At 36.2% G+C, this 57671-nt stretch carries 52 protein-coding genes, 1 tRNA gene and 3 pseudogenes (1 of these 56 only partly in view); 27 read left to right on the top strand and 29 right to left on the bottom strand.

Going from position 1 to position 57671, the window contains the following annotated elements; all coding sequences use genetic code 11:
* A protein-coding gene (locus tag CA730_RS12860) for an AAA family ATPase (protein WP_096667793.1) crosses the window boundary here: on the top strand, nucleotides 1-417 show its final stretch. Its footprint begins 657 nt before the window's first position; only the last 417 of its 1074 coding nucleotides appear in the window; its start codon lies off the left edge, out of view; its stop codon occupies nucleotides 415-417.
* Nucleotides 417-1058, top strand: coding sequence for a hypothetical protein (locus CA730_RS12855; RefSeq protein WP_096667791.1), 642 nt, complete (start codon nucleotides 417-419; stop codon nucleotides 1056-1058). The genes CA730_RS12860 and CA730_RS12855 overlap by 1 nt, the downstream gene beginning before the upstream one ends.
* Before the next feature lie 204 nt (nucleotides 1059-1262).
* Here CA730_RS12855 and CA730_RS12850 read toward each other — a convergent pair whose 3' ends face one another.
* Complete coding sequence (locus CA730_RS12850) at nucleotides 1263-1907, bottom strand: DUF3386 domain-containing protein (protein ID WP_096667789.1); 645 nt, start codon at nucleotides 1905-1907, stop codon at nucleotides 1263-1265.
* Nucleotides 1908-2010: 103 nt separating this feature from the next.
* Between CA730_RS12850 and CA730_RS12845 the strand changes: the two genes are divergently transcribed.
* The 3 genes from CA730_RS12845 to rlmN all read left to right on the top strand — a co-directional run bounded on the left by CA730_RS12845 (nucleotide 2011) and on the right by rlmN (nucleotide 5124).
* Nucleotides 2011-2679: a helix-turn-helix transcriptional regulator gene (locus CA730_RS12845; protein WP_096671505.1), complete on the top strand. Its 669-nt coding sequence runs from the start codon at nucleotides 2011-2013 to the stop codon at nucleotides 2677-2679.
* 262 nt (nucleotides 2680-2941) lie between these two features.
* Entirely contained in the window at nucleotides 2942-3799 is an 858-nt protein-coding gene (locus tag CA730_RS12840) for a metallophosphoesterase (protein WP_096667787.1), read from the top strand.
* Nucleotides 3800-4053: 254 nt separating this feature from the next.
* Nucleotides 4054-5124 carry a 23S rRNA (adenine(2503)-C(2))-methyltransferase RlmN gene (gene rlmN / locus CA730_RS12835; RefSeq protein ID WP_096667785.1) on the top strand — a complete coding sequence of 357 codons (1071 nt, stop codon included), beginning with the start codon at nucleotides 4054-4056 and terminating at the stop codon, nucleotides 5122-5124.
* Nucleotides 5125-5144: 20 nt separating this feature from the next.
* Here rlmN and CA730_RS12830 read toward each other — a convergent pair whose 3' ends face one another.
* The 6 genes from CA730_RS12830 to CA730_RS12810 all read right to left on the bottom strand — a co-directional run bounded on the left by CA730_RS12830 (nucleotide 5145) and on the right by CA730_RS12810 (nucleotide 10078).
* Nucleotides 5145-5324 (bottom strand): hypothetical protein, encoded by a 180-nt coding sequence (locus CA730_RS12830; protein ID WP_039202135.1) that lies wholly within the window; start codon nucleotides 5322-5324, stop codon nucleotides 5145-5147.
* Between the two features lie 530 nt (nucleotides 5325-5854).
* The gene (locus tag CA730_RS24375; protein WP_199924421.1) at nucleotides 5855-6064 is read right to left on the bottom strand and encodes a hypothetical protein; all 210 of its coding nucleotides are present in this window, start codon (nucleotides 6062-6064) and stop codon (nucleotides 5855-5857) included.
* A 288-nt stretch (nucleotides 6065-6352) separates the two neighbouring features.
* Nucleotides 6353-7129 (bottom strand): sulfite exporter TauE/SafE family protein, encoded by a 777-nt coding sequence (locus CA730_RS12825; protein ID WP_096667783.1) that lies wholly within the window; start codon nucleotides 7127-7129, stop codon nucleotides 6353-6355.
* A gap of 516 nt (nucleotides 7130-7645) precedes the next feature.
* Nucleotides 7646-7921 carry a lipopolysaccharide assembly protein LapA domain-containing protein gene (locus CA730_RS12820; RefSeq protein ID WP_096667781.1) on the bottom strand — a complete coding sequence of 92 codons (276 nt, stop codon included), beginning with the start codon at nucleotides 7919-7921 and terminating at the stop codon, nucleotides 7646-7648.
* A gap of 89 nt (nucleotides 7922-8010) precedes the next feature.
* Nucleotides 8011-9441, bottom strand: a complete 1431-nt coding sequence (locus CA730_RS12815; RefSeq protein WP_096667779.1) for a DUF4335 domain-containing protein — start codon at nucleotides 9439-9441, stop codon at nucleotides 8011-8013.
* 10 nt (nucleotides 9442-9451) lie between these two features.
* The gene (locus CA730_RS12810) at nucleotides 9452-10078 is read right to left on the bottom strand and encodes a DUF3038 domain-containing protein (protein ID WP_096667777.1); all 627 of its coding nucleotides are present in this window, start codon (nucleotides 10076-10078) and stop codon (nucleotides 9452-9454) included.
* A gap of 516 nt (nucleotides 10079-10594) precedes the next feature.
* Between CA730_RS12810 and CA730_RS12805 the strand changes: the two genes are divergently transcribed.
* Together CA730_RS12805 and CA730_RS12800 are read left to right on the top strand one after the other, a co-directional pair.
* Nucleotides 10595-11113 (top strand): adenine phosphoribosyltransferase, encoded by a 519-nt coding sequence (locus CA730_RS12805; RefSeq protein ID WP_096667775.1) that lies wholly within the window; start codon nucleotides 10595-10597, stop codon nucleotides 11111-11113.
* Between the two features lie 103 nt (nucleotides 11114-11216).
* The gene (locus CA730_RS12800; protein ID WP_096671503.1) at nucleotides 11217-12257 is read left to right on the top strand and encodes an ABC transporter permease; all 1041 of its coding nucleotides are present in this window, start codon (nucleotides 11217-11219) and stop codon (nucleotides 12255-12257) included.
* Between the two features lie 97 nt (nucleotides 12258-12354).
* Here the strand turns inward: CA730_RS12800 and CA730_RS12795 are convergent, their stop codons facing one another.
* Entirely contained in the window at nucleotides 12355-12960 is a 606-nt protein-coding gene (locus tag CA730_RS12795; protein WP_096667773.1) for a hypothetical protein, read from the bottom strand.
* A 987-nt stretch (nucleotides 12961-13947) separates the two neighbouring features.
* Here CA730_RS12795 and CA730_RS12790 point away from each other — a divergent pair.
* The 7 genes and pseudogenes from CA730_RS12790 to CA730_RS26450 all read left to right on the top strand — a co-directional run bounded on the left by CA730_RS12790 (nucleotide 13948) and on the right by CA730_RS26450 (nucleotide 21268).
* Nucleotides 13948-14433 carry a hypothetical protein gene (locus CA730_RS12790; RefSeq protein ID WP_096667771.1) on the top strand — a complete coding sequence of 162 codons (486 nt, stop codon included), beginning with the start codon at nucleotides 13948-13950 and terminating at the stop codon, nucleotides 14431-14433.
* A gap of 226 nt (nucleotides 14434-14659) precedes the next feature.
* Nucleotides 14660-15424: a fimbrial biogenesis chaperone gene (locus CA730_RS12785; protein ID WP_096667769.1), complete on the top strand. Its 765-nt coding sequence runs from the start codon at nucleotides 14660-14662 to the stop codon at nucleotides 15422-15424.
* Nucleotides 15425-15644: 220 nt separating this feature from the next.
* On the top strand, nucleotides 15645-18188 hold the full coding sequence (locus CA730_RS12780) for a fimbria/pilus outer membrane usher protein (RefSeq protein ID WP_096667767.1): 2544 nt from the start codon (nucleotides 15645-15647) through the stop codon (nucleotides 18186-18188).
* Between the two features lie 11 nt (nucleotides 18189-18199).
* A pseudogene (locus CA730_RS25170) lies at nucleotides 18200-18382 on the top strand (ABC transporter permease subunit); the annotation flags it as partial.
* A 6-nt stretch (nucleotides 18383-18388) separates the two neighbouring features.
* Nucleotides 18389-18661: a hypothetical protein gene (locus CA730_RS12775; RefSeq protein ID WP_197705538.1), complete on the top strand. Its 273-nt coding sequence runs from the start codon at nucleotides 18389-18391 to the stop codon at nucleotides 18659-18661.
* 193 nt (nucleotides 18662-18854) lie between these two features.
* Complete coding sequence (locus CA730_RS25635) at nucleotides 18855-19130, top strand: hypothetical protein (protein ID WP_231939822.1); 276 nt, start codon at nucleotides 18855-18857, stop codon at nucleotides 19128-19130.
* A gap of 1082 nt (nucleotides 19131-20212) precedes the next feature.
* Entirely contained in the window at nucleotides 20213-21268 is a 1056-nt protein-coding gene (locus CA730_RS26450) for an AIPR family protein (protein WP_371316534.1), read from the top strand.
* Nucleotides 21269-21334: 66 nt separating this feature from the next.
* Here the strand turns inward: CA730_RS26450 and CA730_RS12760 are convergent, their stop codons facing one another.
* Nucleotides 21335-23629 (bottom strand): hypothetical protein, encoded by a 2295-nt coding sequence (locus CA730_RS12760; protein ID WP_407919738.1) that lies wholly within the window; start codon nucleotides 23627-23629, stop codon nucleotides 21335-21337.
* A gap of 465 nt (nucleotides 23630-24094) precedes the next feature.
* Between CA730_RS12760 and CA730_RS12755 the strand changes: the two genes are divergently transcribed.
* From CA730_RS12755 to CA730_RS12740, 4 genes are all read left to right on the top strand, one after another.
* Nucleotides 24095-25264, top strand: a complete 1170-nt coding sequence (locus CA730_RS12755) for a glycosyltransferase family 4 protein (RefSeq protein WP_096667763.1) — start codon at nucleotides 24095-24097, stop codon at nucleotides 25262-25264.
* 18 nt (nucleotides 25265-25282) lie between these two features.
* Entirely contained in the window at nucleotides 25283-26431 is a 1149-nt protein-coding gene (locus tag CA730_RS12750) for a glycosyltransferase (RefSeq protein ID WP_096667761.1), read from the top strand.
* 91 nt (nucleotides 26432-26522) lie between these two features.
* Nucleotides 26523-27797: an ABC transporter ATP-binding protein gene (locus CA730_RS12745; protein ID WP_096667759.1), complete on the top strand. Its 1275-nt coding sequence runs from the start codon at nucleotides 26523-26525 to the stop codon at nucleotides 27795-27797.
* A gap of 635 nt (nucleotides 27798-28432) precedes the next feature.
* Nucleotides 28433-29281 carry an Rpn family recombination-promoting nuclease/putative transposase gene (locus tag CA730_RS12740; protein WP_096667757.1) on the top strand — a complete coding sequence of 283 codons (849 nt, stop codon included), beginning with the start codon at nucleotides 28433-28435 and terminating at the stop codon, nucleotides 29279-29281.
* A 112-nt stretch (nucleotides 29282-29393) separates the two neighbouring features.
* On the opposite strand, the gene CA730_RS12735 is transcribed toward CA730_RS12740, so the two are convergent.
* From CA730_RS12735 to CA730_RS12720, 4 genes are all read right to left on the bottom strand, one after another.
* A complete protein-coding gene (locus tag CA730_RS12735; RefSeq protein WP_096667755.1) occupies nucleotides 29394-31082 on the bottom strand; it encodes an NAD+ synthase in 1689 nt (562 codons plus the stop codon).
* A gap of 135 nt (nucleotides 31083-31217) precedes the next feature.
* The gene (locus tag CA730_RS12730) at nucleotides 31218-31964 is read right to left on the bottom strand and encodes an NUDIX hydrolase (protein ID WP_096667754.1); all 747 of its coding nucleotides are present in this window, start codon (nucleotides 31962-31964) and stop codon (nucleotides 31218-31220) included.
* Nucleotides 31934-32524 (bottom strand): nicotinate-nucleotide adenylyltransferase, encoded by a 591-nt coding sequence (locus CA730_RS12725; RefSeq protein WP_096671497.1) that lies wholly within the window; start codon nucleotides 32522-32524, stop codon nucleotides 31934-31936. The genes CA730_RS12730 and CA730_RS12725 overlap by 31 nt, the downstream gene beginning before the upstream one ends.
* A 129-nt stretch (nucleotides 32525-32653) precedes the next feature.
* Complete coding sequence (locus CA730_RS12720; protein ID WP_096671495.1) at nucleotides 32654-34027, bottom strand: nicotinate phosphoribosyltransferase; 1374 nt, start codon at nucleotides 34025-34027, stop codon at nucleotides 32654-32656.
* Between the two features lie 454 nt (nucleotides 34028-34481).
* Between CA730_RS12720 and CA730_RS12715 the strand changes: the two genes are divergently transcribed.
* Nucleotides 34482-34769 carry a hypothetical protein gene (locus tag CA730_RS12715; protein WP_096667752.1) on the top strand — a complete coding sequence of 96 codons (288 nt, stop codon included), beginning with the start codon at nucleotides 34482-34484 and terminating at the stop codon, nucleotides 34767-34769.
* A 2-nt stretch (nucleotides 34770-34771) separates the two neighbouring features.
* A complete protein-coding gene (locus CA730_RS12710; protein ID WP_096667750.1) occupies nucleotides 34772-35194 on the top strand; it encodes a type II toxin-antitoxin system VapC family toxin in 423 nt (140 codons plus the stop codon).
* A gap of 86 nt (nucleotides 35195-35280) precedes the next feature.
* On the opposite strand, the gene CA730_RS12705 is transcribed toward CA730_RS12710, so the two are convergent.
* Nucleotides 35281-36687 (bottom strand): aspartate ammonia-lyase, encoded by a 1407-nt coding sequence (locus CA730_RS12705; RefSeq protein WP_096667748.1) that lies wholly within the window; start codon nucleotides 36685-36687, stop codon nucleotides 35281-35283.
* A 145-nt stretch (nucleotides 36688-36832) separates the two neighbouring features.
* Nucleotides 36833-36958 (bottom strand): annotated as a pseudogene (locus tag CA730_RS26445) (MFS transporter); the annotation flags it as partial.
* An 830-nt stretch (nucleotides 36959-37788) separates the two neighbouring features.
* Between CA730_RS26445 and CA730_RS12695 the strand changes: the two are divergent.
* Together CA730_RS12695 and CA730_RS12690 are read left to right on the top strand one after the other, a co-directional pair.
* On the top strand, nucleotides 37789-39177 hold the full coding sequence (locus CA730_RS12695) for a GAF domain-containing sensor histidine kinase (RefSeq protein ID WP_096667746.1): 1389 nt from the start codon (nucleotides 37789-37791) through the stop codon (nucleotides 39175-39177).
* Nucleotides 39178-39699: 522 nt separating this feature from the next.
* Nucleotides 39700-39771, top strand: a tRNA-Lys gene (locus CA730_RS12690).
* A gap of 400 nt (nucleotides 39772-40171) precedes the next feature.
* On the opposite strand, the gene CA730_RS12685 is transcribed toward CA730_RS12690, so the two are convergent.
* From CA730_RS12685 to CA730_RS12635, 12 genes and pseudogenes are all read right to left on the bottom strand, one after another.
* A complete protein-coding gene (locus tag CA730_RS12685) occupies nucleotides 40172-40708 on the bottom strand; it encodes a PIN domain-containing protein (protein WP_197705441.1) in 537 nt (178 codons plus the stop codon).
* Complete coding sequence (locus tag CA730_RS12680; protein ID WP_096667742.1) at nucleotides 40701-41048, bottom strand: hypothetical protein; 348 nt, start codon at nucleotides 41046-41048, stop codon at nucleotides 40701-40703. The genes CA730_RS12685 and CA730_RS12680 overlap by 8 nt, the downstream gene beginning before the upstream one ends.
* A 138-nt stretch (nucleotides 41049-41186) precedes the next feature.
* The gene (locus tag CA730_RS26055; RefSeq protein WP_269076466.1) at nucleotides 41187-41318 is read right to left on the bottom strand and encodes a hypothetical protein; all 132 of its coding nucleotides are present in this window, start codon (nucleotides 41316-41318) and stop codon (nucleotides 41187-41189) included.
* A 131-nt stretch (nucleotides 41319-41449) separates the two neighbouring features.
* Nucleotides 41450-42523 (bottom strand): glycosyltransferase family 4 protein, encoded by a 1074-nt coding sequence (locus CA730_RS12675; RefSeq protein ID WP_096667740.1) that lies wholly within the window; start codon nucleotides 42521-42523, stop codon nucleotides 41450-41452.
* A 21-nt stretch (nucleotides 42524-42544) separates the two neighbouring features.
* The gene (locus CA730_RS12670; protein WP_231939821.1) at nucleotides 42545-43774 is read right to left on the bottom strand and encodes a glycosyltransferase family 4 protein; all 1230 of its coding nucleotides are present in this window, start codon (nucleotides 43772-43774) and stop codon (nucleotides 42545-42547) included.
* Between the two features lie 149 nt (nucleotides 43775-43923).
* Entirely contained in the window at nucleotides 43924-46491 is a 2568-nt protein-coding gene (locus tag CA730_RS12665; RefSeq protein WP_096667736.1) for a glycosyltransferase, read from the bottom strand.
* Between the two features lie 31 nt (nucleotides 46492-46522).
* Nucleotides 46523-47641, bottom strand: coding sequence for a class I SAM-dependent methyltransferase (locus CA730_RS12660; protein WP_157749966.1), 1119 nt, complete (start codon nucleotides 47639-47641; stop codon nucleotides 46523-46525).
* Between the two features lie 180 nt (nucleotides 47642-47821).
* Nucleotides 47822-48556 carry an ABC transporter ATP-binding protein gene (locus CA730_RS12655; protein WP_096667732.1) on the bottom strand — a complete coding sequence of 245 codons (735 nt, stop codon included), beginning with the start codon at nucleotides 48554-48556 and terminating at the stop codon, nucleotides 47822-47824.
* A gap of 249 nt (nucleotides 48557-48805) precedes the next feature.
* A complete protein-coding gene (locus tag CA730_RS12650; protein ID WP_096667730.1) occupies nucleotides 48806-49657 on the bottom strand; it encodes a Uma2 family endonuclease in 852 nt (283 codons plus the stop codon).
* Between the two features lie 84 nt (nucleotides 49658-49741).
* On the bottom strand, nucleotides 49742-50548 hold the full coding sequence (locus tag CA730_RS12645; RefSeq protein WP_096667728.1) for an ABC transporter permease: 807 nt from the start codon (nucleotides 50546-50548) through the stop codon (nucleotides 49742-49744).
* Nucleotides 50549-50988: 440 nt separating this feature from the next.
* Nucleotides 50989-51762, bottom strand: a complete 774-nt coding sequence (locus CA730_RS12640) for a Uma2 family endonuclease (RefSeq protein WP_096667726.1) — start codon at nucleotides 51760-51762, stop codon at nucleotides 50989-50991.
* 60 nt (nucleotides 51763-51822) lie between these two features.
* Nucleotides 51823-52521 (bottom strand): annotated as a pseudogene (locus CA730_RS12635) (Uma2 family endonuclease).
* 108 nt (nucleotides 52522-52629) lie between these two features.
* Here CA730_RS12635 and petP point away from each other — a divergent pair.
* The 5 genes from petP to CA730_RS12610 all read left to right on the top strand — a co-directional run bounded on the left by petP (nucleotide 52630) and on the right by CA730_RS12610 (nucleotide 56075).
* Nucleotides 52630-52821, top strand: a complete 192-nt coding sequence (gene petP / locus CA730_RS12630) for a cytochrome b6f subunit PetP (protein WP_096667724.1) — start codon at nucleotides 52630-52632, stop codon at nucleotides 52819-52821.
* Between the two features lie 85 nt (nucleotides 52822-52906).
* Entirely contained in the window at nucleotides 52907-54007 is a 1101-nt protein-coding gene (locus CA730_RS12625) for a Get3/ArsA fold putative tail anchor-mediating ATPase NosAFP (RefSeq protein WP_096667722.1), read from the top strand.
* Between the two features lie 80 nt (nucleotides 54008-54087).
* Nucleotides 54088-55122, top strand: coding sequence for a chlorophyll synthase ChlG (chlG, locus tag CA730_RS12620; protein WP_096667720.1), 1035 nt, complete (start codon nucleotides 54088-54090; stop codon nucleotides 55120-55122).
* Between the two features lie 297 nt (nucleotides 55123-55419).
* The gene (locus CA730_RS12615) at nucleotides 55420-55635 is read left to right on the top strand and encodes a hypothetical protein (RefSeq protein ID WP_096667718.1); all 216 of its coding nucleotides are present in this window, start codon (nucleotides 55420-55422) and stop codon (nucleotides 55633-55635) included.
* Nucleotides 55636-55652: 17 nt separating this feature from the next.
* Nucleotides 55653-56075 (top strand): PIN domain-containing protein, encoded by a 423-nt coding sequence (locus CA730_RS12610; protein WP_096667716.1) that lies wholly within the window; start codon nucleotides 55653-55655, stop codon nucleotides 56073-56075.
* Between the two features lie 231 nt (nucleotides 56076-56306).
* Here CA730_RS12610 and CA730_RS12605 read toward each other — a convergent pair whose 3' ends face one another.
* Together CA730_RS12605 and CA730_RS24370 are read right to left on the bottom strand one after the other, a co-directional pair.
* Nucleotides 56307-56939: a bifunctional 4-hydroxy-2-oxoglutarate aldolase/2-dehydro-3-deoxy-phosphogluconate aldolase gene (locus CA730_RS12605; protein ID WP_096667714.1), complete on the bottom strand. Its 633-nt coding sequence runs from the start codon at nucleotides 56937-56939 to the stop codon at nucleotides 56307-56309.
* 349 nt (nucleotides 56940-57288) lie between these two features.
* Nucleotides 57289-57426, bottom strand: a complete 138-nt coding sequence (locus CA730_RS24370; protein WP_157749965.1) for a hypothetical protein — start codon at nucleotides 57424-57426, stop codon at nucleotides 57289-57291.
* Nucleotides 57427-57671: the final 245 nt, after the last annotated feature.

Here is a 57671-nt window from a genome sequence, read left to right as displayed (position 1 = left end):
AAAGATTTAACATGGAACGAGGAAAAATATGGTGAATCGTATTGGAAAAGAGTTCAAAGATTATTTAATAAAATTTGTTTTCCTTCAGAATTAATAGGTTTAGAGTCAGGTCCCGATTCTGATACTGTGATTCTCAAAAGAAAGAGTGTAGAATATGATTTATTACAAATGAGTTCAGGAGAACATCAAATTTTAAGAATTTTAGTTGGTTTAGCAGCAGATACCGCTAAAAATTCTATTGTTCTTATTGACGAAGTTGAACTACATTTACATCCTGCTTGGCAAAAAAGATTAATTCAAGTTTTACGAAAGGATGAATCAAATAATCAATATATTTTTACAACCCATTCCCCAACTGTAGCAAAAATGTTTTATGACTTTGAAATTATTAATTTGGGTGATTTGGCAGAAAAATAATGGAAATATCTAAAAATATTTTATATATTCTTGTTGAAGGAAAGGAATGGTCATTTATAGAGAGAGCCATTCAAGAGTTGATTTATGCAAATATTCTGCCTCAGATAAACTATGATGTGATTGAGGTTGGTGGTAGCGGAAACTTTAATGCTATTGCCAATTGGCAAAGTTCTATATGTAATGAATTAGTTGAGTGTTTAAGATTTCGCTTTAGACAAAATTACGAGAGATTAAAATTAGACAAACCACAAAATCAGATATTTTCTTTAGAGGAAATTGAGATTTGGTTTAAAGAACAAATACACATTAAGTGTGGAGAATCTCAAACAAAAATTCAAGCTTTAGAAACAATACTCAATAATAAATTACAAGAAATTACGTGGCAATCTTGGTTTCATGACCCTATGGTACTAGATATTAATCAAGCAAAGAGATTGTTTCAGGGTAGACAGGTATTGAAACATTTGTTTGATCAAGCAAAAAAATATCTATCTATACAACATCTTAACTATGATATTTTTATTGAGAAAATGCTTTTACCAGAAATAGAAAAGAATATTAATTCTGCTATTCTTCATGATATAGGTTTAATGTTAAATGTTTATTTTCAACAGGCGGCTAAGTTTACGGAAATAGAATAGAATAAAATAAAATTTAGATATAATAAAGAAGACATATATAGTAGTTTTTATAATCAATTATCACATATTTTACAGTATTTTTCATCCTGGAAATCCTGATTCAGACAAAAAAGTCCCTATCAACTAGAACCCGTGTATGTAATCATTGTGGGTTCATGGAAGATAGAGACTTAAAACTGAGATTGTCAAAGACTATTCAAAAACCTAACCTAACAACTCAATGTTAGAAAAGATGAAATCTTGAATAGAAATACGTTCTGCGATTTCCGTGCGGATTTCTCGACGGTTGAGAATGTAATAATTTCCTACCTTTTCATATTCATCAGTAAAATCGCTTTTACCGCCCTTTTGAGCGCCGGTTTCGGGGTCATGATAAACAGAATTGTATGTGTGAGAAAGATATCCTTCTCCAGTATCGTGACTGCTAAAAGTGTTAATAGTCACAAAAGTACCGTGAATTAAACGGTGAACATGGCAAACTTCATTGTTACGCACTTTGTACTTATCTCCTTCCGACTTTCCACCAACAAAAAGTTCTACTGCACCGTTTGCGTCAGTGCTACCATATCTAAAGGTGTTTGCGCCGTGAGTTTGTTCAAAAGAGCGACGGACACGGTGAACGGCGATTTCCCAAGCTTGTCCGTGAATGGCTTTTTTAGCAGCTTCGTCTTCCACATTCAGAACTTCTGCCTTCATATTGGCATCAATCCGCACTTGACCTTTGATCACTTGGTCATCATACTTATAAGTAATATCTGCGGTATAGCCAGGGAAATTTTCATCCCAAGTATAACGGTTTTGATAGGCAGCCTGAAAAAGTTCTTGGGCTGAGATTTGGGTAACTGTCATCGTGCTTGTCCTCTGGTTACAAGTTAAAATAGCTTTTTATCGTTGCTGGTATTAGCATAGAGGTAATTATCGAGGTTCGCATAGACCCCAAATGGGTACACTTATGGCTAAAACTCTCCACGCCATTTTCCAAGCGATCGCTAATGTCCAAAATGAGCAAGAATTAAAACTAGCTCTGATGGATACCATTGGCGACCATTTTGCAGTACAACATTGGGGTATTGATCTCCTAGATGACCAATTAGATACTCAAATTGAAGTTCCTGAAATTCCCGCTGTCTGCTTAGAAGCTAACCCCATTGGGCGTTATGTTGTCGAACGTCACGCCCCCACCCATGAGCAATTAATTTTGTCCCCAGAAGACTGGAAAAACTATTGCACTCGTCATGAACACGTGATGACTGGTCCCATAGTTTGTAATGGTCAATTAGTAGGGACTTTAAACTTTGCTCGTGACCCCGGAAGTCAGCCTTTTGATAGTAATGATTTAGCTGATTTAAGTGCAGTTTGTTTACATTTGTCGGCGAAAATGGCGACACTTCAAGCACAACCAAAAACCTTTGCATCTGCTGGTAATTGTCCCTTGACAGCGCGGGAATTAGAAATTGCCAAATTAGTAGCCCAAGGTTTAACTAATGGGGAAATTGCCGTTAAATTATGGATTACTCAAAATTCTGTCAAGCAAGCTTTAAAAAGGATGTTCCGTAAATTAGACGTTTCTACTCGTGCGGAAATGGTAGCCAAACTACAAGATAGATTAGTTTCCTCATAGCTATAAAAGAATGATAGATCATAGATCCCTGATTTCTTTAAGAGGTCGGGGATCTGACTATTCAAATATATTACTCTTTGGATACAGTTAATATCAATATCTTTTGTTAACCTTAAAAGAAATCCGATTATATTTTGATAATTGTAGGTTGGGTTAAGCAACAGCGCAACCCAACAAAGGTTATAAAATGTTGGGTTTCCTTGCGTCAACCCAACCTACGGAATTTTGTATTTATTTATCAACATAATTTTATTCATATATTATGCACAAACTATTAACTGGAGCTTTATCCACAGAAAAATTGACAGTAAAAATCCCCAACTTACCTCTATCATTAGCAGGATTAAAGCTGGTACAAATGTCAGATTTTCACTATGATAATGGTCTATTATCAGAAAAAATGTTGACAGAAGCAATTGCTGTTAGTAATGCCGCAAAACCAGATTTAGTTATTTTAACTGGCGACTACGTTAACACAATCGCTAAACCAATTCACCAACTAGCATCACGACTAAAAAACCTAGAAAGTCGCTATGGTGTCTATGCTATCCTTGGTAATCATGATATTTGTTATCCCAGTTCAAAATTAGAAATTACAAATGCTTTAACAAACGTGGGCATTAATGTACTTTGGAATCAAATTGCTTACCCCTTGGGAGAAAAATTACCTTTAGTGGGATTAGCGGATTTTTATTCACGAGAATTTAATCCAGAAGCAATTATGAATCAACTGGATTCGACTACACCTCGGATTGTCTTATCTCATCACCCAGATACAGCCGAAATCCTCAAAAAATGGCGAGTAGATTTACAATTATCTGGTCATAGTCATGGTGGACAAATAGTAATTCCTGGAATGGGACCCGCTATGATTTACTATGCAAAAATAGTTAAAAAAATCCCGAAAAAACTTCTCCGTAAATTACCATTTTTACGGAAAACCCATTCTATATTACGCCACTGGCAATGGTCAGAGGGTTTACATATAGTGGGAAATAATCAATTATATGTAAATCGAGGCTTAGGAACTTATTTCCCCGGACGGTTATTTTGTCCACCAGAGGTTACTATTATTACCTTAGAAATTCCGGTTCTTCCGTACCTGTTATGCCAAATATGAGTTTATTTACCCCATAACCCATATAAATAAAGGGTTTCATTGTTTTTGATGCCAAATTTATATCAAATTCACCGATGAATTAACGTAAAATCCTTACGGTATAAGGATTTTAGGGGTTGACAAAATTATTTAGCATAGTAAGTACCGAAGAACCGAAATTCCTTAATCTATTTCTTCCTTTGCGCCTTTGCCCCTTTGCGCGAAACAAAAACAATATAGTAGAATAGGAAATTAGCATCAACTTGTAATTTCTTATGTCTGCTACGCCGCTTGGATCTCAGCTAGATTCACCTAACTCCACTAAATCTGAACTTCTTCCCCCTCTCCTTGGTGCTTCCGTGACGGAGTTAACTGCTTGGGTACAGCAGCAGGGACAACCGGGTTATCGGGGTAAGCAATTGCATGATTGGATCTATAATAAGGGTGTGCGATCGCTCGCTAATATTTCTGTATTTCCGAAAAATTGGCGTTTGGAAGTTGCAGATATTCCCATAGGTCGTTCTTCTCTACATTACCGCTCTGTTGCCCCCGATGGTACAGTCAAATATCTCCTCAAATTAGCTGACGGGGAAATTGTGGAAACAGTGGGTATTCCCAGCGATAAACGGTTAACAGTCTGCGTTTCTACTCAAGTTGGCTGTCCAATGGCTTGTGATTTTTGTGCAACTGGGAAAGGTGGTTATAAACGTAATCTTACCCGTGCGGAAATCGTTGATCAAGTGTTGACTGTCCAAGAAGATTTTCAAGAACGGGTGAGTAACGTCGTATTCATGGGCATGGGTGAACCATTGTTGAATACGGAAAATGTGATTTTAGCAATTAAATCCATTAATCAAGATATCGGAATTGGTGCGCGATCGCTTACACTATCTACTGTAGGCATCCGCGATCGCATTTTGCAAGTCGCCCAACACCAACTGCAAATTACCCTCGCTGTCAGCCTCCACGCACCCAACCAAGCATTACGGGAACAACTCATTCCCAGCGCTAAACCCTACCCCATAGAAGACTTACTCGCAGAATGTCGAGAATACGTAGAAATAACTGGACGCAGAGTTACCTTTGAATACATACTTCTCGCTGGAGTCAACGACTTACCCGAACACGCCTTAGAACTATCAAAACGTCTGCGAGGATTTCAAAGTCACGTTAACTTAATCCCCTACAATCCCATAGAAGAAGTAGATTACAAAAGACCAACCCGCGACCGAATCGAAGCCTTTGTCAACGTTCTTCAACAACAAAATACCGCCGTCAGTGTCCGTTATTCTCGCGGTTTAGAAGCCGATGCTGCTTGTGGACAATTAAGAACAACAAAAAGGTAATTTGTCAATAAAATTGTCAATTATTTCCTAGCATAAATTCCTGGTGCATAAGCCTCAATCACCTTACCCGTGCGAGTGCAAGTGATCATCAAATAATCGCAAGTAGGACATTGTGTTCTGGTAACTTGACTATCAGCAATATAGTGACGTTCAGCCGCACTACCGCAATTTGGGCAATGAATCTTTTGTGATGCTTGCATTTTAAAACCCCTGAAATTAATAACTTTTGAGAAAAAGCGAAAAAACCTGTTTAATTATTGTGAATGTAAAAAAGTTGATATCTTTGGTCATTATCTTAAACTTGATAGTTTTTATCATCATGCCTCAGATATATAAATTTACTTTAGATCTAACTTTTCTTAGATTAGCCGTGATCCCTATGGTGTAATCCTTGAGACAGTCCTGTTTATTTTTTGGGAAAAAATAGGTTATTTTTCCATTCAAGCGTTACCAGATAGGAAAAACTGTAATCAAAGTCACAAAATCAATAGTTTTATATTTAATTAATATTTGCATAAACAAGACACCCCTCCCACAGTCATACAATTATTGTGAGCTAAGTTTCTAGCCCGTCCATTTAGTATTTATAGTGACATACTAGGAAAATAGGCGTTGCTGAACTCAGGTATGAAATTCCCAAATTAAACCTTTAAAACTCTGAACTTTGCGTCTTTGCGCCTTTGCGTGAGACTAAAATTCATACCCTTAATCAGCAACACCGGAAAATATATTAAGTAGGTGGGCGGAGGAAAATCAAAATATATAAATCGCTCAATTTTCCAGACTTGATATTACTTCTAACTTCTTCTAAATCCTCCTGATAGCGCAGCGTGGCGTTAGCCATACTCCTGAATGGGCGCAGGCCCTGCGCCCCTACCTCCTGATAGCGTTTACGTAGTGTGCCGAAGGCATAGCCGTTAGCCATACTTCTAGCCCTCACAGATAACTTTTATGGCTTACGCTACGCTATCAGCAAACCTTAACGGAACACCAAAAAACAAATTACCCAATTTTGTGGGATGGGCATCCTGCCCGTCCTTGATGATTAGCGGGCAATTCGTCCCGCACCACAAGAAATTTTTGGGTATTTTTTTAATTGGAAGTCCCTTATTGTGTTCACCTACTTAGTCCGTTTCAACGGACTTGAGCTATGAGACAGGGAATTTATTCCCTGGCGGTTGTGGAAGGCAACAGATAAACCGTTTTCAGTATAATTGTATCCACCTGCTTAACCATGAATAAAAAAGTAAGTAGTCATCCCAAAAGCCACCACTATCACAAATTTCCGCACCAAATTAGGTTCTAGTCTGCGGGCAAAATGAGCGCATAAATAACCACCCAAAGAACCACCAACCGCCATTATAATAACTTGATGCCAAGCAATCAAATTAGCGAACATAAAGGGAATAATAGCCACACCATTAATGCAACTACCTAATAAAGTTTTAAAAGCATTAATAGAGTGAATATTTTTAATCCCTAAAAAGGTTAAAGTTGCCAACATTAAAATGCCTACACCCGCACCAAAAAAACCACCATATATAGAGATTGCTAATTGAGAAACTAAAAGAATAAATAAAGGTGGAGGTGTAGAAATATCATTTTTACTCTGAAGTTGCAGCCAGCTTTTTAGAGATTCACTGAATGTAAATATTAATGTTGCTGATAGTAATAAATAGGGCAGCATCTTTTTAAACACATCCGGTGATGTATATAACAAAGCCACCGAACCAATCACACCACCAACTAAACTTGTGCCGGCTAGTAATAATAATTGTCTTTTTTCAATATTCAAATCTTGACGATATGCCCTTGCACTAGCGATCGCTGCTATCCACAAAGCAGTATTATTTGTAGCATTAGCGATAATTGGTGCGACACCCGTAAATATTAGGGTAGGAAATGTAATGAAACTACCACCACCCGCGACAGCATTGAGTCCACCGGCAATAAACGCGGTACCCAAGAGAAGCAAACTATGAATCAAAGTTAAGTCTTGCGGCATTTTTTGTAATTAATAAACTTAGTTATACTGTTATACAGTAAATACTGTAAGTTTATTGAATTATTGTTGATTTAACTAACACTAAATCCAAAGCCGTACAAATATACCAAACAATTTTTCAGAAAAATTATGGAAAAAAAATGAAGAATCTTAATCTTCTGAAGAGAAGATACAACACCACTGATAGTTATAGGAGTATTATTAAAAAGTAGAAAATTACCGTCAGCAGTTTGTGATCTTCCAGTTATTAAACCAGACAAAGTACCAATTGTTGGTTGACCATTTTGGAGAATACCTGCTAAATTACTAACTTCTTTTAATTGTCCAGTCCCTTGAAAATTAGCTATTCTGCCGATGTCAGTTTCTAAGTTAAATGAGTTAATATCTAACCTGGTTAATCTATTGACAATAGGGACTATGGGATTATCATAGTTATAATTCAGATTTCCAGCTAGATTACCATATCATCTGTATTGCCTTCATAAGCTAATCGAGGGACGGGTTTCCCCAGCCCTACTAGAAATCCTCATCATCAACAAAAAACTCTGCATCTTCATCTATTCTAGATTGCGACTCTCCCAAACCCCAGAGAGGCTGCAAAACTGCTGTACCTAACAAACCGACAGCCAGACTAAAAGCTAACATTAACCCAAAGGGAATTTGTATGGATTGAAAGACCAAAAACCGTAAAGATACAGGAGTAGCATTTTGGACAGAAATTAGAGCGATCGCCATTACCCAAACAGCTATAATTACTAATATGAAAAAATTTGCCAAAATTTTGAATATCATAACTTTAAAAATCTTTTCGTGAGAGCTAGGAGTCAGGAGTCAGGAGGAAGAAGAAGTACAACTGACAACTGACAACTGAGAACTGACAATTATTTATATCCCTTCCAAGGGTCGACTTTTAATTCTCCCTTGGGTGTAAATAGTACCTGAAAATGAGCTAGAGGTTGTTTATTATCAGGTGCAGCTACATTTGAGCCATACACTGATTGGAACATCTGAGGTAGAGGAGTTTCCCGGAAATAATCAAAAGCGACTTGATTAAGTGGTTCATAGTCCGCTATTACCCCTTCTTTATTCACTGCTACTCGATATTTTAAATCCTTAGCAAAGGTAGGAGTAACACTCCAATTTTGACGAATTGTACTATACAGCTTTTGATTTAAATCCTTGATTTTATTGATATCAGTAATTTTTTCGCCAGTTACTTCTGGTGTTTTAGCGTATCCTAACCAGGGACTAATTTCTAGAAACCCTTTTTGGGTAAATACGACTTTGAATTGAGCAATAGGTTCATTAGGGACGCGATTAGCAGGATTATAGAGTAGTCTAGGTAGTGGTGTTTTATCGATCGCATCACTAGCTTTCTGATTTACTGCTTTATAACCAACAATACTACCATCGGCGGCCACACCTAAACGATAAACTAAATCCTCTGGTAATTCTGAGCGATTTGTCCAAGCGGGATGAATTTGATTGTAAACTTGGCGATTTAATGCCCGTAATTGAGATGGATCTGTTATTTCTGGAACTGTCTTTAAAAGTGCTTCCAAATCCTTGTTAACAGGGGTTTCTGATGCTGTGGTTGTGGTTGTGGGGGTGGCTGCTACTGTGGGTGTAATGGAGGGTGATACTGACGCTATGGGTGTGGGTGTGGAGGCGCTGGACTGTGTTTCTGGTTTGACTTGAGGTGGACGAATTTGGGGGGCAGGAATTAAACTAAAGGCTAGGGCAGCTACGGCTAGGCTGGATACGCCGACGGTAGCGGGGATTGCTTGTTTAATTAAGGTTTGACTAGAACCACCATAACTGCGATGAACTGGGTATAGTTCTAGGGATAATTCTGGTAAAGTCTGGCTATCAGCAAAAAACTGATCTACGGCTTCAACTAAATCAAATAATTGGACTGTGTTGAGGACGACTTGCAGCGGTTGTCCGGGGTTGTTATTTCCCCCTTGATTGTCTGCTGTGATTTCAGAGTGAACAATTAATTTGTGTCTGTTGCTGTCAATTTTCTGTAATTCAACTAATTCTGAATTTTGATGTTCAAATTTTTTGCCTTGGGGATTGGGTATATTGCTTAAAACTTCTTGAGCGTAAGCACTCACGGCTCTAACTAAGCTTTCAAAAAATTCTCTACCTCCACTTATGGGTTGATCATAATTAGATAAATGGCATTCTGCATTCACTAATATGGATAGTTCGGGACGCATTTCTTGAAAGTTAGCTGTCCGTGTCATGTCACTTAACCCTTCTAGGAGCAGGGTGCAATTAGGTAAACTATATTTACGTTGGATATTCATTTTATTTACTCTACTCCACTTCACCGTCAAAAAGAGAAATCCAGTATCGCTGCATTCCCGCCGTACCTGTGCAGAATAGTAATTTTCCTAATAAGTCTATAGCTAGTTCATCTAATTTTTCATCAGAATTTAATGCTATTACACCAGAACGCCGGGAATTCATCCGACTTTTAAAGTGGGTTCTAAACCTTTCTAGGTAATTAGCTAATCTTAAATTTTGTTCTGGGGGAATCTGTTTTTGGGCTAATTGTTGATATATGGTTAGTAGTTGGCGGATGACGACTGTTAACCGCCGAGCGATGTAACAAGCAATGACTACGAGGGCTTTGGCTTCTAAAATATCTAAGGGACGGCGACTATGCGCTCTCCTCATGGGGTTAGAAGCTCGCATTCGCCATAAGTTTACCCGATTTTTGATGATTCCTTTGAGGTCTAATTCTTCTGCAAAGGATAAAATGGCTTCAGAACCGCCTAGTTCTAAGGCTTCAATGGCTAATAACATTAAATCTATTTGCAATCTAGTTCTGGCTGGACATACTTGGCCGGCGATCGCTGGATCTGGTAAAGTATCCAAAATCATCGGCGTTCCCTGAGCGTTTGGGCTGTTTAAAGATGGGATACTAGCGGAGACATTCATTCTATAAAATACCTTATACGTTTCCAATAAAGTGATTGATATTAACCTCTCATGGCTAATCGCTGGCGCGATATGGCAGTTCAATTATATACATTACGACCTATAAATTTTGATTTTTGACTTTTAATTTTTGACTTTTGACTTGCACTTTGCGGTACTAGTAGTCTGTCAAATAAATTTCGACGGATAAAGAAGAAATGAACCACGAAGGACGCAAAGAGCGCGTTCGCGAAGCGTCCCGTTAGGGATAGGAAGAAGGAAGAGGAAAAATTTATTTACCCGTCAATTAGTTCTTGACAGACTACTAGTACACAAAGGCGTAAATAAACCAACCATGATAAATATCCTGAAAGCCTGTACCCTATTCGGTTTGACTTTTGACTTTTGACTTTTGACTTTTAACGAACGCCACTAGTCTCTAGGTTATGACATTATAGGGTAGGATTTGGCAGGGATCGGGGAAATTTTTGGCCTCTTACCCTTTGTTTCTTGATTGACCAATAACTACTCACAAATATGGATTTAAAATCTCTGATTCGTGATATACCAGACTTTCCTAAGCCGGGAATTTTATTTCGAGATGTCACTACTCTATTAAGCGACCCAGCAGGATTGCGATATACTATTGACCTTTTAGCACAAAAATGTTCAGAAATTGAACTTGAGGTGGATTATATTATCGGTATGGAGTCGCGGGGGTTCATTTTTGGTGCGCCTGTGGCTTATAAATTGGGTGCGGGTTTTATTCCTGTTCGCAAAAAAGGAAAATTACCAGCAGCGGTTCACTCTATTGAATATCAACTAGAATATGGTACGGATACATTAGAAGTACATCAGGATGCTTTGAAACCAGGTTGTAAGATCTTAATTGTGGATGATTTGATTGCTACTGGTGGTACTGCTAGTGCAACAGCAAAGTTGGTACAAAAGATTGACTGTGAACTCATAGGGTTTGGGTTTATCATCGAGCTACGGGATTTGCAAGGACGAAAACATTTACCTGATGTCCCTATTATCTCACTGGTTGAATATTAGTCAGTTCGGAGTTCGGAGTCAGGAGGAAGAAGAAAGAAAGAAAGAAGACGAAAATTATCCAATCACCAATTACCAATCACCAATTACCAATCACCAATTACCAATGACAAAAATTTCCTTGGAGACAAGTCGAGACTGGCTGATGAAGTTAGTTACGAATGAAACTTTTATTTATGTGATGAAACGGCTTTTACAGGCGCTATTGACAATTTTTTTAGCGTCGGCTTTGTCATTTTTTATTATGAAGTTTTCTCCAGGGGATTATGTAGATACCCTGGGACAAAATCCGAAAATTTCCCGAGAACGGATTGAGGAAATTAGACAACAATTTGGTTTAGATAAATCTTGGCCAGAACAGTTTGGATTTTGGTTGCAGCAAATTGTCACTAAAGGTGATTTTGGCACAAGTTTTGTTTATCAACGTTCTGTATCGTCGCTGTTATGGGAACGAGTTCCAGCCACGTTGTTATTAGCGATCGCTTCTTTAATTATTACATGGGCGATCGCAATTCCTTTGGGTATTCTCGCTGCTGTAAAACAAAATCGTAGAACTGACCAGATTTTACAAATAGTCAGTTACGCTGGTCAAGGTATTCCCAGTTTTATCACTGTTTTATTTTTACTATTTTTTGCCCAATTAACTACCCCACTTTTTCCCGTTGGTAATATGACGAGTATTGATCATGCAGAACTAACATGGTTAGGTAAAATTCTTGATATTGCTTGGCATTCAGTTTTACCATTAATTGCTTTGAGTATTACCAGTTTTGCTGGTTTACAACGCATTATGCGGGGTCAATTATTGGATGTTTTGCGCCAAGATTATATTCAAACTGCCCGCGCTAAAGGACTTCCAGAAAACCGCGTTATTTATGTTCATGCTTTGCGAAATGCTATTAACCCATTAATTACTTTATTGGGTTTTGAATTAGCAGGTTTGTTAGGTGGTGCATTTATTACAGAAAATTTCTTCAATTGGCCAGGTTTAGGAAAATTAACCCTACAAGCTGTTTTAGCTAAAGACCAATATTTAGTCATGGCCAGTTTAGTAATGAGTGCAGTATTATTAATTGTTGGTAATTTAATTGCCGACTTAATTTTAAAAGCAGCAGATCCGAGAATTAAGTTAGAAGATTTGAATTAGAACCGGACTTACACAAAATGTCTCTTAAAATCTCTTTCCTGCATAAAACTTAATGTGAGTCCTAACAAATTTATTGGGTAAACTTAGAAAATTTAGTTTATGCCAAAATTCCTACCAAAATTCTCATTAGATCTTCTAAATCATTAGGAATGCGATACAAGGAAATATCCTGAAAAATTTGCTGATTGGTTTTTTCTAATATTCCAAAACGCCAAGCATCACCAATGGTAACACATCCATAAAAAACATCTCCTTCTTCAACTTGAGAAATAGCAATTAATTCTACAGCAAGTTGTGTAAAACCTCGTGTTAAATCATCATTTTTAGCTTCAACTACCAATAAACTAGGATTATGTTTGAGAAAATAATCTAAATTACCCTTTAACCAGTTATTTACAGACAATGGGTATTCAATTCTCACTTGACATTGACAATAGCGAGCAACTTCTAATAATGTTGGTGCTACTAGGGTTTCTCGTCTTGCTGTTTCACTACTTAAACTTACTAAAGGTAAAGATTCTTCAATTCGTTGTTTTAATTCCTCTAGTCTTTGTAAAGGATGATTACTTTTAGGTAAATCAATATATCTTCTTATTAAAGAATAGCCCAATTCTGCTAATATTTCATCAGCTTCATAGGGCATTTCAAAGTAAGATCGAAAAGTGTAGGATTGACTTTCTAATAATATTTTTTTACGAGTCATAAATTTATCTGAATCAGAATTTATAGGATTTAAGATAGAATTTCAGAATTTATAGGATAAGCTGTTGTGCATTTAATTTGTATAATTCTTGCGGGCAAGATGCCCGCACTACAAGAAATAACAATATTAGGATTATTGGATCTAGCTGCGTAACAGCTTAACATCAACTAAAAATAGCAATCACAGCCTATTATAACTTCAATTTTTGGCATTGCCGAACTCAGGTATGAAATTGAAAAATGTAAAGTTTGACATTTTGTGCCTTTGCTTACTTGTATTTAGGGCTTGCTGAATAAACCAAAAACCTAGATATATTAAGAGTTTCAGGCTTAAAAAAGTGAATTAGGTGCGAGGAATAAGCATTGAAACCATTAAAAACCTATCACTTTCTCAGATTCGAGACTATTCTTATCTCCTCCTAATTTTTCCTCGGTGACTCGGTGACTCCTAGACCTCACGAAAAGACTTTTTCAGCAAACCCTATGTAGTCTGACAGACTTTGCCAATGTGCCAGTTGCGTAAGTCCTGTCTTAATGATCACTAGCCTCAAAAATAGGACAAAGTAATTATTTTTACAAATAAAGCAATAGTATTCACGAGGGGTAATTCGTCAAATATTTTGTACTTTCTTTTTTGGATAAGTCTTTTGTACTGATGCAGCCTAGCACTCTAGTAATGTCAAAAAAAAAAAAAAAAATCAGTATTATTGCTATTAATAATTGATATCTTTTATTGAATAATGTGATTGTCAACAGAAAAAACCACTAAAAATATAACAAGACTAGTACCGCAAGGCGGAAGTCAAAAATAATATGGCCTAGGCTTTTTAGTAATTATTGAGAGTGGTTGTTTTATTTACGCCGTGATCTAAAAAACACAAGTTGCTACTTGTAACTGTGGGTTTTGTTGATATCTTTGAATCACGCTTAACAAAACGGAATTTAATTGATTTCTACCTTTTCTAAAGACTTTCAGGAGAGAGTTACAATGTCTTTACGTCGTTTTTTCATTGCTTCTAGCTTAATTCTTAGTCCCCTTGGTTTTGGATCTGCTGCGTTTGCTGAGACAACTAGTACTATTGAACTTAATGCCACAGTGCCTGTAACAGCTAACATTACATTAACCTCAACAACTGAAGCTACTGACTTATACGACAGCATCCTATCAAGTCAACGAGGGATTGTAAAAATTGCTGACTTTAGTGTTACAAGTAACACACCTTATGTAATCCTAACTGCATCCTCGACTAATAGCGGCAACTTGATGAGTGACAATTTAGATCAGATTTCATACAAACTTCACGTAGGTGATGATGGAAGTGAAGCTCCAATCGATGGTTTTGATACTGTAACCGACTTCTCAAGGTCTGTGACTGGTAATGGAGACTTATACATTGAGATTACAAACATGAATAATGCCGATGCAGGAACATACAGTGATACCTTAACCTTAATAATTTCCACTGAGACTTAAACCTTTAATTTTAGGACTTACGTAAGATGTGACTGAAAACCTTATTCTTGCGTAGGGGTAATTCATGTAGCTTGCTTCCCGAAGGGTATTACCCCTACTTTCGTTCTATTTTGCGTAAGTCCTGAATTGGGGAAACAATAAAAATCCAGTTCCCTCACCTTACTAAGGGGAGGGTTAGGGAGGGGTAAAAACATTTAATCTAACTGTATTTGATAACAATCAAATCATGAAACTCTCAATTCGGCATTTTTTTATCTTTATTTTTTTCGTAGTATTAAGTAGCATTTCACCAGCACTAGCCTTTAAATTAGAGCCAATTTCTAAAGTATTTGAACCAGCAGGGGCAGGTGCTACCCAGTCTTATAAAATTATTAATGATACCTCAGAACAAATCGCCGTTGAACTGTCAATGGTGAAACGAAAAATCAGCTTAGAAGGTCAAGAATCCACTGAAAAAGCTGATGATGATTTTTTAGTTTATCCATCCCAAATAATCCTACCACCTCAAGGTGTACAATCGGTGCGAGTGACATGGTTAGGTAATCCTAACCCTGAAAAAGAACTAAATTATCGTATTATAGCTGAACAGTTACCAATTAATTTAAAAGATACCCAACAATCACAATCACAGGCAATAGCAGCCGGAATCAAAATTACGTTTCGTTACATAGGATCGGTGTATATTCGCCCTAAAAATACACAATCTAAAGTTATCCTGAATGGCATTACTCATGAAAAATCAAAAGATGGAAAGGATTTGTTAGTAATTACTTTTGATAATCAGGGTACTCGCCGGGCAGTATTATCAGAATTAAATTTAAACTTAACTAGCGACAAAGGAACTCAATTTACTCTCAAATCAGAACAGTTAGAAGGTGTGAATAATGGGCTGATTTTGGCAGGTAGTCAGCGACGGTTTTCTATTCCTTGGCCTCAACAATTACCTATAGGCAAAGTCACAGGCACATTTACATTTAAAGATGTTGAATAATCAAGAATATCAACCCCTTTGTCAAGCTCTCCTCATGAGGATGTTTGAAAAGATCCCCCTAAATCCCCCTTAAGAAGGGGGACTTTGAAGAATTTAGCCCCCCTTTTTAAGGGCTTTTTAAGGGGGGTTGGGGGGATCTCGACAAGATACTTCTCAGACATCCTCTTAGAACAATTTTGGGCAAGTGTTAATCATCTTTAAAAAGAGATTTCTGTCTTGAATGAAACTAAGATTAAATCCGATTAAATTAAGACTATTTATCTTTTTTTCCTTCAGTTCTAGTTTATTTAATTCTACAGCCAGTTTAGGACAGGATTCACCTTCTCCATCGCCAAATATACCTCCCAAAAAGGAAAACCAAGATCCGACATTTGAGGAAATTTTTAAGAAACCCCGTAACGAAAACCAGAGAGTCATTGTACCATTTTTTATTGATGGACAACAAAGAGGACAGGTATTATTGACCTTGGGAAATATTCCCGCAGTTCGCATTCAAGCAGCACCTTTGTTAGTAGAAACAGAAAAAGTTATTCGTCCAGATACCCAAGCAAAACTGACAAGTGCGGTTGATACTCAAGGTAATTTAAGCTTAGAAGTTTTGCTAGAAAATGGCTTACAAGCAACTTTTGATCGCTCTAAATTAGAATTACAAATTCAAGTTACACCTGCTCAACGTCGTACTAATGTAGCTCAGTTAAATACTAGTAGATTACCTCCTGATATTGAAAAAGCGGTGCTTCCCAGCACTTTTAGCGGCTATGTTAATTTTCGCGCTGATAAAGATTATATTTGGTCTGATTCAGGACAAACAAATATAGGACTGCAACCTTTACGTTTAGCTGTAGATGGTGCATTGAATTATCAAAACTGGGTGTTTGAGGGACGGGGCAATTTTACAGAAGGAAGAGAACCTGCTTTTACTAGGGGAGATTTGCGAGTAGTTAGGGATGCACCAGCACAAGCTTTGCGTTATGTAGTGGGGGATCTGGCTCTTCCCATTACAGGTTATCAAAATAGTCAGCCTCAATTGGGAATTTCTGTCGCCAAAAATTTTAGTTTACAACCTTATTTAGTCACTCGACCCATTAGCCAATTTGAGTTTTTCTTAGAAAAAGATTCATTAGTTGATGTATTAGTTAATGGTAGATTACAACGGACTTTACAGTTACGAGCAGGACGACAAGATATCCGCGATTTACCTTTGAATGGGGGTATTAATGATGTAGAGTTAGTGATTAAAGATGATGTGGGTCAGGTGCAAAGATTGAATTTTTATAAACCTGTAGCGGGAGATTTATTAGCACCTGGAGTACAGCAATTTGCCTATAGTGTGGGTGTTCCATCTCTTGAGAGTAAGGGCGATCGCACTTATGATTTTACTCAACCGATTTTGACTTTATCCCACCGTTTAGGTATAACTAATCAGTTGACTTTAGGCAGTTATGTACAAGCAGATTTTAAACAACAACTTGCTGGTTTAGAGGGAATTTTCGCCACCAATTATGGTAACTTTGGCTGGGATATTGCCCTCAGTCACGATCAGGAATTAGGAATTGATTATGCTGGTAAGTTACGTTATGAATACTTACAAGTTGGGGCAAATAATCCATCTCAACGTTCCTTTCGATTAACTGTGGAATCTAAAGGCCGGAATTTTGTGAGAGTAGGAGAAGCAAACCCACGTAATAATTTTTTATATGATATTACTGCTAATTATAGTCAAAAATTATTCTGGAATATGAGAGGAAATTTGAGTACCAGATATCAATTTGGGCGAGATATTCCTAATACTTATAGGGTTTCTCTTGGTCTTTCTAGGAGTTTCCGCAACGGGTTAAATGTGAATCTCAATCTCAGTCAAAATCTTGATCGGACTGGTTTTGGAGAACAACGTGCTGACATTAGTTTTTCTTGGACTTTACCCCGAATACGTCAATCAATCCAAGCATCATCTAATATTAATAATAGGGGAGAACCTACTAATCGTCTAAATTGGAATTATAACCCGTTGCGAACTATCGGCACGCCAAAACCTTCCTTAAGTTTAACCCAAAATGACAAAAGTTATAATTTGAACGGGCGATTATCTTATACAGGTTATCGTTTTGTTTGGGATTTATCTCATAATGCGGTTTTTGCTAGGGATGGAAATAACACCATGGCCAATACAACTAAATTCAATGTTGGTACTGCTTTGGTATTTGCTGATGGTTATTTGGGGTGGTCACGTCCTCTTAATAATAGTTTTGCTTTAGTAATTCCCAAAAACAGTATTAAAGGTCAAGAAATTGGTATTAATCCTATTTCCGGTGGTTATACCACCCGCATTGATAATTTAGGATTTGGTGTAGTGCCAAATTTAAGTCCTTATAATATTTCTAATCTCATAATTGATACAGTTAATTTACCTATAGGAATAGATGTAGGCGATCGCGTCATCAAAGTTTTGCCAAGTTATAACAGTGGTACATTAGTGCAAGTGGGAACAGACGCTACTGTTTTCTTGCGAGGACAGTTATTAAATGCTAATGGTGAACCTATTTCTTTAGGATCAGGACAAATTGTTGCTGTGGGCGATCGTAATTGGCAACCAGTTACTATATTCACCAATCGCTCAGGTAAGTTTGCTACTTCGGGATTAAAACCAGGACGCTATGAAATACGCTTATTTACTGACCCTCCAGCCATGATTCCCTTTGCAATTCCACCTGATGCCAAGGGCATATATGATATTGGTACAGTCAAAATTCCTTCCTTTTTTTAAGACAATGTTTTAGTATAGGTTCTTTAATTATCAGATGGGCGATCGCAATTCCTTTGGGTATTCTCGCGGCTGTAAAACAAAATCGTAGAACTGACCAGATTTTACAAATAGTCAGTTATGCTGGTCAAGGTATTCCCAGTTTTATCACTGTCTTATTTTTGCTCTTTTTTGCTCAACTGACTACCCATTACCCATTACCAATGATTTATTATATTATTCGTTCTAGAAGTGATGGTAAATATCTCACAGCCCGTGTTGATGATGATACATCAGGATATTTATTATTGTTTAAAGAAGATTTTGATGCCATGAGTTATCTAAATGCTCATGCTGCTGATTTAGCAAACCGCTTGACAGTCGAACCTCTGGCTAGTGCACAAATAGGTAGTTTGCTCAAACGTTGGGGTTTTGCAGGTGTGGGAATTGTCAACGATTCCTTATTACCTGAAATTGAATTTTTACAGCATATCTAAATATCAACAAAGGAGTAAAAATATGAACATGAGATTGGCAATTTATACCACATTATTGACAATGACATTTAATGCCAATTAATATAAGCTAACACTAGCAGAAACTTGTGCTTCTCGTTGTGGTTCTGCACCCCTGCATTTTACGCCAGGACAATATATTCGGGTGAGAGTTGTAAATCGCAGTTATGGATCTGTGAAATTGGAACAGTTACCAGAACAAAGACAAACAACTTTAAAACCGGGACAAAAATTACAATTTGACCTGAAAGGGGACGAACTCATAGAATTTTCTCTGATGTTTTGGGATGATGGGGGAAGATATGTAAAAGGTGTGGTGTCTAAACCGAATTTTGGAACATTGGTTTTGGAAATTCGTCCTAACAGTCGAGACTATCCAGGCGATTCCTACGGAGCGCTTCGCTATCGCTCTCTTTATATTCGCAATAATGGACAAGTTAGTTTATTGTAGTGTAAAAGAGCTTATATTTAACATAAATCTTACAATATGGTAATATCGGCTCTAGTAAAGGCAGGGAATTTACCGCTATTGGTGATGGTGTTAATCTCGGTTTCTGGATATTATTATCTACAGGGAAAATATACAGGAACTTTTGCCTTTTTGTTGTATAGGAATGGAATAGACGGAAAATGAAGGTATAATAAATAGTTAGGCTTGTCAATTTAATGACCTTTAATTGAATACTCAAAAAGAATTTACTTTTATTAGGATTTTATATGCTTACGAAAGAATTTTACAACGTAATTGATAGCAACCTTAATATACTTTTAGAAAAATATCAAGATGATGAATTCATAAAAAAACATAAAAAACATAAAGGTGCTATAAACAATCAAAAATCTTATGCCCTCTTAATTTGGTTTCTCGAATTTTACGGTAGAAAATCTAACTATAAAGATTTCATTACAGATGGTGACAAAGATAGTTCTTGCGACATTGTTTTTGATAACACAAACAATCAAGGAGATAAAATTTTTTATGTCGTTCAGTCAAAATGGAACAATGCTGATAATTCGGAAAAAGAAACTGATAAAGATGAAATACTAAAAGCACTTAATGATTTTGACACCATTTTACGAGGTGAAAAGCAAAATGTTAATGAAAAAATTAAAGCAAAATTAGAGGATCTGGATAATCACCTCAAAGCTAATGGAGAGGTTAAATTTATATTTTTGACGCTTTCTCAATATAAAGGAGGAGCGGATGAAAACATTAGTGCTTTTATAAAATCTGATGAAAAAACTAAATTTGAAGTAATTGATATAAACCGTATAAAAGTAGATTATATTGACAGAACATATAAAAAAATAGAACCTTTAAATCCTCTAGAAAGTTATCAAAATCCAGAAGAAAATCCTGTTACTTTAGAAATAGTTCAAAAAAATGGAGTTGTTAAAATAGAGAAGCCTTTTGAGGCATATATGTTCTTACTTCGCCCCAAAAGTATCTATGATTTATTTGAAAAATATGGATTTGCTCTTTTTTATAAAAACGTCAGAAATCCTCTCCTGCAATCACAATTCAATGAAGATATAGAAAAAACGGCGGTGGACAATCCTGCCTATTTTTGGTACTACAATAATGGTATTACAGCAATTACTTATTTCTTACCTACTATTCGCAGAAAAGCTGAACAAATAGAATTAACAGGATTGCAAATTATTAATGGCGCACAAACTGTTTATGCCATTTACCGAGCTTACAAAGATGCCTCACCAACAAAGCGTAAGCAAATGGATAGTGAATCTTTGGTAACTTTACGCTTATTAAAATCAGGCGGAAAAGATTTTGATTTGAATGTTACTAGGTATACTAATTCCCAAAACCCCGTAGATGATAGAGATTTTTGTGCTAATGACGATATACAGATAATGCTGCAAAACGCATCCTATCAAACAAATATTTGGTATGAAAAACGACGTGATGAATTTAGAGAAACTCCAGAAAATATAATAAAAGTTTCAAATTATGTGTTTGCAAATGCCTATTTAGCTTATTATTTGCAAGATCCTTCTACTGTTTTGAAGAACTATAATCAAAGACAAGAAATGGATAAAGATTTGAACTTTATCTCTCATAAAGAACATAAAGATGGTTGTTATGAGAAGATATTCAATGATGAAACAACATTTGAAAATATGCTATGTGCATTTTATGTTTTCAACGTAATTTATCATGCTACACCTGTTTCATATGATGATACTTTTAAAACAGGTTTATATCATTTATTAGCCTTATTTAAAGTAGGCTTTACAAAATATTTAAAAGCAAAATTTAATGATAAAATAAATGTAAACAAATATATTATCAAAATTTATGAACAAGGTGATAAAAAAATTATTATTAAAACCTTCAAGTTTCTTAATCAGTTTGTTGAGAAACAAATTGAAGTAAGCGACAATGAAGAAAAAACGATAGAAAGAATGTTTAAGTTCTTATTTGAACCGGCTCACTATGAAAAAATAAAAGAAGCCTTAGAAGATTTAGAAATTTCCGTCGAGGATATTGAAAATATAACTATTAAAGATAACGAACAACTTATTGAAGTAGAAACCGACGAAGAAAATAATAGCGGCAACAATGACTGATACACAATAGTAGGGGCGGGGTTTCCCCGCCCTCCATTGTATTTTATGAGAACGAGAATTGCTGTATCAAATAGGAAACTGATAGATAAGCACCTTACCTTGCCAGTTTTCTTCTACAAATACAAGATATTCATCATTAGCACGACGGAAAGCACGGATACCATAGGGAATATCAACCCAACCACTTTCTTTGCCAACTTCTGCACCTGGAGTCATGTTTTTCACGAGTTCTCCGGTAGCAGTTTTGTAAACATATACCTCGGCGGTTTTTACACCCACTGCAAATACATAATCACCAGCTACACTCATAGCTGCGGTGGCAACTAATCCTTTACCTGTAGTGTCGTAGGGAACGACGGTTCGCCATTTAGGAGTACGATTTCCTTGACTCCAATTATCGAAGCGAGCAATTTCTGATCCTATGACTTTGGCATCATCAGCAAATGCCGGATGTTCAATCGTAAAACCGGATAAATACATAGTATCTGTTTCGGGAAAATACTCAATCCGTCGCAAGTCTTTGAAAGTGCTAGGAGTTTTGAGTTTTTTCATCGAACTATAGGTGTAAATGGGATTTCCTTTAGTATCTAATCCCTGTAAAGGATAATGACGAATGCCATCTTCAGTTCGCAAAGTTTTCCAAACATCTCCTTTGCTATCTACCCACCAACCTCCGATATAGGGATAGTCTTTACTGCTATCATATTCATTTTTTTCAAATGCACCATTGCCATTACTATCGCGCCAAATCCATTCTCCTTGTGCAGGTTGATAGGGTGGCCAATTGCCATTAATAGATTGTTTATTTTGATCATTAGTACCAACAAACATCCCAGCAGGAATTGCAATTTTACCATCTGTATTTGGTTGAAAACGATAAATTTGCAAAAAGCTATTGTACATATCTGTCAGGAATACAAAAGGTTTTCCTTGAATACGCCGCACAAAAGTTCCATCTGGTGATGTATGTAGACGTGGATCTTGAGCGTATTTAAAAGGATTGACTGTGTAGGCTTTATAAGTCCATTGTCTGCCCGCAGGTTTGCTATAATCCATGACATATTGTTCTTGTTTGGTGAATATATTTACACCATCTGTTTTTGGATCTGTATCTGCATTATCTACAAATATTAATCCTAGTAATTGCCATACTATTTTTCCTGATGGCGAAAATTTTCTTAAATCTGTTCCCGATGTATTAAAGCCATTATTATTTACATAAATATTGCCTTTCGCATCTGTCCCAACTCCAGTAATGCCATAGAGTTTGGATATTTTTACTTCTCCAGGTACACCACCGAAAACACCTTTTTTATCCCCAAAAGTATCTACGCGAACTGGCTGATTATTAATATTGTAAATTACCAATTGTTGATTAATCCCATTTTCTGCTACTACCAGTCTACCGAGATTATCAATGGCTAATGCTGATGGGTTATCAACATCCGTAATTTCTTCGGGTAATTTCTTTCCGGCTTGAGAATAATTGACAATTTTTCCAAATTTAGCACCTTGTCTATTTTGAATAATCCACAAACTACCTTTTTTATCAATGGTAATTTTTCCAGGATTATTAACAGTAAACCTATTTATTTCTGCCATTGTTTCGGTATTATAGACCCGAACAATATTCTCCCCAGCATTGCTAACGAATAGTTGATTATTTATTGTTGCTATTCCTGTGACTTCATGACTTTTACTGGTAATTAACATACTTTTATCCCAGCCATTTCCTTTTTCAAAAGGTACAGGTTTTCCTGTTAAGTCATAACGTCTGACGCAGTACCAATTTTGTCCTTGGGGAGGATAATCTTCTTTTGTTTGATTTGCTCCACCTTGAGTCATAGAAATATAAATATATTTGTTATTTACTGTTATTGCTTTACCACCTAAACGATTCCAACCATGTGTATCTTCGAGGATAAAAATTGGTTTACCATCTTTATATACTCCTGCTTCGCTACCAGCTTCATCCCAAACACTATTTGTATAAATTGTTCCATCATCTTTGACATACATTCCTTCTATATTATTTTGGACTCGCAATTTACCATTACCAATGGTATTTCCTAACCAAGAAGTAATATATGTAATTTCCGGAGTTCTGACTGCTTTAGATTTTTTAGTTGTTGCTAAATCCATTGTCATGCCGGCAAATGTTACGAGTAGTCCACAGGTTACACCCAATAAAATATTGAAAGTTATTTTTTTTCGCCAATATCTTCTCGAAAATAAGTTATGAAGATATTGATAAAGTTTGTAGCAAGTTTTACTAATCTGCATAAATAATTTGTTTGCTGTAATATGCTTTTTGAATTTGTATTTTATCCCTGTAGGATAGGCTTTTAAATTCTTACTCATAAATAACAAATAAATTTTGTTTTGCATTTAATTTCATCAAAACTTTATTAATAACATATAGTTTTAAAATAAAAAAAAATTATACTCAATGCTGCTAAGATTGCTAATTTTTAGATAAAATATAACTTTTTTACGAATTAATGATAGTAATATTTCTGAGTTCACGAAAAACGTTTATATAGCGGGGAAACCCCGCCCCTACGGGTTTTATGATTTTCTGAATATATCTCACATCTCACTGAATTGATACTGATATACATATCTATAATTTGTTATGCAAATATATTTTTTTGATGTATTTTATTTGTGGAAATGGAATAATTTTTATATTTAAACTGGTTTTGATTCTCAGCGTCGTATTAAAAGATCATGCTGAAAATAAATTATCTTGGCATTGGCAAAATAAATAAAAGCGTAAATCAAAATAACTAATCTCAATTTATCTATCAAAGGGGAGATAATTACGTGAAGGGTAAAGATATAAAATTAAGTTCACCATCGGCATCTATTCTAACGTTAGGTACGGGTTGGTTTCCTAGCCATCCTGGAGGATTGGAACGGTATATTTATGAACTAACTCATAAATTAGCAGCATCTCAAGACCAAGTAGAATTATGTGGAGTGGGTTTACCTGTAGATGCTAAAAATACACAGATTAAGTTGACTAATTTAGCTGATCCAAATAGTAAGATTAGTTCTCGGTTATGGTCAATTCGTAATAATTTTAAGAAAACAAGATTAGGTAAGCCTGATGCAATCAATCTCCATTTTGCATTATATAGTTTTCCAATTTTAGATATTTTGCCTAAAGGAGTACCGATTACTTTTAATTTTCATGGGCCTTGGGCTTCGGAAAGTCAGGAAGAAGTAGTTAATCAGAAATTTAGTGTGTGGTTAAAGGAACAACTAATAGAACAAAGCACTTATAATCGGTGCGATCGCTTTATTGTTCTTAGTAAAGCTTTTGGTCAAATCCTTCATCAAAAATACCAAATTCCTTGGCAGAAAATTAATATTATTCCCGGTGGAGTTGATATTAATCATTTTCAGAATAATTTATCACGTCAAGAGGCTAGAATCAAACTAGGGTGGCCAACTAATCGGCCGATATTATTTACTTCCCGTCGCTTAGTTCATCGCATGGGAATTGATAAATTATTGCAAGCTGTAGCTATGATTAAAGCTGGCATTCCTGATGTTTGGTTAGCGATAGCTGGACGGGGACATATTCAAGCTTTACTACAACAACAGGCTAGAGAATTAGGCTTGGAAAATAATGTCCAATTTTTAGGTTTTTTACCGGAAAGTGATTTACCTGTGGCTTATCAAGCGGCTGATTTAACGGTGATGCCGAGTCAATCTTTTGAAGGGTTTGGATTAGCTATTGTGGAGTCTTTAGCCTGTGGTACTCCTGTTTTATGCACTCCTGTGGGGGGAATGCCAGAAATCTTAGAGAAATTTTCTCCAGATTTAATTACTGAGGCGATTACTGTGGAAAGTATTGCTGATAAATTAGCACAATTTATGTTAGGAAAAATGCCTTTACCTGCTAGGGAAGAATGTCGTGATTACACGATTAAAAATTATAATTGGACGAATATTGCCCAACAGGTGCGGCAAGTTATTTTAGCTTAAATTGATGATGAAAATTGTATGAAAATTCTATTTTTAGACCAAAGTGGTAAACCCGGTGGTGCTGAGTTGTGTTTAGTTGATATTGCTAAACCTTATGGAAAAAATGCTCTGGTTGGTTTATTTGCAGATGGTGATTTTAGAAAGTTACTGGAAGAAAATCAAGTTCCTGTGGAGGTTTTGAAAACTCAAGCTATTAAAGTTGGTAAACAAAGTGGTTTGTTTCAAGCATTAGGTAGTTTAGGGCAAATAATTCCTTTAATTAATCAGGTTGTGCAACTGGCAAAGAAATATGATTTAATTTATGCTAATACTCAAAAGGCTTTAGTGGTGGGGGCTGTAGCTAGTTTTTTGGCTCGTCGTCCTTTGGTTTATCATTTACATGATATTCTTTCTTTAGAACATTTTAGTAAAACTAATTTGCAAGTTGCTGTTAATTTAATTAATCGTTGTGCTACTTTGGTGATTGCTAATTCTCAAGCTAGTAAGATGGCATTTTTAGAAGCTGGAGGGAGACCGGATCTAGTTCGGGTTGTTTATAATGGTTTTGCGGCAAAAAATTATGAAGTTGATGAATTAGAAGTTAGAAATTTAAGAGAAAATCTCAAGTTAGAAGATAAGTTTGTGATTGGACATTTTAGCCGCCTTTCTCCTTGGAAGGGACAGCATATTTTAATTGATGCGCTTTCCCAATGTCCACAAGATGTGGTCGTAATTCTAGTTGGTGATGCTTTATTTGGTGAACAGGAATATGTTCATGATTTACACCAAAAAGTAACTGCATTAGGACTGGAACATCAAGTTAAGTTTTTAGGTTTTCGCGCGGATATTCCGCAATTAATGACAATGTGTGATTTAATTACCCATACCTCTACTGCACCTGAACCTTTTGGCAGGGTTATTGTTGAGGCTATGCTGTGTGGTAAGCCTGTGATTGCGGCTGAAGCTGGTGGTGCGATGGAATTAGTGGAAGATGGGATTAATGGTTTTTTGGTTACACCTGGAGAATCTCAAGAATTAGCCCGAATGATTCATAATTGTCGGCAAAAATCGGCAAAAACTGCGAATATTGCCAATAATGCCCGAATTATTGCTAGTGAACGTTTTGATGTAAATATTATTAATCAGCAAATTCAAGAATTGTTAGAATCAATAATACTCAACTCATAGAATTTGTGGTGAAATAAACAATGTATAATATGTAATGTATGGGTGGAAAAATTCCGCCTCTACAAACTAATAAATTTTAAAGTGAATTTTTGTGGCACAAGTTGTATTAGAAAACGTTTATAAAAGTTTTCCCAGTCGCGGTGGGGAAGGTGCAAAGGCGCAACAAGACGGTACAGATGGTGTAAGTGTCTTGCGACGGATTAATTTAACCATTGCTGATGGTGAGTTTATGGTGCTGGTGGGACCTTCCGGCTGCGGTAAAAGTACGCTGCTGAGGTTAATTGCTGGCTTGGAGGTGATGACTGGTGGTAATATTTCCGTAGGCGATAGTGCTAGTGCGCCCGCAGGGCTTCGCTTGATTAATGATTTACCTCCTAAAGCCAGAGACATCGCTATGGTGTTTCAAAGTTACGCACTTTACCCCCACATGACTGTATATGACAACATCGCTTTTGGCTTGCGTCGTCAGTTTCCAGATGCGGAATTTGGCAAAAAAAGATTTGCTCAATGGGGCGAGAATTTACTGGTAGGAGTAACAAAAAAGTTACCTAGAGGATTGCGATATATTTCTGCTAAGGAAAGAATTGTAGATGAACGAGTCCAAAAAGTTGCGGGTTTATTGCAAATTGAAACTTTGTTAAATCGTTTACCCAAACAACTTTCCGGGGGACAAAGACAACGGGTAGCATTAGGACGAGCGATCGCCCGCAATCCCCAAGTATTCCTCATGGATGAACCATTATCTAATTTGGACGCTAAATTACGGGCGGAAACCCGGAGTCAAATTGTTAAATTGCAACGTCAATTGGGGATAACGACAATTTATGTTACCCATGATCAAACTGAAGCGATGACAATGGGCGATCGCATTGCGATTATGTCAGAAGGTAAAATCCAGCAAGTTGCCGCCCCATTAGAACTATATAACCGTCCTGCTAATCGTTTTGTTGCGGGATTTATCGGTTCTCCACCCATGAATTTTATCCCTGTAGAGTTTCACGCACCTTTATTAATTACCCATGCAAATTTCCGCTTCACTCTCCCAGATGTGTGGGGAAGTGCGTTACAAAAATACGACGGACAAACTTTAATGTTAGGTATTCGTCCAGAACATCTAATTTTAGGTGTACCTGCTACTAAAAATTTACCAGTTAAAGTAGATTTAGTAGAAAACTTAGGAAATGACACTTTTTTATCTGTAAAAATTGCCGATCCTGATTTACAAAATCCAGACGGACAAACTTTACAAGTTCGAGTTCCCCCCGATAGATTTATCACCATAGGTGAGCAACTTTGGCTATCTTTAACTCCTGAGAAACTGCATTTTTTTGACCCCAAAACCGAATTAGCAATATTTCAAAAATAGGGTAAGAGGGAACATAGAGTTCTGTAAGTTCAGCAATATTTTCTGATTCCAGTTCGTTGGTAAGGGGATTGATTAACGAGTCCCCACTGACTTTGTTGAGGTCAAGATTTTGAATATGAAACCAGCCACTATAGCTTTTTTCAGTAATAACTGAAGTTTAGACTAATTTCCCCTCCTAATCCGCCAAAGTCTCTGTAGGCGAGGCTTTAAGGGTTTCCAAGTTATTCTACGTCTTGTAAGTCATAAACCTTATACAGCAAGGGGTTGAGCCTACAAAAAAAGATTTAGTCTAAACTCCAATAATAAGTAGGTGAACAGAAAAATTTAAAGGTATGTGAAGAAAAGTAAAATCACTCAAAACTCTCTTCCTGTTCCCAGTTAAGAGTTCCCTGTTCCCTTGCCCCAACGACAATTTTTAACGCCCACCTACTTAGAGAGGATTTTAATATCTGTAAAAGTGCGATCGCTCAATTTTTGAATTATATCTGCTTCAATTTATTACAAAAATTCCCAATAGAAAACCTGATTATTACGTAGATTTACATATCCCCGACTTCTTCAAGAAGTCGGGGATCTAAACCCCTCAGTATTTACAAATTAAATATAATTATTATACAGTAGAATTTTCATTAATAATGCGACGGGATTCTATTTTCTATAAATTGTTCAAACAATTTCCGAGTTTGTTGTTTGAATTAGTAGATGAACCACCAGCAGGAGCCGACAATTATCAATTTGAATCGGTGGAAGTTAAAGAAACAGCTTTCCGAATTGATGGGGTGTTTCTACCTCCAGCTAATGCAGTTTCTCAAGTGGTGTTTTTTGCCGAAGTGCAGTTTCAAAAAGATGAGAATTTATATTTTCGCTTTTTTTCAGAATTATCGCTGTTTCTCCATCGCCATTCTATTCGTTATGATGATTGGTATGGTGTGATAATTTTTGGTTCGCGGAGTTTAGAACCATCAAATTTAAAAATTCATCGGTCTTTGTTAGCAGGTGATCAGGTTCGTAGAGTATATTTGGATGAATTGGGGGATGTACAACAGCAACCGTTAGGCTTAGGTTTGATGTTGCTGACGATTAAGGAAGATGCTGAAGCAATAGAAACAGCAAAGTTTTTGTTAGCTGAGGCGCGGAAACAGTCAGAAGCAGCGATAATAGATTTAATCACGACGATTATTGTTTACAAGTTTACTAAACTGAGTCGAAAGGAGATTATAACCATGTTGGGATTAGATTTAGAAGAGCCAAGAGCGATACTGGAAGCCAAGGAACAAGGGAAAGAAGAAGGGAAAGAAGAAGGGAAAGGGGAAGAAGCCTTATCAATCGCCCTCAGACAGCTAAATCGGCGGTTGGGTAATATTCCTGATAAGTTGTTGTCGCAGGTTCAGGGATTATCCTTGGTACAGATTGAAGATTTATGTGATGTCCTATTGGATTTTACCACTGTGGCCGATTTGGAAGGGTGGTTACAAAAGCAGTAATTCAGGACTTACGCAACTGTCAATACCGCCATAGGAAAATTTATTAGTCCGTTTTAACGGACTTGAACTATGAGACAGGGAATTTATTCCCTGGCAGTTGTGGAAAACAGTGCTAAACCCCTATATTCCTCAACGCTGACCAACTACTAGCAATAGGCATTCTCCAACCAGTCCCAAAAGCGCGGTCAGTAATTTTTAATCCCGGTGCAGCTTGTCGGCGTTTAAATTCCGCACGGGATAATAATTGTAATACTCTATCTACAATTGCCGGTTCATGACCTGCGGTAATAATTTCTGCTGCTGATTGATGTTGATGAATCAAACGGTCGAGAATATCATCTAAAATTTCATAAGGTGGAAGGGAATCTTGGTCAACTTGACCCGGTTTAAGTTCTGCGCTGGGTGCTTTGGTGAGAATATTTTCGGGAATAACTTCTTTTTGTTGATGAGAATTTAACCATTTACAGAGGGAATAAACGCGAGTTTTCGGAACATCAGCAATAACAGATAAACCGCCATTCATATCACCATAAAGGGTGCAATAACCAACAGCAACTTCCGATTTATTGCCAGTAGATAAAAGCAAATAACCAAACTTATTAGAAATTGCCATTAATAAATTACCACGAATGCGAGATTGCAGATTTTCCTCCGCAATCCCAAATTCTGTTCCCGCAAATAACTCATATAGAGATTTATCAAAACTTTGCATTAATTCCCCAATAGGTAAAATCTGAGTTTGAATATCTAAACTTGCTGCTAATGCTAAAGCATCACTAATAGAATGTTCAGAACTATAGGGAGAAGGCATTAATACACCAATCACATTTTCTTTTCCTAATGCCGCAGTAGCAATAGCCGCCACTAATGCCGAATCAACTCCCCCACTTAAACCCAACAATACTTTAGAAAAGCGACATTTCTCCACATAATCTTTAACTCCCAAAACTAAAGCATTCCAAATTTCCTCATCTTCATATTCATAAACAGGAGAAACATGGCCTAATTCTAAATCTTGTTTATTACTATTAAATTCAACCGTCAAAAAGTCAGATATAAAACCTTTAGCACGACAAACAATTTCACCTTGTTTATTTAAAGCAAAACTCCGGCCATCAAAAATCAAATCATCATCTCCGCCAACTTGGTTTGTATAAATAATTGGTTGTTGAAAATTAACTGCACTATGTTTTAACATCGCTTCTCGGAGATGTTGTTTACCAACCGTGTAAGGTGAAGCAGATAAATTAACAATTAAATCTACTCCTAGATTTCCTAAATCAGCAATCGGATTAACTGCGTAACTCCGCTTACCCCAAAATTCTTCATCATTCCATAAATCTTCGCAAATTGTCACACCAATATTGAAATCATCTAATTTAAAATAATTTGCCTGTAGTCCTGGTTCAAAATAGCGTTTTTCATCAAAAACATCATAATTAGGTAACAGCCTTTTATGAAAAAATTGCTGGATTTTTCCATTTTCTAATAAAGCAATGCTATTAAATAAATTTTTCTCACCAGTAATGTGCGCTTGAGAATTTTTAACCACAGTTCCCACTAATACAGCTAAATTTGCTGGTAAATCTTTAGCTAATTTGTGCAATGTTTTATCCATTGCTTCTACAAAACTAGGATTAACTAATAAATCTCTAGGTGGATAACCACAAATAGATAATTCAGGTGTTAATAATAAACGGACATTTTCTGATGCTGCTTGTTGGGACATTTCCAGAATTTTTTGGGCATTTCCAGATAAGTCACCAATAATAGGATTAATTTGAGCGATAGCAATTTTCATAGTTAGGGAGTAGGGAATAGGGAAAATTTGTTGTGCCTCTAATTTTTAAGATTTTTAGTTTGGAAGTGATTCATAAATTATAAAAATTATGAGATTATGAACCACGAAGGCACGAAGGAAGCGAAGGAATAGGATTTAAATAAACACTAAGTGTTTATCTTTAAATGGTGCAAATGCTTCTTTATCAAACTTATACAAACTGGCGGGACGACCTGCACCTCTTGAGACTTTAATTCTGGTATCGGATAAAAAACCTAATTTGAGTAACCGCGCTCGAAAATTAGAATAATCTGCAAAATTTTCGCCTAAAACGGTAGTATATAGTTGATATAAATCGTTTAAGGTAAAAGTTTCTGGCAAGACTTCAAAAGCTACGGGACTATATTCTAATTTATTTTTTAATCTTCTATGTCCATAGGTGATAATTTCATTGTGGTCAAAAGCTAATTGTGGTAATTGTTTGACGGGATACCAAGCAATACCAGCAACTTTATCAGCAATTAATTCTGCTTCTTCAAATCTAACTAAGGCAAAATAACTAACTGATAAATAACGGACTCCATAACTATCAATTTCTTCTCTGGGGTCACGGTTGGGACCACCAAAAGTATAAAGTTGTTCTAAATAAAGATTATTCACCTTTATTTTCTCAGCCATAATGCGATAAGCAGCATCTTCTAAGGATTCTCCTTGACCAACTAAAGTACCGGGAAGACTCCAATCATTTAAAAATGGTTCTTGCTGTCGCATGACTAAGAGAACTAACAGCCGATTTTGAGCAGTATCTACAGAAAAAATCACATTATCAACACCAACTTTAAAGTCAGCTAAAGGTTGTTGATTTATGGAGTTTAGAATCTTTTTTGGGTTACGTATTGGCATTCGTACAAATGCTGTTGATGAATATAGGCAATGACGGGAGGTGTGAGAGTATTAATATCTCCTTGTTCACGAAAAGCGGTAGAGGAAACATCTAAACCAATTAAATTTGCAATTTTAATTTGTCCTCCGATTTGTTTAACTTTTTCTAAACTAGAATCATCTATTATATATCCTGGTCTGGGAATTACCAGTAATTGCACTTGTTGTAATAAATCTTCAACATGATACCAGCGCGGCAACTGATTGACTAAATCAGCACCAATTACTAAAGTATATTCAATATTTTCTCCCCATTTTAATTTTGCTTTACCTACAGTTTCTAGAGTTTTCCAACTACTTAAATCTTGTTCTAAGGCAATATTTTGGTTAGCAATATTGATATCTTTAATTAACAGTTCTAACATTGCTGCCCGATGTGGTAAAGGCGTTTGTTGGGACTTCAAAGGATTATCCGCCGCCCACACAGCTACCCAATCATAACATTCCGATAACCATTTGAGAATTATCAAATGTCCAGCAGTTGGAGGATCTGCACTTGTACCAAATAATGCAATTTTCATGATTTTTGAGGTTTATTTGCCCATTGACTTGATTTACATGACTAACGCAAAATATCTTTAAAACTCTCTTCTCTTCGTGTACTTCGTTCCTTCGTGGTTCATTTTCTTAATTTGTACGTAAGTTATAATTTATTTTCGTTTCGTGTTTTCTGTCAATTTCTGCAATGATTCGGAAATTTCAACTTTAACAGAAATAGGATTTTCTAATCTTCGTGTTTCTTCTGGTAGACTAACAACTGATGCCGCAGTTCGTTGACGAATTATTGTTAAAGTTTCTGGTGGTTGCAATTGTTTACCTGCTTTGATTACTAACCGTAATAAAGATTTTACATTTTCAGACTTCTCATCTATTAAGCCCAATCTGTCGTGCTGTATTTTACCATCTATAAAGGAGCGAAAAATTTGTTTTTTACCTGGATAAGTAAATTTACCACTTGATTCTTTCATTACAGGAATTCCATCAATATCAACAAGTTTATAAACTCCATTTACTGGTGAACCTGTAACTAATTTTGTGCCTAATCCATAACTATCAATTTCTGCCCCTTCTTTCTTCAGTCGGCTAATTTCCCATTCATCTAAATCACCACTGGCGAAAATTGATATATTGGGTAATAGCGATCGCACTTGTTTTGATAAATTAACTAAATCTCCAGAATCTAATCTGACTCCCGATAATTCCATCTGGCCAGCATTGACTTTTTCTGCTAATTTCTCCGCAGCAGCAACCGTGTCATAAGTATCAATTAATAATGGCGCACCGGGAAAATATTGATGAAATGCTGTAAAAGCCTGTTCTTCACTCCCTTCTAAGGCTGATAAAGCCATGACTAAAGCGTGTGCCATTGTACCACTCGGTTTTTGTCCTAGCTGTAGCGCTGCTAACACATTGGAAGTAGCATCTAAACCACCAGCTAAAGCCGCCCGTGCTGCCCATAAAGAGGCTTGGGGACTAAAAGCCCTGCGCGTGCCAAATTCTAAAAGTGTGGCTTTCTCTCCGGCTATATCCCGTATTCTTGCGGCTTTAGTGGCAATTAGAGTTTGATAATTCAGAGTATTTAAAAGATATGTTTCTACTATTTGCGCTTGCCATAAGGGTGCTTCTATTCGCAGCATGGGTTCATTAGCAAATACCGCTGTTCCTTCGGGAACTGCCAACACATCTCCAGTAAAACAACCCTCTCTCAACAGTTGCCAAAAACGCTCATTTGCGTGGGTAAAAATTCCTGTTGACTGCAAAGCGGCAATTTGCATGTCATTAAACCGGAATTTAGTCAAATATTCCAGAGCTTGGGCTAAACCCATTGCTATTAAATAGCCAAAACCATCGGGTAAGTGTCTGACAAACAATTCAAAACTCGCTTGCTTTTGTTCTATAGCTTCACCGACATAACAAGCTGTCATTGTTAGCTGATAAAGGTCTGTTAGTAAGCTGTAATCCTCACAACTGAGATTTAATTCGGAATTTTTCCTTTCATAGTCTATATCTAGGAAAGTTGTCATCTGAGATGCCCCTACCAAGAATGTCTCTTCAGTTATGGTATTATTTACCATAAATAATGTCAAGCCTTGGCTAATAAATAATGACAAATTCCCCAAAAGCCTATATTCATAAGGGAGTTAGGCCATTTTTTACAATTAATTTATATTTCTTAATAGTACAGCTAGTCAATATCAAGAAGTTGAATAAGATTTACAGAATAATTGACCGCAGATAATAAGGGATGAATTAATGAATGGATTTTATGATTCTGTGCAGCTTTACATATAATTGGTTAGAGAATGTTTAGCCTGAATGAGACTAACAGATAGTTTTTCTGTTTGCATGAAGAATAATTGCGTTATTATTTAATAATATAAACTAAATTTTTATAGGAATAGGGCAACTAAGAAGAAATTAATGCCAATTTATTTGAAAACACAGAAAAACTAATCCTGTAGAAGGATGACATAAAATATGAATTCTGTAAGTCTTACCCACGAACAATTATCTCAAGCTATTAATGAACTTCCACTGGCAGCACTTCCTGAATTGGCTGATTTTATTGAATCTTTACGTTTGCAGTTTAATTTAACTTCTGCGGCTATTAATAATGAACAAAAAGAGAGTATTTTTTTATTAAGTATTTCTGGTATAGGAGAATCTAGTCAATCCGATTTATCTGACAAAGATACAGAAAATTTAGCACCGGAAATTGAGCCAACTAGAGGTATTAAGGAATTTAATGATGAGGTAAATAAATAATCATGACGGCTATTTTAGATATAAGTTTCTTAGTGGCAACTGTTGATATTAAGGACGAAAATTATGAGCGTGTCCTTGATATTATAGTTGATTTAAAGGAAGTATTAGTTTTACCAACAACAGTTTTGCCTGAAGTTTTTCATTTGCTTACTTCTAGGTTAGGATATCCGACAACAAAACAGGTTTTAACTGAATTAGCTAATAGTAATGTCATTATTGAAGGAATTAATAAAACTGATTTAAAAAGGGTGACGGAGATTTTAACCCAATATGCTGATAGTGAGTTAGATTTTGTAGATGCAACTATTGTTGCTATTGCGGAAAGGCTGAATATTACTAAGATTTTGACTTTAGATAAACCTATTTTTAGTATTATTAATCCACAACACTGTGCTGGTTTTGAGATATTTCCTTCATGTCAATAGATATAGTTTTTGTGTTGGCATTATAAAATAATTGCAGTCAAAAAAAAGATTCTGTCAGGGTTTAGCATTGCTAAACCCCTACCTGTTTATAAAGGAACAATTGCACTCATTTGGTCTAAATCTAACACAGTTGCTAATTCTGATTCTGTCATTAAACCTTTTTCGATAACTATTTGCCGTAAAGATTTACCTGTTTCTAAAGATTCCTTAGCTACAGCCGCAGCATTCAAATATCCAATATGAGTATTTAAGGCGGTGACTAATGCTAAACTGCCTTCAGCATAGGCTAAACATCTTTCTTTGTTGCCAGTAATTCCTTGAATACAGCTTGTAGTTAAAGCCCAAATTGTGTTACCTAAAATTTCAATGCTGTGAATTAAATTATAGGCAATGAGGGGCATCATCACATTTAATTCTAATTGTCCTGCTTGGGCAGCAAAAGCGATCGCATTATCATATCCCATTACCTGAAAACATACCATTGATGTCATTTCCGCCATCACAGGATTATATTTTCCGGGCATAATCGAAGAACCAGGTTGCACAGGTGGAAGTTGAATTTCCTTAAATCCAGTTTTGGGACCAGAATCCATTAACCGCAAATCGTGGGATATTTTCACCAAATCCTGGGCTAAATTCCGCAAAGCCCCGGAAACATTCACAAAAGCCCCCATACTTTGCATAGCAGCCATTAAATGGGGCGCTGGTTCTAGGGGAAATTCCAACAATTGCGACAGGATATCCACAACTCTTTGGCGATATTCCGGGTGGGTATTCATACCTGTTCCCGCCGCACTACCACCTAAACCCAATACCATTAAATCCCCAGAAGCAATGTAAAGACGGTTTTGGTGTTCTGAAAGAATTTGCGCCCAAGCGCCGAAATTATCACCTAATCGCACGGGTACAGCGTCTTGGAGGTGGGTTCTCCCAGATTTGACGATATCTTGAAATTCTGTGGCTTTGGCTTCTAAAGCCGAAATTGCCTGTTCTAAAGCTGGTTGCAAGGTGCGAGAAAGTGCCAATAATCCACCAATGCGAATAGCTGTAGGGATGACATCGTTGGTAGACTGTCCGTAGTTTACATGATCATTGGGGCTAACGAGTTTGTAATTACCTTTTTGATCCCCCAGAATTTCTAAAGCCCGATTTGCCAAAACTTCGTTAATATTCATGTGGTGAGAAGTTCCTGCACCAGCTTGATAAACATCAACGACAAATTGATCTCGTAATGCACCTGCTAAAATTTCATCAGTAGCTTGAATAATGGCCTTGCTGATATCTGCGGGAATACAATCCAATTCTCCGTTAACAATAGCGGTGGCTTTTTTAATATATAAACCAGCATCTATATAAGTGGATAAAGGTTTAATGCCGCTAATAGGGAAATTTTCAATAGCCCTTTGGGTTTGAATCCCATAATATACGTTATTGGCAATTTGGCGATCGCCCATCGAGTCTTTTTCAATCCGAAAATCTGAATTGTTAGTCATATAAAGTCGAGAATGGGAACAGAAGAACAGTGAACAGGCAAAAAACTTATTTTTAACTCATAGAACTTACGCAACTGGCACATTGGTAGGGTGAGTCAGACTGCATAAATCTTGTAAATAAACAGATTGTTGATATCTGACGCACCGGAGAACGAAATACTGTCATTGCTAATGCCCAAGCAATCAAAACTAAAGGTAAAATTCCTTTAATTACTCCTGTTGGGGGAATAAAAGTCACAACGCAAAGTATAGCAATAAACGGCGTTGCTGATTTTAGGGATGAAAATAATTTTGCATACGTTCAAGTCTACCTCCAAAAATCATACGCCAATTCAACAACGCCCAATAAACAAACCTGATGCTAAAATCACATCGGCGGAAATCAAGGGAAAACGACTCCCTACACAATACTTGTCGGTTAAGGAAATGTAGGTTAGGTTGAGCCGCGAAACCAAACAAAATCCTGCTCTTGCGTCTCTTTTATGGTGATTGAGGATTGATTATAACAAAACCCTTAGAGGATATTTTAAAAGTGGTATTCCGTAATTTTCATCACATTGTTACCCCCTTTCCCCTTGTAAAGGGGGGTAACAAGAAAAATCTGGTTCCCCCTTCACAAGGGGAGGGTTAGGGAGGGGTAAAACATTATGATTTTGTAAATAATTGCAGATTTATAAAAGATTAGTATTAATTTTTAACAATGTAGTAAAATAGTGTTATGGGATTAGCTGTAACTTAACGTACCTGTTTACAAACCGTCACAAGGGTTGTTATCAGCAATACACAATATTTGGTATGCTCACTCATACTCATGTCATTTCTTCGTTAAGGAATAGGTAATAGGCAGATGGAAAAATCAGTCATGAGTAAGAGGTTGTTTGAAAAGTATTAGATGAAACCTATAATCTCCAAAAACCTAACCCCCCTGCCCCCTTCCCTTGTAGGGAAGGGGGGTTTTCAAAGCCTCTCCCCTGCAAGGGGAGAGGTTTGGAGAGGGGTCAATTTATACGTTAAAAACTTTTAAAACATCCTCTAAGCATTATTTCCACTTACCTCTTCCCCGATGATCAATTATCCATTATTTCTTTCCTAAACTATTGCATGAATCTAAATCGAGTTAAATCCATCCCCAAATGGACGCAATTACCATCTCCATCCATATTTTGTTCAGAAGTATCTATGCAATTGGGTGGAGATACATCCGTTGCCCAATTACAACAGCAGGTAGAATATTTACAAATCCAATTAGAGTCAGAAAGACAGGAAAATATTCAAAAGATACAGCAAATTCAGAAATTCCAAGGATTGCTACAATATATTACTGAACACATCCGCGATACTCTCGATGATCGCAAAATATTAACAATAATTACTCAAGAATTAGTTGATTTATTACAACTTAATCGCTGTCAAATTGAACTTTATAATCCCTGTTTGACTGCTGCTACAGTTACCTATGAATATAGTGCAAGTTTACCCCATTTTCAAGGTTTAACCACAAAAATTGCTGATTTCTCCCGAATTTATCAATCCCTATTGCAAAAACAAATCTGGCAATCTATAGAAATTGTCCCCGGACATGATTCTGGCTTACAGATGATGAGTCAATTGGCTTGTCCGATTTTTGATGATCGAGGTGTTTTGGGCAATATTTGGCTAATTCGGCAGACAAAGGCAAAATTTGGAGAATTAGAAATATCTTTTTTACAGCAAATAGCTAATAAATGTGCGATCGCCATTCGTCAATCTCAACTCTACACCAAAACCAAAGCCCAAGTTCAAGAAATTGAAAATCGAGAACATCATCACAACGAATTTATCAGACATCTTGCCCAAGAATTACGCACACCGATTACTAATATTAATCTTGCTGTGCAAACTCTAGAAAGTCTCATAACACCAGCCGGGATTGTAGAGATAGAAATAGTATCCCAACTATTACAAATTCTCCATCATGAATGTGGACGCGAAGATAAATTACTTAACGATCTTCTTACCTTTGCATATCTGAAAACCCATCCTGAACCTCCTACTTTAATTACTATTGATTTTTCAACTTGGTTATTTTCTATTGTTGAATCTTTTCGAGATGTTACCAATTGTCAACAGCAACAATTACATCTAGATACCCCCACTGACATTCCTCCTTTATCCACAGATATCACCGAGTTAGAAAAAATTATCATTCTGCTACTCAACCAAGCTTGTCAATGCGCTCCCGCAGGTGAATCAATTACAGTTACCGCTGATGTGAATGCAGACACGATAGAATTAAAAATCACTATTTCTGGTATAGAAATTCCCCACCATAAACTGTCACAAGTTTTTCAGCCATTTTACCGCATTCCCAAACATTCCCCCTGGCAAGTACAGAACACCGGCTTAGAACTGGCATTAGTCAAAACAATAGTACAGCGTTTGGGCGGTTTTATTCATGTCCTGAGTATGAACAATCGCATTAATTTTATCATGCAATTCCCACTGTTGTAGTTGTTTAGTGTCTTAAGCAATCTGTTGATAAATTTCGTGATTCAACAATTAATAAAGTGACATACAGACTTCCAGGACTATGACAGATGACTGGGAAAGGTTTTCGTCATTTTCATCTGTTTATTGGTTAATTTATACTGCAAACGGTTTATAGTTTAACCCAATATGAAACCCTCCTGGTAAACCTCTCCTCGCACCTCTCCCTAACTCTCTCCTAAGAGGAGAGGGAAAAGGAATAATATTTAATACTGGAGAGGCTTTGAACTTGTTCTTTGTCTGATAAAAAAGTCCAGCTTCTAGCCGTTTTGAGTATAATAGACATCTCCAAAAAAGATTGTAGAGCCGAGAATCTCTACCGATGGAACGTCTCTACAAGGGTTTCAGGTCAAGGATCTTTAATTTCTGGAGATGTCTAATGGTAATGGCGATCGCCTATTAATCAACCCCCAAGAAAATTAACGATTTTTAAACCATGCAACACTAGCGCAAAAGTCAAAAGTCTGATATCATGATCTAGTAAGCGGGTGAGTAGCTCAACGGTAGAGCAGTTGACTCTTAATCAATTGGTTGCGGGTTCGATTCCCTCCTCACCCATTAGCTTTCGGCGTTCTAGTTATTAATGTTTTTTATTCATACAGTTTCAAGTTCAAATAATTCTATATAATTTTTATTTGCTTTTTTTATTATAAAGATTTAGGACTTACGCACGCTCACTAACTTGCCATGATATGAATGAACGAAATTGCGTCGTTTTCGGCTTTGGGAATAACTTATTGAGTAGGGTGTGTCAGATAGAGGAAATCTGTTTTTTTGTCAAAATATCGTGTCTGACGCACCCTACAAGGGATAAAATTCACGTCACCTATTTGGGGAATCTTGTCAATGCGTAAATCCTAAGATTATAGAATTTTAGTCAGTTTGGTTATTAATATTTTTTATTCATACAATTTCAAATAAGTCTATATAACTTTTATTAGCTTTTTTATTATAAAGATTATAAAATTTTAGGAATATTACATTGATTTAACCAATTGATCATTAAATAAGGATGAACGATGTGAAATTCATGGATAGGAGAATGATAAATACTATGTCTTTCAGGAACGATAAGTTCAATATCTTTATTTAAAAAATCTTTAAAATTAGCTGTCACCAATACATTAGCCCGACCAGCTAAAGCTGCTTCTAAAACGTGCTGATCTTCCATATCATTAATAGGAATCACACCTGTTCCTCCCAATATTAATTGAGGCTGAATTTGAGAATAACTGCGGATAACATCCACATAAAAAGACGCATCATCAGCTAAGGGAGTTAATCTTAATAAAACTTGCTCTAAACGATTTAACATTCCCCAAGAAATCACAAGTTCTACTGTTCCAATATAACAGCGACCATAACGAACTGTATCAACTATACTTTGACAAGCTGATAGCTTACGTGGTGTAGCAATATTTTCATTTCCTTTGATATCAGCTAATAATGCCGCACACCAAATATTTAGATCAAGACATAACCGTAAATTAGACATCACGAGTTAACTCAACTGAAGCATAGAGTATATCATCTTCAGTTTCTAAGGAATTTAACCACTTTTGATCTATATTTTGGGCAATTCTTTGTTGAGCGAGGTTGTATTGGTGATGCAATAAAACTCTTGTAATTTCTTGACTAATTTCTTGCCACTGTGCCTCAGAAGCAACCCCATTTAACTGTAAGAGTGCTGACCAAGCATTATGAGGTAACATAGCTCCTAGCTTGATTGCAGCACTGGCTATTTGGGATGTTGAGCGATTTTCCATTTTTGATAATACACTAATTCGCTCTGCTGTTTCTAGGTCTAGGTCTGCTGAGATGGTTTTTTCAGTCATTGCTCTATTTTTTTGATGAGTTATATAGAGATTATAACTTTTAAAAAGCGGTAAGTAGTCTTTGAAGATTTTTGTAAAGATATTGACAACAGATGTATAGAAAGTGATTGCGGGTAGAGAAATTAAGGAATTAAATGATTAAAATGTCTTTTTAATTATTAGGGCAATAAATCGGGTGATGTTGAGGATTTTACCGCTGGGAAGTTCTATGGAGGTGTTCATGGGTTTCTCCTTGGTTTTACTAATCATTAAAACCACTGCTTTCTTCAAAAATTGGTTCTTGTGTCATGGTGATTGTTTTCTTGCTAGTGTATATGTACTATCTGTCATTATATATGAAATTTCCTATAAAAACTACTTAGACAATAGCACAAAATGTTGTTACCTAAATTCAGGTATGCTCAAAGATATTCTTTTAAAACTTCAACTGTAGCAAGTCCGGTTTTTTCCCAACTAAATTGACTTGCTCTTTTTAGACCTTTTTCTGAAAGTTGTTTTCTGGTTTCTGAATCGTTGATAATTGTTTGCATTGCTGCTGTAATTTCCCCTGGATTGTAGGGATTAATTAAAATAGCAGCATCTCCCGCAACCTCTGGAAGTGAGGAGATATTAGAAGTAATAACAGGTGTACCACAAGCCATTGCTTCTAAAACTGGTAAACCAAATCCTTCCCACAGAGTAGGGAAAACAAGAGCCAATGCTTGATTAATAATTATTGGTAATTCGTCATAGGAGACATAATTAAGGAATTTGACAAGATGATTGATTCCTAATTCTTGAGTTTGTGTTTCTAATAATGGAGAGTAACGTTGATCATAGGGTCCTGCTAACCATAATTCATAATCATTTTTTTGAGGTAATGCGGAAAAAGCGGTAATTAGTCTTTGGAGGTTTTTGTAAGGGTCTTGACGACCAATATATAGGAAGTAATTATGGGTAGGAAGGTTCAGGAATTGGAAATGTGAGTTATCTCCCGCCAAGAGAATTGGTGTAATTTTATTACTAGGAATTTGGTAAAATTGGGTGATATCATTGGCTGTTGATTCTGATATACAAATAATATGTTCTGCTTGTTTAAAAACTTCAGGAGTATAGTATTTATGGTATGTCGTTAATGGTGAAAAGCTTTTAGGAAACCGCAGTGGTATCATATCAAATGCTGTAACAACAAACCGACAATTAGTATATAAAGGTGCTTCGGGAATAGGGGAAAATAAAAGTTGGGATTTGAGGTTTTGATAGATTTTTGGAAGTTGAAATTGTGTCCACAATAAACGGCGTAAATGTCCTTTTGTTCCTTGTTTTGGTGTTAAATTTTGCGGTACTGAGTAGTGGTTATATTTATTAATAGGTTGCGAAATTAGTAATGTCGGTTTAAGTATTTGTAGATATGGAAATAGATTACTGGCATAAGTGCTTATACCAGTAGGTTCAGAGGTGAGAAAAGAGAGATTGACTAGAAGTGGAGACAACAAGGTTAAATCCTATATTTATTGTTACAATATATTTTCTCCTATAGACAGCACGGAAATCAACTGTTTAGCTGATTCTTGCCACGAAAATGGACTATACTCATTTCTGATACAAGCTACCAACTGATTATAGAAAACATCTGACCCCACCAATTTTTCTAAAGCTTGATAAAGCTGTATTGGTTCATTAGGATCAAAGTATAGGCAAAAATCTCCCCCTACTTCTGGTAAAGAACCACCATTACTTGAAATGACAGGTTTACTGTGTTGCAGTGCTTCTACAACTGGCAATCCAAATCCTTCATAAAATGAGGCTTGAACCAAACAATAACAATTTTTATAGAGAATATCTAGTTGAGAATCTGTTACTGAATCAAAAATATGTATTCGCTTTTGATACAGTTCATTTTTTTCAATTAAAATATCAGTATCTTTGTGCCATCCTCGATTTCCTGCAAATACTAAATTTATATTCTGATTGGATTTTGCTAATAAATCAAATGCTGTAATAATAGTTTTGATATTTTTATGAGGAACTAAACTACCAACTACAAGAATATATCTTTGATTAAGTCTTGATATTATTTTCGTATTATCTACGTTATCATCTTGATTATCTAACTGTTTATCTTTAGAATAGTCAGATCCCAATCGAAAGCTATCAACAAGCTGATTTCTATTATTGCTAGGTAATACTCCTTCTTTTTTAGCCTTTATATAATCTTCTGCACTTTGACGAGATATACATATCACTTTATCAAAACAATCAGAATACTGGTAATAAAATTCTCTAAAACATTTCACAAACTCCTGTGAACAAAATTCTGGAAATTTGATTGGTATCAAATCGTAACATATTGATACTATAGTAACTTCATGTTTTTTTAGATGTTGTAAAAAATGATTATAAGATTGAGGTAAATCCCAATTAGCATCAGCAATAATATAAATATCTTTTGATGAAAATTTAATACCTGCAAATTCAGATTTCCATTTTATTTGATTATTAATAGTTAAATAACCAGGTAATAGCTTTTTTAGTTTATTTGTTGCTTTATGTGTATATAAACTGAGTTTTTTAGCTATTTTTTTGATCGGAATTATCTCTTTGATCTCTTGAGTAGAATCATTTGTATTTTGTTCATCGAGAGAAATTACTCTAGTTATACAAGTCCCATCAAATTTAACTGGTATTACTTCTAGATTTGGGTTGCTTACAGCTATCTTAAGTAACTCTGATGTTATTTGGCGCACAACTCTATGAATACCAGTGTTTTTATAAGTATAATTAGCTGTATGGGTGCAATCTATGAAAATCCTCATTAATTCTCCTAAATTTTTTAAATTTTATGATTATAGAAACTTTAAATTCATTCAAGAAATATTTTCTGATTAAGGGAATTTCAATCTTGATTGTTAACCATTGAATTATTAGTAACAACTGCTTTAACAAAGTAATTTAGTAACGTTTCAGAAGCATTTGCTTCGATTTTGGCTAATTCTCTACCAACGTAATCTGTAAGCATTTTTTGCTGGGCTTTGGGTGAGCGTAAAACTTGCTGAATAAAATCAGAATACAACAGAGCGCATCTTTCTGGAGAATGTTCTCTAGAAATATACTCAGATGAATTTTTACTGAGAGAATGTCTATATTCCAAGTTTTCAGTCAATAAAATTAAAGCTTTGAGTATTTCATCAACTTCATTACTTGGATGAGGTTGAGGAATTTTGAGTACCACATCATCAGGAAAATCAGAAAATGAACCTATATCTGTAATGATTGTAGGCTTACCAACAGACAAAATGCGTAAAAGTGAAGCTGAACTTTCACCATTAAATGGATATCTTAAGTTAAGACAAACATCGGATATTTCTATATATCTATAAAAATCTGACATATTGATATAGCCAGTAATTTTCACTTGATTTTGTAAACCTAGTTTTTGAATCTCATTTTCTAGATCAATTGAACCAATATAATCAGTACCACCTACATAAACTAAGTACGCATTAGGTCGATAAAATAAATACTTTTTAAAAGCACGGAGAATTTGTAGAGGACGTTTAGTTAAACTAATAAATCCAAATGTAGTAATTATGAAATTATCACCAGGAATCCCTAACGCTTGGCGTTCATCGGAAAGTAATTTTTCTTCAAGTAAAACCTTGGGAACTAGCTGTGGTATGTGAGCAATATGACTATTATCATTACTAAAATCTTGAACTGCACAGTTATAAGCCCATTTACTATGCAAAATTACTCCTAAAGAACGAGTAAAAATTCTCCTATTTAAGTAAATTTTTTCTTCAGGTAGTTTTTCATGAATATTCAATTTTCTCTGTTGAATTAAGGTTGATATTTCTATAGCTCTATCTTTTCCGTAACTGTGTTCTAATTCTTGAGAGAGTGTTATACCAAATTCTGGAGAATAAGTTTCCATATAATTAATGAGTCCTCCTAAATAATAGTCGTGTAAAACAGTTATACCGGAATACCTCATTAATTTTGAGTACATATTACAATGGTAACTACTATTACCTATTTGATAAATAATCCCTTCATAGTGTTGAGAATCTAACCTCTCTTCAAATTTTGTATGAAGAAATAAATTATTCGTTATATCAGCCTCCGGTAAATCACTATCATCATATAAATCAATACTAAAATATTCTTGCAATAATGGGATGAGATCTTGGCTGTAGTCTGCAATACCAGATTTAGCTGGCGGTAAAGGACTAAAAAAAGCTATTTGAGGCTTTTTATTAGGGATCTCAACTCGGCTAAAAGTAATAGTTATCTTATTTAATGGCTGATGTTCTTGAAAAACACTAACCATTTTTTGAGCCACTGATTCCCAAGAAAATTGGGACGCTTGCTGAAGAGAATTCTCAGCAATTCTCATTTTAAATTCTTCATTAGAGAGAACTGTTAGTATAATCCTAGAGATATCATCAGGTGAATGTGGATTAAACAGTAGCTCAGAAGAACCTAAAATCTCTGGTAAAGAAGAGTTATTACTTGCAATAGCCGGTGCGCCACAAGAAATAGCTTCTAGCAATGGTAAACCAAAACCTTCATAAAAAGAAGGAAAGACAAATAAAGAGCAAGTTGAATATAAAGCTCTTAGTTCTTCATCTGTAATATAATTTGTTAAAACTAGGGATTTACCAATGTCTAATTTGGCAGCTAAACTGCTGATTTCTTGAGCAAAGAAATCAGAGACTTTACAAGCAACAACTAATTGGTAGTTTTCACGAAAACTGTTGGGTAATTTAGCGAAACCATGAACTAATCCTTCAATATTTTTACGCCAGTCCTCACCTCCTGTGTAGAGAATAAATTTCTTATGAATACCAAACTTATCAGCAAAAGTTTTCAGCCAAGAATAACGCTCATTAACTGGGATTTGAGTAAAGAACGGAGAAACACCTCCCGAAACATTTAAAACTTTATTAGGAGGTATTTTCAGATATTTAATTACATCTTGACGAGTAGATTCAGAAATTGCAAATATAAAATCAGCATTTTGTACATTTTTTAATCTCCTCATGTAAAGAGATTGCATATTTTCATCATTTAATAAATATCTATCAGAAAATATAAGTGGGATCAAATCATAACAAATGACAAAAATTTTTTTAGTAAAATTAGTGTAATCGGGTATTGTAGAATCTAATTCTTCCATAGGACTGGGGACAAATACCATGTTAGCATCTGATGATATTAAGGTGCTTTTGAGCAATAGATCATTAGTTGCACAACTACCAATATATGGGTAATCTATAGAACTATATGAAAATAAATTTTTATTCAATGATGGTTCTAGTAATGTACTATTGGCATATAGATCGAAACTAGGGGTATTTTGTTGATTAAATAAAGCTTCTATCACTGATTGTGTATAACGCCCAATTCCCCTATTTCTAGAATTTTTCGTTTGTAAGGCTTGAATATCAATTGCAATTTTCATTATTAATTCCAATTTTCCAAATTTATTTTTTTTAAAGAATATTTTTTTTACATACCAACATAGCTACTGCACCAGGGAGGTAGTTATCTGGATTATGTTCTTTGACTGATGCTTCTAACTCATTTTCAGTAATAGTCCATGTGAAGTTATCCTTACGTACTCCATAGGATATTTGCATCACTGTAAAATCTTGAGTTAATTTTTGGAGTGATTCTTGATCGTAAATTCGATGTACTGGTGTTACAGCTTTTCTACCATAGGGAACTGTGAGTATAAATATGCCTGCTGGTTTTAAAAGTAAATTGATTTGTTTAACAGCTTCCATATCATAACTATTTCCTTTTTCATCTCCATACCATCCCAAGCCGATATGTTCGAGAGTAGATAAAGCAATTACACAATCGAAGCTATCTGATGAAAATACAGGCTGACAAATATCACTTTTAACAAATTTTAAATTAGGATGAGATAAAGCTATGGGGCGAATATCTATTGCTGTAACTGAGTAATCAAAGCTTGCTAATTCATACGATAAAAGACTTTCGGCTGCTCCTACATCTAAAATTTCTATGTTCTTAGAATCACAAAAACGAGCTAGGGAATGTATCACAAAAGTTTTTTCTAAAATTCTCTCATTAGTTACAGCCCAATAAGCTTCACCCTCACCACTATAGTCAATAATTATTGGTTCATTAAACCATAATCCACTTTTTATCTTTGCCGATTCAGCAGATGTAAAGTTATTTATGTGAATATTATCAGTTTGTATTTTAGTAGATAGCTCTTCAAACTTCAGTTCAAGTTGAGTAATTTTTTCATTTACCTCTCTAGATTTTACTAAATCTTCATAGTTTTTTTGTACTAGCTTATGTAAAAGCTGTCTGATGGCAGAGTTAAAATAAGTCTGTCTTTTTAAAATAGGCCATGCTAATTTCTTCAGTATATTTTTGAGAAATTTGCCCAAGTTACTTGTGTATATATCATTAAAAAATAATAGGTAATTACCATCTATTTCTATAAAATGGCTGTCGTTATTATTGAGTGATTGAGATTCTTCTGAGTTTATTTTCATTTTTTGCCCATTATTTTGAAATCTGACAGATTGTTGATAAACAGCTTTCATCTGTTCTAGTATTTTTTCGGAATCCATTTTATTTCTCACATTTCTTAATAACTTATTTCTTGTAATTTTTTCAATAGTGCTATCAAAAGTCAAACAGCTATGTATTAGTATTAGAAAGTTACATTGAGGTTTTTATATTTATTCTTCTCTGAATAATTTCTACTATCAATCTTACCAAAATAAACTTCAATAAGTAACTACTTCAGATTATTTAATACGTTCTAAATAATAATCCACAACCTCCTGTGATTCGCCTTGAAATCTAATATTACCTTGACTTAAATAAATAGCCTTTTTACAGGATGTACTAATAAACGCTAAATCATGAGAAACAACTAACACAGTGGCATCATCGTCCCAAAACTGATCCATCCTTTGCTTACACTTATTCTTAAAACTCTCATCTCCTACTGATAAAACCTCATCTAAAATCAAAATATCCGGCTGCACATCAGTCGCAATAGCAAAACCCAAACGAGCCACCATACCTGAAGATAAACCCTTAACTGGAACTAAAGCATAATCCTCCAACTCCGCAAACTCCAAAATAGAACGCGCTCTCGCTTTCATTTCAGACCTAGAAAAACCCAACAATACACCATAGAGAAGTATATTGTCTATCACAGAAATTTCTGCATCAAAGCCTGCTCCTAGTTCAATTAAAGGCGCAACTTGACCCCGAACCCTCACAGTACCAGTTGTTGGCTGAAGAATCCCAGAAATTATCTTTAACAGAGTGGACTTACCAGAACCGTTCGCACCGATTATACCTATTTTTTCGCCTTTTTCAACCACTAAGTCAATATTATCTAAAACTAATTTTTTAGCAGGTTGTCGGTATTTACCCTCTAATACAGATAGAAGCGTTTTCTTCAAATCATAGGAAAATTCCTCTTGAGTTCTTCTCCACAGCGAAACATTATCCAAACGTATTACTTCCATTTACAGCCAATCCATAAATTGATGTCGCCACAGGTAAAAACAAGTCCATCTCCAGCAATACCTTGTCCAAATTGGAAAAAAGCCTTGATTTGTAGATTGGGTTGTGGAACGTGAACGTTCGCGGAGCAATTAGCATAAAACCCAACATGAGCGTTGAGTTGCGCTGTCGCTTAACCCAACAAAGCAGGAAATAGACAAGGTATTGTCTCAAGGCTAAAATAATTATGCCATTAAGCAAAGCCCCGCGATTTATAAACTATCGGGTTCAATACCTAACTCCCTTAATTTTTGCGCTAGAACATCTGCTTTATTTTCTGCGTCATCAGCACGCTGACGTTCAGATTCAGCTTTTCGACGTTCAACTTCAACCTTTCGACGTTCAACTTCAACCTTTCGACGTTCAGATTCAGCCCTTTGATGTTCAACTTCAGCCCTTTGATGTTCAGATTCAGCCCTTTGACGTTCAACTTCAGCCCTTTGACGTTCAACTTCAGCTTTTCTAATCTCTTCTAAATTAGCTTCTTCTGGTGTAGGGACTAATCTTCCTTCAACAGTAAAATATCTTAACTTATCTTCCCAAACCCCTAGATATAAACCTAACTCCTGACTCCAATACCAGGCATTTTCTGATGCTGGAATAGTTTTATACTCACTGTCTGTTAGTCGCCATCCTACCAGTTCTAAGGTATTCGGGGAAAACCAAAAATACTCAGGGGTGCGGAATTGATTTTGATACAACTGTTTTTTCAATCCCTTATCTACCTTCGCTGTAGAATCAGAAAGTAATTCAATTATTACATTGGGATATTTACCATCTTCTTCCCATATTACCCAAGAAAGACGTGGACGTTTTTCCGTATCTTTAACAAGAAAAAAGTCTGGTCCTCTAAAGTCTCGATTTTTTAACTGTTGTCGGCTATAGTAAACGCTAAGATTTGCACCGATAAAAAAATCTTCTCTATTACGCCATAACCATTCTAAACAAGTTACTAATATTAATAGTTGTGTATAGTGTAAGGAGCTTTCCATTTCTGGTTCGTCGCTGAGTAGTTCAGTGCAATCTGGCATTAATGCTTCTATTTCTTGTGCGGTTAAAGCCATAGATTTTATTAGGATAAATTACTATCTTTGGTTAATTATAAACTATCTGGTTCTAGTCTATGCAATTACCAAATGATAGCTATGTTACAGCAAATCCATAAATTGATGCCGCCACAGGTGAAAACAAGTCCATCCCAGGGCTAAAATAATGATGCCACTCAGTAAAGCCCCCCAAATCAGACCTAAATCTGGTGGAGAACCTGATAATGTAATCTGACGGAGACTTTCGATGATTGGGGATAGGGGGTTCAAACCTAAAAACTGTTTTACCGGCTTGGGAACAATAGCTGCTGGGTAAAAGATCGGACTGCTAATCCAAATTACAAATACTACCAATTCATAAAAGTAAGGTAAATCCCTGAAAAATACGTACAAAGCACTGACTAAAAAACCGACTCCTGTAGAAACTAAAATTAATGCTAAAAATGGAAATACTAAAGCGATGACATTGATGAGACTTTTGGAATTAAGCAATGTCATAATTGCTAGTAACGGAAATGCTCCCACTGAAAATTGAAAGACATTGGACGAAATCATTGATACAGGAAAAACACTAACTGGCAAGCGAATTTTATTTAATAATGCACCATTGCCGACTACGCTGGTTAAAGCTTGGGATGTGCAAGCGGAGAAAAAATTAATTACTAACAGTCCTGTCAGCGCTGCCAGCATATAGTTAATGATGGAGTTACCATAGTAGGATGCAAAGGTAGCACCAAAGATGGCAGTATACAACCCTGTCATAATCAATGGGTTCAATAGTGACCAATAAACTCCTAGAAAAGACCCCCGATAACGGACTTTCAGCGTCCGTACTACTAAGACGTGCAGCAGTTCCATATAACGCTGCACTTGTAACCAATTTAAATTATCTTTCAGGGAAAGTATCATTCTTATAGCACCATTACACACCAGAAAAAAGTCATTTTGGCATTCTATACCATACGAGTGCAATTGTTGACGATTAATTTTCAGATAAGTGAAATTTTATCTGTCTTGAGGAATTACGTAACTTATACATTGGTTAGGTGCGTCAAACTGCATAAATCTGGTAAATAAGTAGATTTTTGATATTTGACGCACCCTACTAGGGCTTACGCATTGACAAAGTTTTCTAAATATGTCATGTGGATTTTATCTCTTGTAGGGTGCGTCAGACACAATAATTTGGTAAAAAACAGATTTCCTCTATCTGACGCACCCTACTCAATAAGTTATTCCCAAAGCCGAAAACGACGCAATTTCGTTCATTCATATGATGGTAAGTTAGTGAGCGTGCGTAAGTCCTACCTACAATAGATTTTTGCTGTGATAGGTCTTTTGGGAATTAGTTATAAACTATCAGAGTCAATACCTAACTCCCTTAACCGTTGAGCCAAAATTGCTACTTTAGCTTCCGCTTCATCAGCCCTTTGGCGTTCGTTTTCAGCTTTTTGGCGTTCGTTTTTAGCCTTCTCTGTCAAAGTTGGCAACCAGCCATCAGCATTGTACCAACGTAACCATAAACCCTCTGTATTTTGATAGGTTCCCTGCCATAAGCCTAAACCCATTTCTATTTCTTCTAACCAAAAGCGGTTTTCTGATAGATTTATCGGTTCATAATGAGCGCCATTAAGTTTAAATCCTCGAAAATTATTTTCATAGCGGTCATAAACGACATAGTAGGGAATACGCAAAATGTTTTGGTATACTGCCCACTTGGTTGGAGGTTTGTTCACTTCCCGCAAGGTTTGTCCTAAGTCTTCTTGTTCTGTTCCAGGGGAGAGTAATTCAACTACTAAAAAAGGAGCTATTCCTTCTTGCCATACTACATAACTTAAACGTAAATTTTCTTGTTGGTTAGCATTAGCAACATCTAAGACCATATACCAATCAGGGCGTTTGTACCAATTAGGATGAAGAGGATCATAATAAAGGTTTAAATCGCTGGCTAGTAAAATTTCCTCAGATGAGTAATTGACGGGTTGACAAGTTTCACTGAGTAAGTCTGCTTGGATACAATGAAATTCGTCTGGCAATCCTGATTCTCCTATTAATTCACTGGGTAAATCGTACATTGTCGGCATGGTTTCTTTGGGCGACAAGGGGGGATTATGTTGATACATATTTGCTTACCTTAAACTATCAGGATCTACACCGAGCGAACTGACAAGTCAGCGCTTGCGCTATCGCAATCGTGCTGCCAAAATTTGTACTTTCTCTCTTTCACCTGCTAACTGCTGTTCGGCTGCAAGGGCTTGATTTTGAGCAACAAGAGCTTCTTTTTGGATCTTTATAGCCGCTTCTTCCGGTGTTGGTACTAATTCACCTTCCGATGTAAAATAGCGGAGTTTACCATTTGCCACACCTAAATATAAATTCAGGACTTCACTCCAAAGTAATCCCTGTTTATTAGCGACAATTTCTTGATATTGACTGCCTACCAGTTTAAAACCCACAAATTATAACCTTTCCGGGCTAAACCAGAAATATTCAGGGGTACGAAAGCGACTTTCATAGAGAACTTTTTTTAAATTGCGGTCAACTTTTGCTGTGCTATTTGACAGTAATTCAATAATGAGATCGGGATAGCGCCCGTCTTCCTCCCAGACAACCCAAGAAGTGCGGGGACGTTTTTCTGTATTTTTAACTAGGAAGAAATCTGGACCTCTAAATTCTCGATTTTTTAATTGCTGACGACTAAAATAAATAGTTAGATCTGCACCAATAAAAAAATCATTTTGATCACGCCATAACCACTCTAAGCTAGTTACTAGGATGAGTAACTGCATATAATGTAAAGAACTTTCCATTTCCGGCTCATCACTTAATAACCGAGTCGCATCGGGCATTTGTTGTTCTAGCTGTTGGGCTGTAACAAACATAAGAGTATACCTACTTGCTTACTGATTTAATTTTAAACCATGAACAATGAAAACAGAGTGCCAGATTCAGCTACACTGAGATTTGGATTATTTTATTTTAACTAGATCATGGACATCGGACAGAAAGTTAAGGTGATTCGTTTGCGCGATCGCGTATCCTCTGCTATCGCTCAAAAACTCGGACAAATCGGCATTATCGAAGGCTACAAAGTCACAGATGGTAAAGGAATCGGTGTAGTGGTGAAGTTTGACGATAACTTCTCTACCTGGTTTTTTGAAGATGAAATCAAACCAGCTTAGTCACAACAACTGATAGCAGAGGCGAAGAAGATTGGTTGAGTGCTAAGTTGTTATTGACAAGATCGGCAAAATTGGAAATTGAGTAATGGCCTTGATACTGACATTTTTGGGCAAAAACGGCATCGCTCGCAGTAAGATAGCGATCGCCGCAGCCAAGCTATTGGCAACACAAGGTAAACGGGTACTCCTAGCAGGACTAGCAGATCCAACATTGCCAATTCTACTCAATACTCCTCTGACCCCTGACCCCCAGGAAATATCTCCCAATCTGCAAGCAGTACAGTTTCAAGCATCTGTACTGCTAGAACGCAACTGGGAGGAAGTGAAAAAATTGGAGGCTCAATATCTCCGCACACCAATTTTTAAAGAGGTTTATGGGCAAGAATTGGTAGTATTACCAGGCATGGATAATGCCCTCGCTCTCAATGCTATTCGTGAATATGATGCCAGTGGCAAATATGACGCAATTATTTATGATGGCACGGGCGACGCTGCCAGTTTGCGAATGTTGGGAATGCCAGAATCTTTAAGTTGGTATATGAGACGATTTCGGCAATTGTTTGTAAATTCCGATTTAGGGAAAACAATTACTGAATCCCCCTTCATTCAACCTTTAATTAGTAGCCTTTTCAATTTTAATTGGACTGCTGATAATTTTTCCCAACCTACTAACCAAGTTAATAATTTCCTCGAAGAAGGTAAAGCTGCCCTGGCTAATCCTCGGCGGGTTGCTGCTTTTTTGGTAACAACATCTGAACCTATTGACATGGCAAATTCCCGTTATTTATGGGGAAGCGCTCAACAAATTGGTTTAACTATTGGTGGGGCAATTTTATTTGCTGGGGCAGAACAACCTAATTTATCTGAGGAATTTGCACCTCTACCTGTGAGCATAGTTCCTGATGTTTCTAATGGAGAATGGCAACCTCTGATAGATGCTTTACCCAACTTGATTGAGCAAGCATTACAAGCTAACCCACCCATCGAAGTTGACGTGCATAATCGCCAAGTACGCCTATTTTTACCTGGTTTCGATAAAAAACAGGTAAAACTCACTCAACAGGGTCCAGAGGTTACAGTAGAAGCCGGAGATCAAAGACGTAATATCTTCCTTCCTCCTGCCCTCAGTGGTAAACCTGTAACTGGCGCAAAGTTCCAAAATAGTTATTTGATAATTTCTTTTTAGGTAATGGGTAATGGGTAAAAGTTTTTCCAATCACCCATTACCAATCACCAATTACCAATTACCTGTTACCATTACACCTTATGTCTGAATCAACTCCCATTAATCCTAATTCGCAGCCGAATGAGGCTATAGAATCTCCAAATCCAGAGGTAATAATCACAGAAGACCGCAATGCTAAAACTCGGCAATTGCTGGGAATGAAAGGTGCGAGCGCTGGAGAAACTTCTATTTGGAAAATTCGTCTGCAATTGATGAAACCGATTACCTGGATTCCCCTAATTTGGGGTGTGGTCTGTGGTGCGGCTTCTTCTGGTAACTATACCTGGACTTTAGAAAATGTTTTGAAGTCTGCCCTATGTATGTTGCTTTCGGGTCCTTTATTAACTGGTTATACCCAAACTATTAATGATTATTATGACCGGGAAATTGACGCGATTAATGAACCTTATCGTCCCATACCTTCAGGGAGAATTTCGGAAAAGCAAGTAGTTAGCCAATTCGTGCTTTTACTATTACTAGGATATGGGGTAGCCTACACCTTAGATTTATGGGCAGGTCATTCAGTTCCTAATGTTTTACTATTGTCTGTTTTTGGTAGTTTCATTGCCTATATCTATTCTGCACCACCATTGAAATTAAAACAAAATGGTTGGCTAGGAAATTATGCTTTAGGTGCAAGTTATATTGCTTTACCTTGGTGGGCTGGCCATGCTTTATTTGGGGAATTGAATTGGAAAATTGTGATTCTGACTCTATTTTACAGTTTGGCAGGTTTAGGAATTGCCATTGTCAATGATTTTAAAAGTGTGGAAGGCGATCGCCAATTAGGATTACAATCATTACCAGTTATATTTGGCATCCAAACTGCGGCTTTGATTTGTGTGGTCATGATTGACCTATTTCAAGGTTTGGTCGCAGGTTATTTGGTGAGTATTCACGAGAATTTATATGCAGCGATTCTCGTATTATTAATCATTCCCCAAATCACTTTCCAAGATATGTATTTTCTTCGTGACCCCATAGCCAATGATGTCAAATATCAAGCCAGCGCCCAACCATTTTTGGTTTTGGGAATGTTGGTGACAGGTATTGCATTAGGTCACGCCGGCGTTTAATCCTAGAGTGTAATCATTCGTAAAAACCCCACCCCGCCAGGAACTTAAGTTCCTGGCTAATAGCGAAAGTTGTCTTTTGATGACTAAAAACTGGGGAAATTTATTAGTCCGTTAAAACGGACTTTAGCTATGAGACAGGGAATAAATTCCCTGGCTTAATTTGATAGATATCAGCAATGCGCTCTATCCCTAAGTATCAAGTATTATTAATTATGAGTATAGAGAGATTAAAAACAGGAAAAATATTCCTCAATTACGCTATAATAAAGAATCTCTGTACTTCAATAATGACTAATTATGAAAAAAATAGAAATAGAACTAGATCAAGAAACCTATGACAAAATACAACAATTAACCCAAACTAATCATTGTCAAATCTCAGATTTAATTAAAGCCATGATTGAACAACTAACTCAACCAGAAATTCTCAACGATTCATTTATTGGCAAATGGTCAGATGATGCGGAATTAGTTGATCAACTAATTGAAGATATTTTAAAACATCGAACTTAAAAAATAATAAATTAATAGTGAAAAATAAAACTTTAATTGATACAGATATTTTATCGGAAATTCGCAAAGGGAAAAATCCCCAAGTTATAGCTAAAGCTATTGCCTATAAAACTATTTTTAAAAATTATACGATATCTGTAATTACAGTTTCAGAAGTTATCAAAGGATGGAGAAAATTAAACCGCAATGATCGGATTCAGGAATTTTTAATAGATTTACCACAAATGGAAATCTTATCTTTAGAACAAAAAAGTGCTGAATTATCTGGATTAATTTATGCCGATTTAGAAAAAACTGGACAAACTATAGGATTAGCAGATGTATTAATTGCTGCAATTGCGATAGAAAATAATTTAATTTTAGTGACAGGAAATACTAAACACTATCAAAAAATTCAATCATTAGGTTATCCTTTGCAATTAGATAATTGGAGAAACTGATTTAGGATAACTTAACTTGTTTCCAGATTTAGTAGCAGGTTATTTGCTGGAGATTCACTTCATTCCCCAAATCACTTTCCATAATGGATGATGAGAGAGCGATCGCTTTTGGGTGGTTCTGGAGAATGGGATCGCTGTTTTAATGATGATGAGAGTGCGATCGCATTTAGAGAATCATTCAATGTAACAGCGAAGCATTAGGAGATAATATTTTAGTCATGCGCTTTACTCCTAATGTAACCTCTGCATGAGGGTTCTGGCTTGTTCACTGATAGCTTGCCAATTCCCCTGTAATACTGATTCTGTCGGGAATAATTCGCCACTTAACCCCACCGCGACTGCGCCAACTTGTAAAAAATCTTGAGCATTTTCTAATGTTATACCCCCCGTAGGAATTAAGGGAATATGCCCAAGGGGTCCTTGTAAACTCTTGATATAGCCAGTTCCGCCCACTGCTTGTACCGGAAACACCTTGACACAACTTGCACCATGATTCCAAGCGGTAATAATTTCTGTGGGTGTCAATGCACCGGGAATAATCGGGATATTTGCGGTTGATGCAGCTTGAATCATATCTAGATCCGTGTGGGGACTGAAGAGAAATTGCGCCCCACAGGCGATCGCCTCTTGTAACTGTTGAACATTAAATAAGGTCCCCGTACCAATCATACAGTTAGGTAATTTGGCACGGAGTTGGGCAATTAATTCTGGTGCGCGATCGCTATTCCAGGTAATTTCAATTAACTGCATTCCTCCAGATGCTACAGCTAAAGCCATTTTCTCACCCCATACCATCTTCGGGGCGCGAACAACAGCGATCGCTCGATGTAATTTTAACTGTGACAACCAAACTTGATTAGGCATTTTTACCGTAACTTAAACAGCATCAATTAAACTGGTAAGACATCGTGAAAATGCGTACAGTCACAGTAACGATGTCCATCAGGCGTATGGTACATAATATCTACAAATTGATGATTCCACCATGGTTGAAATATGGACTTTTGAAAAATTAGGAAAAACCCTAGATTTGGAGGGGTTTAGCTCTTGCTTTACCCCTAGCTATAGAATCAAATAATTAAGCCGGTTGAGTATAACGCCATAACTATAACGATCATGGACAACCTGTGTCACCGTTTCATCAATCCCAATCAGCAAAACCTGATGTTAGCTTAATAATGCTGAAGTTATCCCATACAGAGGAATAGACTCATCAATAATGTGCATCACCGTCCAAGATAAAGAAAAAAGCATCTAAAAAAGAACCTGGTTTAGCATTAGCAATACAATTTCCTCCTAACCAATAAGGGAACACCAAAAAATAAATTACCCAATTTTGTGGGATGGGCATCCTGCCTGTCCTTGATGATTAGCAGGCTTTTCGGACCGCACCACAAGAAATTTTTGGGTATTTTTTTAATTGCAACTCCCTAAGCGATCGCCAATAAAATATTAATAGCCACATAAGCACCACAAATCAGCAGAAAAAAGCCAATCCAAGGAATCGTCAGCAACAGATGGTAAAAGTCTGGTCAATGGTAAGATGACTAAAGATAGATATATTTATAGGACTTACGCAAGTGTCACACTACAAAT

It is taken from the genome of Dolichospermum compactum NIES-806, from assembly GCF_002368115.1.
In the GTDB taxonomy this organism is placed as follows: Bacteria; Cyanobacteriota; Cyanobacteriia; order Cyanobacteriales; family Nostocaceae; genus Dolichospermum; species Dolichospermum compactum.
This window is presented reverse-complemented; position numbering and strand designations above follow the sequence as displayed.

Excerpts from the sequence above, each read along its gene's own strand:
- CA730_RS12785 (WP_096667769.1), top strand. The coding sequence starts at position 14,660 with ATGAAACTCTCAATTCGGCATTTTTTTATCTTTATTTTTTTCGTAGTA.
- CA730_RS12775 (WP_197705538.1), top strand. The coding sequence starts at position 18,389 with ATGATTTATTATATTATTCGTTCTAGAAGTGATGGTAAATATCTCACA.
- CA730_RS12735 (WP_096667755.1), bottom strand. The coding sequence starts at position 31,082 with ATGAAAATTGCTATCGCTCAAATTAATCCTATTATTGGTGACTTATCT.
- CA730_RS12825 (WP_096667783.1), bottom strand. The coding sequence starts at position 7,129 with ATGCCGCAAGACTTAACTTTGATTCATAGTTTGCTTCTCTTGGGTACC.
- CA730_RS12815 (WP_096667779.1), bottom strand. The coding sequence starts at position 9,441 with ATGAATATCCAACGTAAATATAGTTTACCTAATTGCACCCTGCTCCTA.
- CA730_RS12645 (WP_096667728.1), bottom strand. The coding sequence starts at position 50,548 with ATGATACTTTCCCTGAAAGATAATTTAAATTGGTTACAAGTGCAGCGT.
- CA730_RS12655 (WP_096667732.1), bottom strand. The coding sequence starts at position 48,556 with ATGGAAGTAATACGTTTGGATAATGTTTCGCTGTGGAGAAGAACTCAA.
- CA730_RS12725 (WP_096671497.1), bottom strand. The coding sequence starts at position 32,524 with ATGAAAATTGCATTATTTGGTACAAGTGCAGATCCTCCAACTGCTGGA.
- CA730_RS12625 (WP_096667722.1), top strand. The coding sequence starts at position 52,907 with ATGGCCTTGATACTGACATTTTTGGGCAAAAACGGCATCGCTCGCAGT.
- CA730_RS24370 (WP_157749965.1), bottom strand. The coding sequence starts at position 57,426 with ATGCCCATCCCACAAAATTGGGTAATTTATTTTTTGGTGTTCCCTTAT.
- CA730_RS12685 (WP_197705441.1), bottom strand. The coding sequence starts at position 40,708 with ATGTCTAATTTACGGTTATGTCTTGATCTAAATATTTGGTGTGCGGCA.
- CA730_RS12820 (WP_096667781.1), bottom strand. The coding sequence starts at position 7,921 with ATGATATTCAAAATTTTGGCAAATTTTTTCATATTAGTAATTATAGCT.
- CA730_RS12800 (WP_096671503.1), top strand. The coding sequence starts at position 11,217 with ATGACAAAAATTTCCTTGGAGACAAGTCGAGACTGGCTGATGAAGTTA.
- CA730_RS12850 (WP_096667789.1), bottom strand. The coding sequence starts at position 1,907 with ATGACAGTTACCCAAATCTCAGCCCAAGAACTTTTTCAGGCTGCCTAT.
- CA730_RS12845 (WP_096671505.1), top strand. The coding sequence starts at position 2,011 with ATGGCTAAAACTCTCCACGCCATTTTCCAAGCGATCGCTAATGTCCAA.
- CA730_RS12715 (WP_096667752.1), top strand. The coding sequence starts at position 34,482 with ATGAATTCTGTAAGTCTTACCCACGAACAATTATCTCAAGCTATTAAT.
- CA730_RS12705 (WP_096667748.1), bottom strand. The coding sequence starts at position 36,687 with ATGACTAACAATTCAGATTTTCGGATTGAAAAAGACTCGATGGGCGAT.
- CA730_RS12760 (WP_407919738.1), bottom strand. The coding sequence starts at position 23,629 with ATGAGTAAGAATTTAAAAGCCTATCCTACAGGGATAAAATACAAATTC.
- chlG (WP_096667720.1), top strand. The coding sequence starts at position 54,088 with ATGTCTGAATCAACTCCCATTAATCCTAATTCGCAGCCGAATGAGGCT.
- CA730_RS12660 (WP_157749966.1), bottom strand. The coding sequence starts at position 47,641 with ATGGATTCCGAAAAAATACTAGAACAGATGAAAGCTGTTTATCAACAA.
- CA730_RS12720 (WP_096671495.1), bottom strand. The coding sequence starts at position 34,027 with ATGACAACTTTCCTAGATATAGACTATGAAAGGAAAAATTCCGAATTA.
- CA730_RS12680 (WP_096667742.1), bottom strand. The coding sequence starts at position 41,048 with ATGACTGAAAAAACCATCTCAGCAGACCTAGACCTAGAAACAGCAGAG.
- CA730_RS12605 (WP_096667714.1), bottom strand. The coding sequence starts at position 56,939 with ATGCCTAATCAAGTTTGGTTGTCACAGTTAAAATTACATCGAGCGATC.
- CA730_RS12650 (WP_096667730.1), bottom strand. The coding sequence starts at position 49,657 with ATGGCTTTAACCGCACAAGAAATAGAAGCATTAATGCCAGATTGCACT.
- CA730_RS12830 (WP_039202135.1), bottom strand. The coding sequence starts at position 5,324 with ATGCAAGCATCACAAAAGATTCATTGCCCAAATTGCGGTAGTGCGGCT.
- CA730_RS12740 (WP_096667757.1), top strand. The coding sequence starts at position 28,433 with ATGCGACGGGATTCTATTTTCTATAAATTGTTCAAACAATTTCCGAGT.
- CA730_RS12695 (WP_096667746.1), top strand. The coding sequence starts at position 37,789 with ATGAATCTAAATCGAGTTAAATCCATCCCCAAATGGACGCAATTACCA.
- CA730_RS12730 (WP_096667754.1), bottom strand. The coding sequence starts at position 31,964 with ATGCCAATACGTAACCCAAAAAAGATTCTAAACTCCATAAATCAACAA.
- CA730_RS12750 (WP_096667761.1), top strand. The coding sequence starts at position 25,283 with ATGAAAATTCTATTTTTAGACCAAAGTGGTAAACCCGGTGGTGCTGAG.
- CA730_RS12805 (WP_096667775.1), top strand. The coding sequence starts at position 10,595 with ATGGATTTAAAATCTCTGATTCGTGATATACCAGACTTTCCTAAGCCG.
- rlmN (WP_096667785.1), top strand. The coding sequence starts at position 4,054 with ATGTCTGCTACGCCGCTTGGATCTCAGCTAGATTCACCTAACTCCACT.
- petP (WP_096667724.1), top strand. The coding sequence starts at position 52,630 with ATGGACATCGGACAGAAAGTTAAGGTGATTCGTTTGCGCGATCGCGTA.
- CA730_RS12710 (WP_096667750.1), top strand. The coding sequence starts at position 34,772 with ATGACGGCTATTTTAGATATAAGTTTCTTAGTGGCAACTGTTGATATT.
- CA730_RS12790 (WP_096667771.1), top strand. The coding sequence starts at position 13,948 with ATGTCTTTACGTCGTTTTTTCATTGCTTCTAGCTTAATTCTTAGTCCC.
- CA730_RS12795 (WP_096667773.1), bottom strand. The coding sequence starts at position 12,960 with ATGACTCGTAAAAAAATATTATTAGAAAGTCAATCCTACACTTTTCGA.
- CA730_RS12665 (WP_096667736.1), bottom strand. The coding sequence starts at position 46,491 with ATGAAAATTGCAATTGATATTCAAGCCTTACAAACGAAAAATTCTAGA.
- CA730_RS12640 (WP_096667726.1), bottom strand. The coding sequence starts at position 51,762 with ATGTATCAACATAATCCCCCCTTGTCGCCCAAAGAAACCATGCCGACA.
- CA730_RS12810 (WP_096667777.1), bottom strand. The coding sequence starts at position 10,078 with ATGAATGTCTCCGCTAGTATCCCATCTTTAAACAGCCCAAACGCTCAG.
- CA730_RS12615 (WP_096667718.1), top strand. The coding sequence starts at position 55,420 with ATGAAAAAAATAGAAATAGAACTAGATCAAGAAACCTATGACAAAATA.
- CA730_RS12855 (WP_096667791.1), top strand. The coding sequence starts at position 417 with ATGGAAATATCTAAAAATATTTTATATATTCTTGTTGAAGGAAAGGAA.
- CA730_RS12780 (WP_096667767.1), top strand. The coding sequence starts at position 15,645 with ATGAAACTAAGATTAAATCCGATTAAATTAAGACTATTTATCTTTTTT.
- CA730_RS12840 (WP_096667787.1), top strand. The coding sequence starts at position 2,942 with ATGCACAAACTATTAACTGGAGCTTTATCCACAGAAAAATTGACAGTA.